Genomic DNA, 55052 nt, shown 5'->3' on the forward strand with positions numbered 1-55052 from the left:
GAAACTCCCTCCCCGTGATTGTCGGGTGGGGTGGGCTTCCCCCCGCGATGCTTCAAATGACAAACCCCTAAATCGCGGGCAATAAAAAACCGACCCTGAGGTCGGTTTTTTAACAAGCGTGTCGCTTAGGCAGCTGCAGCTTCTTTCAGCGCCTTGATGTGGCCATTCAGACGGCCTTTATGGCGAGCAGCCTTGTTCTTGTGGATGATACCTTTATCGGCCATACGGTCGATAACTGGAACAGCCAGAGTGTAAGCAGCTTGCGCTTTTTCGGCGTCTTTTGCGTCGATGGCTTTAACCACATTCTTGATGTAGGTACGAACCATGGAACGCAGGCTGGCGTTGTGGCTGCGACGCTTCTCAGCCTGTTTTGCACGTTTTTTGGCGGAAGGTGAGTTGGCCACCGTCGAGCTCCTCGAAAGACTTGGTAAATAGCAAACAAAATAGGCCGCGAATCATGCCGATGAGTTAATCGGTTGTCAAGGGCACTTGCATGGATCCGCTGAGTGGTTGTTCCTGACAAGGGAGTGATTCCCTTCTGCGGTACGACCTGTAAACTCGGGAGCTTTTGCTCTGCTTGCGTTGCGGCGCGGAGTATCGCACAACTGCGTGCGTTGCGGCACAGCCCTTTATCTTTAGGCGTGAAAAACTTTCAATGAATCTTCTGAAATCCCTGGCCGCCGTCAGCTCCATCACCATGATTTCCCGGGTGTTGGGCTTTGTGCGCGACACCATCCTGGCGCGGGTATTCGGTGCCGGCGTGGCTACCGACGCCTTCTTCATTGCCTTCAAACTGCCCAACCTGCTGCGCCGGATCTTCGCCGAAGGAGCGTTTTCCCAGGCTTTCGTACCGATCCTGGCCGAATACAAGACCCAGCAGGGCGAAGAGGCGACACGCACCTTCATTGCCTATGTCAGCGGATTGCTCACCCTGGTGCTGGCCGTGGTTACTGCGCTGGGCATCCTGGCGGCCCCCTGGGTGGTGTGGGTCACGGCCCCGGGCTTTGTCAGCAGTGGTGAAAAGTTTGAGCTGACGACCAGCCTGTTGCGGGTGACCTTCCCTTATATATTGCTGATTTCGCTGTCGTCGCTGGCAGGGGCCATTCTCAACACCTGGAACCGCTTTTCGGTGCCGGCCTTCGTGCCGACCCTGCTCAATGTGGCGATGATCGGCTTTACCCTGTTCCTCACCCCGTATTTCGATCCGCCCATCATGGCCCTGGCCTGGGGCGTACTGGCGGGCGGCTTGGCACAACTGCTGTATCAGCTGCCGCACCTGAAGAAGATCGGCATGCTGGTACTGCCGCGCCTTAATCTGCGCGATTCGGGAGTGTGGCGGGTACTCAAGCAGATGCTGCCAGCGATTCTCGGGGTCTCGGTCAGCCAGATCTCGCTGATCATCAACACCATCTTCGCCTCGTTCCTGGTGGCCGGCTCGGTGTCCTGGATGTACTACGCCGACCGTCTGATGGAGCTGCCCTCCGGCGTGCTTGGCGTGGCGCTGGGGACGATATTGTTGCCGACCCTGGCCAAGACCTACGCCAACCGTGATCGTCATGAATATTCGCGAATCCTCGACTGGGGCTTGCGTCTGTGCTTCCTGCTGGTGCTGCCGTGTACCCTGGCCATGGCGATCCTGGCCGAGCCGTTGACCGTGGCACTGTTCCAATATGGCAAATTCAGCGCACACGACGCCGCCATGACCCAGCGCGCACTGATCGCCTATTCGGTGGGCCTGCTGGCAATCATTCTGGTCAAGGTGCTGGCCCCCGGCTTCTATGCCCAGCAAAACATCCGTACACCGGTTAAAATCGCGGTATTCACCCTGGTCTGCACTCAACTGTTCAACCTGATGTTCATCTCTCACCTGCAACACGCGGGACTAGCGTTGGCCATCAGCCTCGGCGCCTGCCTGAACGCCGGGCTGCTGTACTGGAAACTGCGTCAACAGCAGCTGTTCCAGCCACAACCGGGCTGGGCCAAGTTCCTCGCCAAGCTGGTACTGGCGGTAGTGTTGATGTCGGCAGTGCTGCTGGTGGGAATGCATTACATGCCAGCCTGGGCAGAAGGGCAGATGCTCGAACGTTTCCTGCGTCTGGGCGTGCTGATCCTGGCCGGTGTAGTGACTTATTTCGGCAGTCTGTTCGTGTTCGGATTCCGCCCGCGTGACTTTGCACGTAAGGCACTGCATTGAGCCGCGAACACGGCCAGACGTCGGTTTTATCTTTTCCACGCCTCGGGGTGACGCTGCTGCCTGTCGTCAGCGCCCGGGTGTGGTTATAATCGACCACTTTATGAGCAAGAAGCGCGTTATGCAGCTGGTTCGAGGCCTCCACAACCTGCGCCCCCAGCACCGGGGCTGTGTCGCCACTATTGGCAACTTCGACGGTGTTCACCGTGGCCACCAGGCAATCCTGGCGCGTCTGCGTGAGCGAGCGGTAGAGCTGGGCGTGCCCAGCTGCGTGGTGATTTTCGAGCCACAGCCGCGCGAATACTTCGCACCGGACACCGCTCCGTCCCGTCTGGCCCGGCTGCGTGACAAAGTCGCGCTGCTGGCTGCCGAAGGCGTGGACCGGGTGCTGTGCCTGGCGTTCAACCAACGGCTGAGCAAGCTCAGTGCCGCCGAGTTCGTCGACACCATCCTGGTCGATGGCCTGGGTGTGAAGCACCTGGAAGTCGGCGACGATTTCCGCTTTGGTTGCGACCGGGTCGGCGACTTCGAGTTTCTCCAGCAGGCCGGCCTGAGCCAGGGCTTCACCGTTGAAGCGGCGCAGACCGTCGAGCTGGATGGCCTGCGGGTCAGCAGCACGCAGGTGCGCCAGGCGTTGGCCAAGGCCGATTTTGCCCTGGCCGAACGCCTGCTCGGGCGTCCGTACCGCATCAGCGGTCGCGTCTTGCACGGGCAGAAGCTGGCGCGCCAACTGGGCACGCCGACCGCCAACATACAACTCAAGCGTCGTCGTGTACCGCTGAGCGGGGTTTACCTGGTCAGCGTCGAACTCGATGGCAAGGCTTGGCCCGGCGTCGCCAATATCGGCGTGCGGCCAACCGTTTCCGGTGATGGCAGTGCCCACCTGGAAGTGCATCTCCTGGATTATGCCGGCGATCTCTATGGCCGGCGCCTGACGGTGGAATTCCACCACAAGCTGCGTGAAGAGCAGCGTTTCGCCTCCCTGGAGGCGCTGAAGTCGGCGATCGATGCGGATATCGCCGCCGCACGTGCCCATTGGCACGCTCAACCGCTAACGAAGAGCCTGAAATGACCGACTATAAAGCCACGCTAAACCTTCCGGACACCGCCTTCCCGATGAAGGCCGGCCTGCCACAGCGCGAACCGCAGATTCTGCAGCGCTGGGACAGCATTGGCCTGTACCAGAAGCTGCGCGAAATTGGCAAGGATCGTCCGAAGTTCGTGCTGCACGACGGCCCGCCCTACGCCAACGGCAAGATTCACATCGGTCATGCGCTGAACAAGATTCTCAAGGACATGATTGTCCGCTCCAAGACCCTGTCCGGTTTCGATGCCCCGTACGTGCCAGGCTGGGACTGCCACGGTCTGCCGATCGAGCACAAGGTCGAAGTCACTCACGGCAAGCACCTGAGCGCCGACCAGACTCGCGAACTGTGCCGTGCCTACGCCGCCGAGCAGATCGAAGGGCAGAAGACCGAGTTCATCCGCCTGGGTGTGCTGGGTGACTGGAGCAACCCTTACAAGACCATGAACTTTGCCAACGAGGCCGGTGAAATCCGCGCCCTGGCCGAGATGGTCAAACACGGCTTCGTGTTCAAGGGCCTCAAGCCAGTGAACTGGTGCTTCGATTGCGGTTCGGCCCTGGCCGAAGCCGAGGTCGAGTACGCCGACAAGAAATCCCAGACCATCGACGTTGCCTTCCCGATCGTCGATGACGCCAAGCTGGCCGCCGCTTTCGGCCTGGCCTCGCTGGCCAAGCCGGCTTCGATCGTGATCTGGACCACCACCCCGTGGACCATTCCGGCCAACCAGGCGCTGAACGTCCATCCAGAGTTCAAGTACGCCCTGGTCGATGTCGGCGACAAGCTGCTGGTGCTGGCTGAAGAGCTGGTCGAGTCGTGCCTGAAGCGTTACGCGCTGGAAGGTTCGGTCATCGCCACCGCGCCCGGTTCGGCGCTGGAACTGATCAACTTCCGTCACCCGTTCTATGACCGCCTGTCGCCGGTTTATCTGGCCGACTACGTCGAGCTCGGCGCCGGCACCGGTGTGGTTCACTCCTCGCCAGCCTACGGCGAAGACGACTTCGTGACCTGCAAGCGCTATGGCATGGTCAACGACGACATCCTCACGCCAGTGCAAAGCAACGGCGTGTACGTGCCGTCGCTGGAGTTCTTCGGTGGCCAGTTCATCTGGAAAGCCAACCCGGCGATCGTCGAGAAACTGTCGGAAGTCGGTGCGCTGATGCACACCGAAACCATCAGCCACAGCTACATGCACTGCTGGCGCCACAAAACTCCGTTGATCTACCGCGCTACTGCGCAGTGGTTCGTCGGCATGGACAAGCAGCCTGACAACGGCGACACCCTGCGCAAGCGTGCGGTCAAGGCCATCGAAGAAACCAAGTTCGTCCCGGCCTGGGGCCAGGCGCGCCTGCACTCGATGATTGCCAACCGCCCTGACTGGTGCATCTCGCGCCAGCGTAACTGGGGTGTGCCGATCCCGTTCTTCCTCAATAAACAGACCGGTGAGCTGCACCCGCGCACTGTCGAGCTGATGGAAGAAGTGGCCAAGCGCGTCGAGAAAGAAGGCATCGAGGCCTGGTTCAAACTGGACGCCGCCGAACTGCTCGGTGAAGAAGCCGGCCAGTACGACAAGATCGCCGACACCCTCGACGTCTGGTTCGACTCCGGTACCACTCACTGGCACGTACTGCGTGGTTCGCACAGCATCGGTCACGACACCGGCCCGCGTGCCGACCTGTACCTGGAAGGTTCCGACCAGCACCGCGGCTGGTTCCATTCCTCGCTGCTGACCGGCTGCGCCATCGACAACCACGCACCGTACCGCGAGCTGCTGACCCACGGTTTCACCGTCGACGAAAACGGCCGCAAGATGTCCAAGTCGCTGGGTAACACCATCGAGCCGCAGAAGGTCAACGACACCCTCGGTGCCGACATCCTGCGCCTGTGGGTCTCGGCCACCGACTACTCCGGTGAAATGGCAGTTTCCGAGCAGATCCTGCAGCGCAGCGCCGACGCCTACCGGCGTATTCGCAACACCGCGCGCTTCCTGCTCTCCAACCTGTCCGGCTTCGACCCGGCCCGTGACCTGCTGCCGGCCGAAGACATGCTGGCGCTGGACCGTTGGGCTGTCGACCGTACCCTGCTGCTGCAGCGCGAGCTGGAAGAGCATTACGGCGAATACCGCTTCTGGAACGTCTACTCGAAGATCCACAACTTCTGCGTGCAGGAGCTGGGCGGCTTCTACCTGGACATCATCAAGGACCGTCAGTACACCACTGCGGCCAACAGTGTTGCCCGTCGTTCCTGCCAGACCGCGCTGTACCACATCAGCGAAGCGCTGGTGCGCTGGATCGCGCCGATCCTGGCCTTCACCGCCGACGAGCTGTGGCAGTACCTGCCGGGCGAGCGCAACGAATCGGTGATGCTCAACACCTGGTACCAGGGTCTGACCGAGCTGCCGGAAGGCTTCGAGCTGGGTCGCGCCTACTGGGAGCGCGTGATGGCGGCCAAGACCGCGGTCAACAAGGAACTGGAGAACCAGCGTTCGGCCAAGGCCATCGGTGGCAACCTGCAGGCTGAAGTCACCCTGTTCGCCGACGACGCCCTGAGCGCCGACTTGAACAAGCTGGGCGACGAGCTGCGTTTCGTCCTGATCACCTCGGCGGCCAGCGTTGCACCGTTCGTGCAGGCGCCTGCCGACGCGGTCGAGACCGAAGTACCTGGTCTGAAACTGAAAGTGGTCAAATCCGGTCACGCCAAGTGCGGCCGTTGCTGGCACTTCCGCGCCGACGTCGGGGCGAATCCGGAGCATCCGGAAATCTGTGCCCGTTGCGCCGACAACATCAGCGGCAACGGTGAGGTGCGCCACTATGCCTAACCCTGCTGCGGGGCGCTTCGGGCGCCTCGGCTGGCTCTGGCTGAGCCTGCTGGTCCTGGTCCTCGACCAGGCCAGCAAGTTCTATTTCGAGGGCGCGCTGAGCCTGTACCAGCAGATCGTGGTCATTCCCGACTACTTCAGCTGGACCCTGGCGTACAACACCGGTGCCGCGTTCAGCTTCCTGGCTGACAGCTCCGGCTGGCAGCGCTGGCTGTTCGCCCTGATCGCGGTAGTGGTCAGTGGCGTGCTGGTGGTCTGGCTCAAGCGCCTGGGGCGCAACGAGACCTGGCTGGCCGTGGCGCTGGCGCTGGTGCTTGGCGGCGCGCTGGGCAACCTGTACGACCGTATCGTGCTCGGCCACGTGGTCGACTTCATCCTCGTCCACTGGCAGAACCGCTGGTATTTCCCGGCCTTCAACCTGGCCGACAGTGCTATCTCCGTTGGTGCGGTGATGCTGGCGCTGGATATGTTCAAGAGCAAGAAGTCCGGAGAACCCGTCCATGACTGAGACCCGAATCGGCCAGAACACCGAAGTGAAGCTGCACTTCGCGTTGCACCTGGAAAACGGCGATACTGTCGACAGCACCTTCGACAAGTCGCCGGCCGTCTTCAAGGTTGGCGACGGCAATCTGCTGCCGGGCTTCGAAGCGGCCATCTTCGGCTTCAAGGCCGGTGACAAGCGCACCGTTACCGTTGAGCCGGAAAACGCCTTCGGTCAACCCAACCCGCAGAACGTGCAGATCATTCCACGGTCGCAATTCAACGACATGGAGCTATCCGAAGGTCTGCTGGTGATCTTCAATGATGCGGCCAATGCCGAGCTGCCGGGTGTGGTCAAGGCGTTCGATGACGCCCAGGTGACCATCGACTTCAACCACCCACTGGCCGGCAAAACCCTGAGCTTCGAGGTGCAAATCCTCGAAGTCACAGCGCTTTGAGCCCGGAGCCGAGCATGCAAATCAAACTCGCCAACCCCCGCGGCTTCTGTGCGGGCGTGGACCGGGCGATCGAGATCGTCAACCGCGCCCTGGAAGTCTTCGGACCGCCGATCTATGTGCGTCACGAAGTGGTGCACAACAAGTTCGTGGTCGAAGACCTGCGCGCACGCGGCGCGATCTTTGTCGAAGAGCTGGATCAGGTGCCCAATGACGTTATCGTCATTTTCAGTGCCCACGGTGTTTCCCAGGCCGTGCGTCAGGAAGCAGCCGGGCGCGGCCTGAAGGTGTTCGATGCGACCTGCCCGCTGGTCACCAAGGTGCATATCGAGGTGGCGCGCTACAGCCGTGACGGCCGTGAATGCATCCTGATCGGTCACGAAGGCCATCCGGAAGTGGAAGGCACCATGGGTCAGTACGACGCCAGCAACGGTGGTGCCATCTACCTGGTCGAAGACGAGGACGACGTTGCCCAGTTGCAGGTCAATGATCCGGACAAACTGGCGTTCGTTACCCAGACGACGCTGTCGATGGATGACACCAGCCGCGTGATCGATGCCCTGCGGGCGCGCTTCCCGAATATTGGCGGGCCGCGCAAGGACGACATCTGCTACGCCACCCAGAACCGTCAGGATGCGGTGAAGCAGCTGGCCGACGAGTGTGATGTTGTGTTGGTGGTGGGTAGCCCGAACAGCTCCAACTCCAACCGCCTGCGTGAGCTTGCAGAGCGCATGTCGACACCCGCCTACCTGATCGACGGTGCCGAGGACCTGCAGAAAAGCTGGTTCGACGGTGTCGAACGTATCGGTATCACGGCTGGCGCCTCGGCGCCGGAAGTGCTGGTGCGCGGTGTGATCGAGCAACTCAGGGCGTGGGGCGCCACCGGTGCCGAAGAGCTGGATGGCCGCGAGGAGAATGTTACTTTCTCGATGCCCAAAGAGTTGCGTGTTCGTTCACTGATCTGACCCGGTAGCCGCACACAGCGGCTGCTCGATCAGCGCGTCGCGCAGGCTGACCCTGCCGCTGCGTGACAGCACCACCTGATAGTGACTCAGTGCTTCGGGGCGTTGGCAAACATGCAGCGTCCCGGCCTGAAACGCGCCGCTTTCCAGCAGTGGCACCCCCAAGCCACTGAAGCGTACCTGCCGGGACACCGGCTGGTTTCCGACAACGATCGTTCGTCCATTGCTGCGCCATTCGTGGAGCAATTGCGGGCTGTCGTGTTCCAGCATCATCCTCCAGCCATTGCTCCAGTCCGCCTCCAGTGCTTGCAGGCTCACCACGTCGTTGCGCAGCAGCGCCTCACTGCGCGCGGTGCGTAAGGCCTGGGCCAGGTCTGTGGCGACCGTTTGTCGTTGTAGCCTGGTGCTCATGCCGTTGTAGGCCGGGATGGCCATCTGTGTAAGCAGCCCGAGCAGGGCCAATGCGAACAGTAGGTGTATCAGTGTTACGCCCTGTTGCCTCACCGTGCATTCCTCCCTGGAAGTGCTTCGCTATAGATTCGAGGCCCGTGCCGCTGACGTCCAGTCGGCCGGGTTGGCAAAGGGCTGTGGAAAAGTCTCGGGAGGTTGGCCATGGATGGCTGGCGGCAACAAGGCATGACGCTGATCGAAGTGCTGGTGGCGATGGTTGTACTGGGGGTGGGCTTGTTTGCCGCTGCCGGCTTGCAGGTGCGGGCCCTGCAGGCCACGGAGAGCGCATTGCGTAGCACTCAGGCGGCTTATCTTGATCATGATCTGTTCGGGCAGGCGGGTGCTGGCGGGGTACTGAGCAATGAGGAACCGCGACAGTGAGCAGGCCTATGGGGTTCAGCCTGCTGGAACTGCTCATGGCCATGAGCCTGGGCTTGCTGTTGTTGCTAGGTGCCAGTCGCCTGTTTGTGGCAGCGAGCCAGTCCTGGCAGGCCCAAGCGGCGGCGGCCAGTATGCAGGAAGATGCCCGCCAGGCCCTGCAGCGCCTGGCCCAGAGTATTCGAATGGCCGGCATGTTCGGCTGCCTGCATGACCAGGCCATCGACTTTTTCGACCCCTTGGCTGCTGAAGCCTTTGCCCATCCAGTGCAGATCACACGCGGTGCCGATGGGCGTCTGCAGCGTCTGAGTCTGATCAGCGCCGAGGTTGCCCAGGCCAGCGGCGTGCCGGACTGGACCCTGGTAACCGACTGTCAAACGCAGGCAAGCGTGCATGCGGGAGTGCGAACCGCTGAGCCTGGGCAGTTTGCCGTGCCCATCCGTCGTCACGACTATCGCCTGGTTGCCGATGAACTGCGGCTGCGCAGCGGGTCGAGCGATGGCGTGCTGGTGGATGGAGTAGGTGAGTTGCAGATTGAGCTGGTCAGGGACAGTGACTTGGGTATTGCTACGGCGCGGCTGGAGCTGACCCTTATCGACCGGCAGCAACGCGTCAGGCCGCAGACCTACCGAATGAGCATCGTCATCGGCAATCCGGTGGCTGGCGCATGATGGCCCTGGGCACCATCAGGCAGCGTGGCCTGGTGCTGTTGATCAGCCTGACGCTGGTCCTGTTGCTGGGGTTGCTTGGGTTGTCGGCGATGGGCAGCGCGATCCAGCAGGAGCGTATGGCGCGCAACCTGCTGAGCACCTTGCAGGCATTCGAGCAGGCGTATCAGGTGTTGCAGCATGGAGAATCCAGAGTGCCGGACCAGACATGGCCACGCTGTGGGTTCTGTCTGCCCCCTCCAGAAGCCGGTTACGTCAACAACAGCGGTGTGCATGCCGGATCTGGTGACAGCTCGGGGTTGGCTTGGCAGGCAGGTGCAGGGGGCTTCTATCTTGTCCAGCCTCTGGGACTGAGCACTCAGGCCAGGCACATGCCACCGGGACTGTCGGTAAACCTGTATCGCGTCACTGCTGTGCGCCGCAATGGCATGGCCCGCAGTGTACTTGAGAGCGTGATTGCGCAACCTGTCGGACCAGTGCCACAGCCTGGGCGTCGAATCCTCTGGCGACAGGTCTATTAAGGAGCAGGTGAATGAAGGTGCAGAAAGGATTGAGCCTGATCGAACTGTTGATTGTCATCGCTGTGGTCGGCATTCTGGCGAGCATTGCCTACCCCGGTTACCGCGAGCAGGTCAGAAAAGCTGCGCGCACGGAAATCGTTGGCTTGCTGTTCGAAAGCGCGCAAAAACTGGAGCGCCACTACTCACGTGCGGGCCAGTACGCCGATGTGGACGCCGTGCAGACTCCTCTGGCGAACGGAACCGCTCACTACAGTTTGCATGCCGTACGCGACAAGGAGTCATTCACCCTGTTGGCACGACGCCTTCCAGGCGGCCTGATGATGGCCGATCGCTGTGGTGACTATGCGCTTGATCAGGCGGGTGTGCGCGGCAATCCACAAAGTAGCGGGGATGCCGGTAGCGGGTGCTGGGGTGGCTAAAGCCTTTCGCGATTTACTTCAGACGTTGGATCGATAGATGACCAAGCAAGTAGTGATTGTCGGCGGCGGGGTGATCGGCCTGCTGACGGCGTTCAACCTGGCGGCCGAGGTTGAGCAGGTGGTGTTGTGTGATCGCGGTGAGCTGGGGCAGGAATCGTCCTGGGCCGGTGGCGGCATCGTTTCGCCGCTCTATCCCTGGCGCTACAGCCCTGCAGTAACGGCGTTGGCGCACTGGTCGCAGGATTTTTATCCACAGCTGGGCGAGCGGTTGTTCAGCAGTACCGGTGTCGATCCCGAGGTCCATACCACCGGTCTCTACTGGCTGGACCTGGAGGATGAAGCCGAGGCGCTGGCCTGGGCCGAGCGAGAAGGGCGTCCGTTGAGCGCTGTGGACATTTCAGCGGCCTACGATGCGGTACCCGTACTGGGTCCCGGTTTCCACCGGGCTATCTATATGGCCGGCGTTGCCAACGTACGCAATCCACGCCTGGTCAAATCGCTCAAGGCCGCGCTGCAGGCGATGCCCAATGTGAGTATTCGCGAGCATTGCGAAATCACCGGCTTTAGCCAGGACGCCGGGCGAATCACGGGTGTCGAGACTATTGACGGGGCAATTGCCGCTGATCGCGTGGTACTGACCGCTGGCGCATGGAGCGGCGACCTGCTGCGCCCGTTGGGTCTGGACCTGCCTGTCGAGCCGGTCAAAGGGCAGATGATTCTGTTCAAATGTGCCGAAGATTTCCTGCCGAGTATGGTGCTGGCCAAAGGGCGCTATGCCATCCCGCGTCGGGACGGTCATATTCTGGTGGGCAGCACCCTGGAGCATGCCGGCTACGACAAGACCCCGACCGCCGAAGCGCTGGAAAGCCTCAAGGCTTCGGCCATCGAGTTGCTCCCGGCACTGTCTGAGGCGACGCCGGTTGGCCATTGGGCAGGTTTGCGTCCGGGTTCGCCCGAGGGCATTCCCTTTATTGGTGAAGTGCCGGGCTGGGAAGGCTTGTGGCTGAATTGCGGACATTACCGCAACGGCCTGGTGCTGGCGCCGGCGTCCTGTCAGTTGTTCGCCGATCTGTTACTGGGCCGTGAACCGATCATCGATCCACGGCCTTATGCGCCAGCAGGGCGTTTTGTGGCGGGGTAGGGACTTATCGCGGGGCAAGCCCGCTCCCATCGAACCCCGTGGGAGCGGGCTTGCCCCGCGAAAAAAACACCACAGAACTAACGCTGCGCGCCAGGCCCTTGCTCAAGGTGTGCCTGGCTGCAATACCACTGCGCACCGCGATGCAGCGCGCGGTCACTGGGCAGGTGCACGCCGCAATGGGCGCAACGCACCATCTTGAGCGGGTCTTCAAGGCTGTTGTCAGGCTTGGCGGCGTTGCTGGCCTTGAACTTGCGCCACAGCCAGAAAGCAGCGGCAATCAGGGCGATCCAGAAAAGTAGGCGAACCATGGTGTCCAGCTTTATCAGTGAAGAGCCTTAATTCTAGGGCTCGGGCATGAAAAAAGGGAGGCCTTGGCCTCCCTTTATCTGTTGCATGATCGATCAGTCGAACACGCCAAAGGTCATGTAGCTGAACCAGGAGCGGTCGTCGTTGTTGCCTTCCGCTTCGTGCTGTTCTTCTTCGACGGCGTCGCTGTTTTCTGGCAGCAGTTCGGCCGGAATCGCTTCCTTGGCGTCTTCGTACTGCTTGATCACGTCCTGGTTGGCGCGGGTTTCGCCTGGCGGCAGCGGCGTTTCGGTCTCGATCAGGCCCAAGGTGGCCTTGGACAGCCAGGAGCGGTTGTCGGCTTCATCCTGCTTGGGCTCGAAGTTGCCATCGACCAGGCTCGGGTGATCCGGGTAGTTGAGCTTGAGGGTTTCCAGGCTGGTGGCGGCCAGTTCGTCCAGGTGCAGACGCATATAGGCTTCGGTCATCACCGCCAGGCCGTCGCCGACCGATGGGGTTTCCTGGAAGTTCTCGACTACGTAGCGACCACGGTTGGCAGCAGCGACATAGGCCTGACGGGTCAGGTAGTAGTCGGCCACGTGGATCTCGTAGGAGGCCAGCAGGTTGCGCAGGTAGATCATGCGCTGCTTGGCGTCTGGCGAGTAACGGCTGTTGGGGAAGCGGCTGGTCAGCTGGGCGAACTCGTTGTACGAGTCGCGGGCGGCGCCCGGGTCACGCTTGGTCATGTCCAGCGGCAGGAAGCGCGCCAGCAGGCCTCGGTCCTGATCGAAGGAGGTCAGGCCCTTGAGGTAGTAGGCGTAATCGACGTTCGGGTGCTGAGGGTGCAAGCGAATGAAACGCTCGGCAGCCGACTTGGCGGCTTCAGGCTCAGCGTTCTTGTAGTTCGCGTAGATCAGCTCGAGCTGGGCCTGATCAGCATAGCGACCGAACGGATAGCGCGATTCCAGAGCCTTGAGCTTGCTCGTGGCGCTGGTGTAGCTGTGGTTGTCCAGATCGGCCTGCGCCTGCTGGTACAGCTCGGCTTCGCTCAGGTTTTCGTCGACGACTTCCTTCGAAGAACAAGCAGCGGTCAGTCCGAGGATGGCGATCAGCAGCAGGTGTTTCACTTGCATGGCGGCTTGCGTCCCTATGACGGCCGCTGTCTTGGGCGTGGCCGTCCTGTTATGATGAGCACCCCGATGCAGTTCCCGGGGCAAAAGACGTCGTATTTAACCACAAGCGCGCAGTCGAAACCAAAGGCTGTGCCGCCCGCTGATTCGAGCATGTCCGAGATCATTCAACTTAGCGCAGAGGTGCCGTCCGAATTGGGCGGGCAACGCCTCGACCAAGTCGCCGCCCAATTGTTCGCTGAGCACTCGCGCTCGCGCCTTTCCACCTGGATCAAGGAGGGGCGCCTGACGGTCGATGGCGCCGTCCTGCGTCCGCGCGATATCGTCTATGGCGGTGCGCTGCTGGCCCTTGAGGCCGAACAGGAAGCCCAGGGCGAGTGGGTGGCCCAGGACATCGAGCTGGACATCGTCTATGAAGACGACCACATCCTGGTGATCAACAAGCCCGCCGGGCTGGTGGTCCACCCGGCTGCCGGCCACGCCGATGGCACCCTGCTCAACGCCCTGCTGCACCACGTGCCGGACATCATCAATGTGCCGCGTGCCGGCATCGTCCACCGCCTGGACAAAGACACCACGGGTCTGATGGTGGTGGCCAAGACCATCCAGGCGCAGACACAACTGGTTGCACAGTTGCAAAGCCGCAGTGTCAGCCGCATCTATGAATGCATCGTAATCGGTGTGGTCACCGCTGGCGGCAAGATCAACGCCCCGATCGGTCGCCACGGCGGACAACGCCAGCGCATGGCGGTGACTGAAGGCGGCAAGCCGGCTGTCAGCCACTACCGTGTGCTGGAGCGCTTCCGTTCCCATACCCATGTACGGGTCAAGCTGGAAACCGGGCGTACCCACCAGATTCGTGTGCACATGGCCCACGTCAACTTCCCGTTGGTCGGCGATCCGGTCTACGGCGGTCGTTTCCGCATCCCGCCAGCGGCCAGCATCACCATGGTCGAGGCCCTCAAGACCTTCCCGCGTCAGGCCTTGCACGCGCGTTTCCTGGAGCTGGATCACCCGGCAACCGGCGAGCGCATGGGCTGGGAATCGGCGCTGCCGGATGATTTCGTCTGGTTGCTGTCGCTGCTCAAGCAGGACCGCGAGGCGTTCGTCGGATGACCGAGCTGGCGCACGACCTGCTGATCCCGGACTGGCCTGCGCCAGTTGGGGTTCGCGCGTGCGTCACCACTCGGGCTGGCGGCGTCAGCCTGCCACCTTATGAGAGCTTCAACCTTGGTGACCATGTCGGCGATGCGCCTGATGCGGTGGCCGAGAACCGTCGACGGCTGACCGCCGAGTTCGGTATCCAGCCGGCCTGGCTCAAGCAGGTGCATGGCGTTGTCGTGGCGGATGCCGACCCTGGCGTAATTGCCGAGGCCGACGCCAGCTGGACCGCTACGCCAGGCATTGCCTGCACGGTGATGACTGCAGATTGCCTGCCGTTGCTGTTCTGCGACCGCGCTGGTACCCGGGTTGCCGCAGCCCATGCCGGCTGGCGTGGTCTGGCCAATGGCGTGATCGAGGCCACCCTCGACCGTCTGGACCTGCCGCCGGAAGAGGTGCTGGTGTGGCTGGGCCCGGCGATTGGCCCGCAAGCCTTTGAAGTAGGTCTGGAAGTGCGCGACGCCTTCACGACCGTTCATCCGGAAACTGCTCAGGCCTTTGTGCCCGGTGCCCGCCCGGACAAACTCATGGCCGACATCTATACCCTGGCTCGCCTGCGCCTGGCTGCCCGTGGCGTAAACGCAGTGTATGGTGGCGGTTTGTGCACCGTCAGCGACCCGCGCTTCTATTCTTATCGGCGTACCCCGCAAGGCGGACGCTTCGCCTCATTGATCTGGCTTGCCCCGCGCTGACCTGAATCAACCCCCCTAAGCTTGAATCCTCCAGAATCACCCTTATCTAATGGGGTATCTCTGGCAGGTTTATCTTCATCAGGTGTGTCCATCGCTCCGGCCTGCCCATAAAGGAAGGTAACTTATGCGAATAGACCGTTTGACCAGCAAATTACAGCTGGCGTTATCCGACTCTCAATCCCTGGCCGTTGGTATGGATCATCCCGCCATCGAGCCTGCGCACCTGTTGCAAGCCCTGATCGATCAGCAAGGTGGTTCGATCAAGCCGCTGCTGATGCAGGTGGGCTTCGACGTCAACAGCCTGCGCAAGGCGTTGAGTAACGAGCTCGACCAGCTGCCGAAAATCCAGAACCCGACCGGCGACGTCAACATGTCGCAGGACCTGGCACGTCTGCTCAACCAGGCTGATCGCCTGGCCCAGCAAAAGGGCGACCAGTTCATCTCCAGCGAACTGGTGCTGCTCGCCGCCATGGACGAGAACAGCAAGCTCGGCAAGTTGCTGCTGAGCCAGGGCGTGACCAAGAAAGCCCTGGAAAACGCCATCAGCAACCTGCGTGGCGGTGAGGCGGTCAACGACCCCAATGCTGAGGAGTCGCGTCAGGCATTGGACAAGTACACCGTCGACCTGACCAAGCGTGCCGAAGACGGCAAGCTCGATCCGGTGATCGGCCGTGACGACGAAATCCGCCGCACCATTCAAGTGCTGCAACGCCGGACCAAAAACAACCCGGTGCTGATCGGTGAGCCTGGCGTGGGTAAAACCGCCATCGCCGAAGGCCTGGCCCAGCGCATCATCAACGGCGAAGTGCCGGACGGCCTCAAAGGCAAGCGTCTGCTGTCGCTGGATATGGGCGCGCTGATTGCCGGTGCCAAGTTCCGCGGTGAGTTTGAAGAGCGCCTCAAAGGCTTGCTCAATGAGCTGTCCAAGCAAGAAGGGCAGATCATTCTGTTCATCGACGAACTGCACACCATGGTCGGCGCCGGTAAAGGCGAAGGCTCCATGGACGCCGGCAACATGCTCAAGCCGGCCCTGGCCCGCGGTGAGCTGCACTGCGTGGGTGCCACGACCCTGAACGAGTACCGCCAGTACATCGAGAAAGACGCAGCCCTTGAGCGGCGCTTCCAGAAAGTGCTGGTAGAGGAGCCGAGCGAGGAAGACACCATCGCCATCCTGCGTGGCCTCAAAGAGCGTTATGAGGTTCACCACAAGGTGGCGATTACCGACGGCGCGATCATTGCCGCGGCCAAGCTCAGCTATCGTTACATTACTGACCGGCAGTTGCCGGACAAGGCTATCGACCTGGTCGACGAAGCAGCCAGCCGCATTCGTATGGAGATTGACTCCAAGCCCGAAGTGCTCGATCGCCTGGAGCGCCGCCTGATTCAGCTGAAAGTTGAATCCCAGGCGCTGAAGAAAGAAGAAGACGAGGCCGCAATCAAGCGTCTGGAAAAACTGACCGAAGAGATTGCCCGGCTGGAGCGTGAGTACGCTGACCTGGAAGAAATCTGGACCTCGGAAAAAGCCGAAGTGCAGGGCTCTGCGCAGATCCAGCAGAAAATCGAACAGTCGCGCCAGGAGCTGGAAAGCGCACGGCGTAAAGGCGACCTCAGCCGCATGGCCGAGCTGCAGTACGGGGTGATCCCGGACCTGGAGCGCAGCCTGCAGATGGTCGACCAGCACGGCAAGGCCGAGAACCAGTTGTTGCGTAACAAAGTGACTGAAGAGGAAATCGCCGAGGTCGTCTCCAAGTGGACCGGTATTCCGGTGGCCAAGATGCTTGAAGGCGAGCGGGAAAAACTGCTGAAGATGGAAAGTCTGCTGCACCAGCGTGTGATCGGTCAGGAAGAGGCTGTAGTTGCTGTTTCCAACGCCGTGCGTCGTTCGCGTGCCGGCTTGTCCGACCCGAACCGGCCAAGTGGTTCGTTCCTGTTCCTCGGCCCGACTGGTGTCGGTAAAACCGAGCTGTGCAAGGCCCTGGCCGAGTTCCTGTTCGATACCGAAGAGGCGATGGTGCGCATCGACATGTCCGAGTTCATGGAGAAACATTCCGTGGCGCGGTTGATCGGTGCTCCACCTGGCTACGTCGGTTACGAAGAGGGCGGCTACCTGACCGAAGCGGTACGGCGTAAGCCTTATGCCGTGGTGCTGCTCGACGAAGTCGAGAAGGCGCACCCGGATGTGTTCAACGTATTGCTGCAGGTACTTGAAGACGGTCGCCTGACGGACAGCCACGGACGTACGGTGGATTTCCGCAATACCGTGATCGTGATGACCTCCAACCTGGGCTCGGCGCAGATTCAGGAGCTGGTAGGTGATCGCGAGGCGCAACGGGCTGCGGTGATGGACGCGGTGGGTTCGCACTTCCGCCCCGAGTTCATCAACCGTATCGACGAAGTGGTGGTGTTCGAGCCTCTGGGCCGTGATCAGATCGCTGGCATCACCCAGATCCAGTTGGGCCGCCTGCGCAGCCGTCTGGCTGAGCGCGACCTGAGCCTGGAGCTGAGCGACGAAGCGCTGGATAAACTGATCTCCGTCGGTTACGACCCGGTCTACGGCGCACGGCCATTGAAACGGGCCATTCAGCGCTGGATCGAGAACCCTCTGGCGCAGTTGATCCTGTCCGGCAAGTTCCTGCCTGGCACCGGGATTACCGCCAAGGTGGAGGGCGAAGAAATCGTCTTCGCCTGATTTTTCCGGCGGTTACGCTAAGGCCTCGAATTTCGAGGCCTTTTTTCTTTGCATTTTTTCTCGAGTGCTTGTAAAGTGCGCCCCGCTGTATGTCACCCCGCAGGTTTCCAGCAAAATCGGGAATCTGAAAAAAAGTTGCAAATCAGTAAGTTGAATGCAAATTAAGGGTTGACAAGGGTTTTGAAGGTTGTAGAATAGCGCGCCTCAGAGACATGAACGCAGTGATGCACAAGGTCGAAGAGTTCGAAGCGGTAGTGATACAGTTTTCGAAATTGCAGTAATTGAAATTGATAGTTCCGCGATAGCTCAGTCGGTAGAGCAAATGACTGTTAATCATTGGGTCCCAGGTTCGAGTCCTGGTCGCGGAGCCAAATTTCAAACCGGGGTATAGCGCAGTCCGGTAGCGCGCCTGCTTTGGGAGCAGGATGTCAGGAGTTCGAATCCCCTTACCCCGACCATTTTTGGGTCGTTAGCTCAGTTGGTAGAGCAGTTGGCTTTTAACCAATTGGTCGTAGGTTCGAATCCTACACGACCCACCATTTTTGAATCCGGTACGCTGGGTTCAAATCTTAAAAGGTTGGAATGCCATTAGCATCCAGCCGTAAAAAAGGCGCCTTAATTGGTGCCTTTTTTTTACCGGGGTATAGCGCAGTCCGGTAGCGCGCCTGCTTTGGGAGCAGGATGTCAGGAGTTCGAATCCCCTTACCCCGACCATATTCAGAGAAAAGGGCACCTTGCAAAAGGTGCCCTTTTTTCGTTTCTGCAGCCCTGAATGTTGCCTGTTACTATCTGGCTACATTCTGCAAGGGAGCTGCCCAATGACCCTCAAAGCCTCCGTGTTCATCGCCACCAGCCTCGATGGGTTCATTGCCCGTGAAAGCGGTGAGCTGGACTGGTTGATGGTTGCTACCACCTCCAGCGACGACCATGGCTACGCCGCCTACATGGCGACAGTCGATACCCTGGTCATGGGGCGCAACACCTACGAGAAAGTCCTGACCTTTGGCGACTGGCCGTATCCGCACAAACGCGTTGTGGTGCTGAGCAGCACCCTGGGCCAGGCGGATGGCGTCGAAGTGCATCCCGGGCCGATTGCCGACCTGCTTGAGCATTTGCGCGCCACAGGCGCCAAGAGCCTGTACCTCGACGGTGGTCAGGTGGTGCAGAGCTTCTTGCGCGAAGGGCGGGTGGATGAACTGACGATTACCCGCATACCGGTATTGCTCGGCAAGGGCATTCCCCTGTTCGGGGCGTTGGCGGCGGATGTAAAGCTGCAGCATGTGCGCAGCACCACATTCGAGAATGGCTTTGTGCAGAGTACCTATCGGGTGCTCAAGTAACGGTGGGAGCAACTGTTTGCCTGTGGGAGCGGGCTTGCCCCGCGATTGCGGTGTGTCAGTCAAATCACAATCGCGGGGCAAGCCCCTCGCCCCCCCCCCCCCCCCCCCCCCCCCCCCCCCCCCCCCCCCCCCCCCCCCCCCCCCCCCCCCCCCCCCCCCCCCCCCCCCCCCCCCCCCCCCCCCAGCCCGGTATCAGTGCAGCTTCAGGCGCGGTTCGGTGCCACGGCCAATGCGGCTTCCCAACATCAGCATCAGCGTACGGAACGTGCCATACAGCGCCATCTGGTGCATGCGGTACAGCGACACGTAGAACATCCGCGCCAACCAGCCTTCAAGCATGACGCTGCCGGTCAGATTACCCATCAGGTTACCCACCGCCGAGAAGCGCGACAGCGATACCAGCGAGCCGTAGTCGCGGTAGGCGTAAGTCGGCAACGGCTTGCCTTCCAGGCGCGCCTTCAACGATTTGGCCAGCATTGACGCCTGCTGGTGAGCGGCCTGAGCCCGTGGCGGCACATTGCGGTCGCTACCCGGCTGAGGGCAGGCAGCGCAATCGCCAAAGGCAAAAATGTCGTCGTCCAGTGTGGTTTGCAGGGTAGGGCGAACCACCAGCTGGTTGATCCGGTTGGTTTCCAGACCGTCAATGTCCTTGAGGAAGCCAGGCGCGCGGATGCCCGCTGCCCAGACTTTGAGGCTGGCCGGAATTACATCGCCATTGCTGGTTTTAAGCTCGGTGGCCGTCACTTCACTGACCGAGGCATTGGTCATCACGGTGACACCGAGTTTTTCCAGGGTCTGGTGCACCGGTACGCTGATGCGTTCCGGCAGTGCCGGCAGTACCCGCGGACCTGCTTCGATCAGGGTGATGTGCATGTCCTTGGGCTGGATACGGTCCAGGCCATAGGCGGCCAGTTCGTGCGCCGCGTGGTGCAGCTCGGCGGCCAGCTCTACACCGGTAGCACCGGCACCGACAATCGCCACGCTGATGGTTTCGCTGGCCTGATCGCCGGCATGGGCGCGCAGGTAATGGTTGAGCAGTTGCTGGTGAAAACGCTCGGCTTGCTTGCGGGTATCGAGGAACAGGCAGTTCTGCGCGGCGCCAAGCGTGCCGAAGTCGTTGGTGTTGCTGCCGACGGCGACAACTAGGGTGTCGTACCCCAGGGTGCGCGCAGGCACAAGCTCACGGCCCTCTTCATCGAGGGTCGCGGCCAGCTGGATCTGCTTGCTCTCGCGGTCCAGGCCACTCATGCGCCCGAGCTGGAACTGGAAGTGATTCCACTTGGCCTGGGCCACGTAGTTCAGTTCGTCTTCCGAGGAGTTCAGCGAGCCGGCGGCAACTTCGTGCAGCAATGGCTTCCAGATGTGCGTCAGGTTGGCGTCGACCAGGGTGATGCTGGCGCTGCCCTTCTTGCCCAGGGTTTTACCCAGGCGGGTCGCCAGTTCCAGGCCGCCGGCGCCGCCGCCGACAATCACAATACGGTGAGTCATGGAGATATCTCATAAGGTTTACGGAATTCGGGTCATGAGTAATCGGCCGCTCAGGGCGGGCGGTTCGGGCGAGCGCAAGGCAGCTCATAGCACCAGGTTACTCAGGAGGCGGCTCAACAGACCGAGGCCAATGGTCACCAGCACCACCATGCAAAGGAGCAGCCACGGCCGGAAAGGCTTGCGCTCGACTTGATGCTGGGGGGCTTGCAGGTATTGATCGACACGACGTTGGTCTTCGGGATTCAGGCGGCTGGTCATGAGGGCCTCGTCAGGTAGACGCTTGTGACTGAAAAGAAGCTACAGGGTTCACTGTAGTTGTTTGAGCAGGGCCCAGGGTGCAGTCACGCAGCCGTCGCTATGACGAATGATTGCGCTTTGTATCACCGCCGCGCAATTTATGCCATTACGCGTTGGCAGGGGGCCAGCTCAAAGGCTGATGCCGACATCGAAAACAATGCTGCGGCCGAGGTTGCCGCGCAGAAAATCCGGGGCGTCCGGGTGAGCGAACAGCACGCGGGCGAAGGTCGGCCCGACCAGTGACAGCGAACGCCAACCCTGGCGCAGGTACTCGGTGGGCGGCGGGAAATGGCTGTTGAGGTCGAGCACTTCGCGCTTGAGGCTGGCGAAGGCGATGATATCCAGCTCGCTCAGGTCGAGCCCGCGCTCCTGATAGTTGTGCGACTTCTTGCGCAAGGTCGGGGCCAGGCGCTGCAGCAGCTCCTGGGCACTGATCCGCCGCGGCCGCGCTTCGCGCCGTACCAACTGGCTGAGGGAAAAGGCACTGCGCCGCCGTTGCAGTTCCTCGCGCCATTCGTCATTGAGCCGACGGCCTTCATCGAGGACGAAAAACACCTCGAAGGCAGCGTCACGAAACAAAACATCAGGCGGCTCTTGGCCGGCGGGGGTGAAATCCTCGCTGCGGTAAGGAATGTTCAAGCCTTGCAGCAGGCGCTGGCAGACCCAACGCTCACGTTCCCATTTACGGGCATTGGAAAGAAACGCATTGGCTTGTTCGGCCTGAATAGTGAGCAGGCGCAAGTAGTCTGAGTCGTCCATGGGGACAAGCTTAGCGTTCAATTGTGTCTACAGAAATAAAGTCGTTCACCAAGCGTGGGTTACAGCGCGCCAGGGCGCTGCACCGCCACTACTGCACTGACTCGGTCACCGTGACACGCGCACAGCCCTGATTGTTGCGGTAGAGGAGATTGCCCAGAACCGAGCCGCCCCCTACGTCGTTCACGTAGAAGAACAACGGGCCGTCTGCGTGAGCGGTAAAGCTGCTGTTGAAGATCCGGCCGCCTTCGACGGCAACCGCGTCAGGAGGGCAGCGCCAGGCGTTGGGCCACTCCTTGATCTGCACGTTCTCGCAGTGCTCGGCTGGCAAGGTATCGGTCGGCTTGATGGGCAACGCGTAACTGTCATCGCCGCTGGTACCCACGCGCACCATGGTTTGGAACCAGGGTTGGTCCGGGTGCCGACGTACAGAAGCTGAAACTGCCATCAGCCACGAAGTGGGAAACGCCAGCGGGCATTCGAAGCCGCCCGGGTTGGCTGGAATCTGCTTGTCACTCCAGCGCCACTGATCGGGCACTTGCATTTTCACCTGGTAGCTGCGGCCCTGCTGAACCTGGATGCCGGAGTAAGCACAGGGTGAGCGCGTGTCGAACCAGAAGGTCGTCTTGTCGCTGGCACTGACTCCTTGAACCTTGCATAAGGTTTCAGACATCGCAGCCGAGGTGGGCAGCAACAGGCCCAGTAGCATCGCCAGTACAGGAACAAAAAGGGCCGTAATGAAATGCTTGGGCATGACTCACTCCATTCCGGGAGCGCCAGGGTCGCTTGCGTTTGAGCATAGCCGAAAGCCAAACCCGGCGTGGCTCACAGCTTGAGGTGTAGACTGCCAGCAAAGTCTTGACTGAAGGGCTGTGCTGCCGTGATTGATGCTCAAGTGCTGTCTGACCACAGCCTGACCCTCGGCTGGGTCGGCTATGTCGTGCTGCTGGTATGGGCGGTGGCGCGTACGCGCTGGGTCGAGTTGTTCACTGATAGTCGCCGCCAGCACCTGCTGTTCGGCACGGTGTTCGCCCTGTTTGCGTTGTGGCTGGTGCGTCGCGACTTCGATAACGGGGTGTCTTACCACTTCATCGGCATGACCGCGGTCACCTTGCTGCTGGACTGGCCGCTGGCGATTGTCGGCGGATTGCTGGCGCAGGTCGGATTGATACTGATGGGGCGCCAGGACCTAGCGGCCATGGGCGTCAACGGCCTGTTGTTCATTGGCCTGCCGGTGCTGGTCACTGAGGTTTGCGCGATCCTCGTCGAGCGCGCGCAGCCGAAAAACCTGTTCGTTTATATCTTCTGTTCGGGATTTTTCGCCGCAGCCCTGGCGGCACTGCTGTGCTTGCTGATTGGGTTGGGTTTGCTGTGGTTCGACGGGCGCTTCGTGATGCCGGAATGGATCGAAGACTTTATCGGCTACCTGTGGCTGATCATTTTCCCCGAAGCCTTTATCAACGGCATGATCGTCAGCGCACTGGTAGTGTTTTGCCCGGAGTGGCTGGAAACCTTCAACCGCACCCGCTACCTGCAGGCGCCCTGGAAGGACGACGACTCCGGGCGCTGAGGATCAATGGTGGGCGCGTGGATCGAGCTCGCCGGAGAACAGTTCGTCTTCAGCATCCGGTGCGACCGGGATCTTGTGTTCTTCAGCGGCCCAGGCACCGAGGTCGATCAGCTTGCAGCGGTCGGAACAGAACGGCCGGAACGTGCTGGCAGCGTTCCATTCAACGGGGGCGCCACAGGTCGGGCATTCTACGGTCATCGGTTGGCTCATGCTTGGCCTCCTCGCAAAGTCAGATAAAAGTGATGCAGGCGGTCGACCTCCGAATGCAGCCAGGCCAGGTCGCGGTCGTTGACCAGTACATCGTGGGCGTGGCGCAGGCGCTCTTCGCGGCTGGCCTGGGCCTTGAGAATGGCCTGCACCTGTTCCGGGCTGGTCTGGTCGCGCAGCAGCGTGCGCTGCACCTGCAACTCCTGCGGGGCATCGATCACCAGCAGGCGCTGGGTGCGCTGATACTGGCCCGATTCAACCATCAGTGGCGAAACGAACACCGCGTAAGGCGACTCGGCCTTGGCCAGGTAACTGAAAATCTCCTGGCCGATCAACGGATGCAGCAGGGCTTCCAGCCAGCGCCGCTGTTCTGGATCGGAGAAAATCAGCTCGCGCAGGGCCGCCCGGTTCAGTTGGCCATCTTCCTGCAGCACGCCCGCACCGAAGCGCTCGACGATACTGGCCAGCGCCGGCCGCCCGGGCTCGACCACCCAGCGCGCGGCCTGATCGGCATCGACCAGGTGCACACCCAGTTCGACAAAGCGCTGGGCGGCTGCGCTCTTGCCACTGCCGATGCCGCCGGTGAGGCCGAGAATCCAGGGAGTGAAAGCAGCGGTGTTCATCACATTCCAGAAAAAATCAGGTAAGAAGTGGTTATTTGACCACCCCAGAGCAGTGCGATCCAGCCCGCGATGGCCAGATAGGGACCAAAGGGGATTGGCGTGCTGGCCTTGAGGCCGTTAACGCGCAGCAGAATCAGCCCGATCACCGCACCGAGCACCGACGACAGCAGCAACGTCAGCGGCAGAATCTGCCAGCCGCCCCAGGCTCCGATCAGCGCCAGCAACTTGAAGTCGCCATAGCCCATGCCCTCTTTGCCGGTGATGAGCTTGAACAGCCAGAACACCGACCACAGGCTCAAATAGCCGGCGACCGCCCCCCACAGGGCATCGGTCAAGGGCACGAACAGCTCGAATGCGTTGACGATAAGCCCCAGCCACAACAGCGGCAGCACCAGGCTGTCGGGCAATAGCCGGTGCTCGATGTCGATCAGGCTCAAAGCCAGCAGCCCCCAACTGAGCAGCATCAGCGCCAGCGCCGCGGTGTTGGCACCCAGATACCAGGCGACAAACACCGTCAATGCCGCGCAGCCCAGCTCTACCAGTGGATACCGGGCGCTGATGGCCGTGCGGCAATTGCTGCAGCGCCCGCGCAGTAGCAGGTAACTCAGTACCGGAATATTCTCCCAGGTCCGAATGCGATGCCCGCAGTGCGGACACTGTGAGGCTGGCAGGAACAGGTCGTAACGTTCAGGCGGGGCTTCACTGGGCAGATCCAGCACCTCGCGTGCTTCAGCCTGCCACTGCTGTTGCAGCATGACCGGCAGCCGGTGCACCAGCACGTTGAGAAAACTGCCGACGATCAACCCCAGAAGCAGAGCAATGCCCAGGTAAAATAGCGGCTGGCTGGCCAGCATATCCATCAGGTCCATGTTCAGATCACACTACCCAACTGAAAGATTGGCAGGTACATGGCGATCACCAGACTGCCTACCAGCAGCCCGAGAATCAGCACGATCAGAGGTTCGAGCAAACTGGCCAGGTTATCGAGCAAGCGTTCTATGGCGCTTTCATAATGGCTGGCGACTCTGCCGAGCATATCGTCCAGCGTACCGCCTGTCTCGCCAATGGCGCACATCTGTTGCATCAGCCGCGGAAACAAGCCGCTGCTGGCCATGGCCTGACTCAACGACTGGCCGCTGGCCAGATCCTTGCGCAGGCGCAATACCGCTTGCTCATACAACGGATTGCCACAAGCGCCCGCCACAGGCCCCAGCGCCTCCACCAGCGGCACACCCGCGGCAAATGAAGTGGACAGCGTGCGGGCAAAGCGGGCGAGGGCGGCATTGCTCAGCAGCTCACCGACAACCGGCAGCTTCAGCGCCAGGCCCAGGCACCACAAGCGAAACGCTGGCTGGCGCTGGTAACCCTGGTACAGGCCCCAGGCACTGCCGGCCACGCCCAGCAGCAACCAGACAACGTACTGCCCCAACCAGTCGGACAAACCAATCACTCGCCGTGTGAAAGCGGGTAGCTCTGCACCGAAACCACTGAACATCGTCTGAAACTGCGGCACCACCTCCAGCAGCAACAGGCTGGAGACACCGAGCCCGGTCAGCAGCACGACCAGTGGATACGTCATGGCCTTTTTCAGCCGTGAGCGCAGGGCCTGGCGTTGCTCCTGCAGGCTGGCGACCTGTTCAAGCACGCTTTCCAGGCTGCCGGACTGTTCGCCGGCGGCAATCAGATTGCAGTACAGCCCATCGAAATACCGAGGGTGTCGACGCAAAGCATCCGCCAGCGTGCTGCCGGCGCTGATATCGGTTTTCAGCGCGCCCAGCAGATTGATCAGTGCCGGATTGCTGCTGCTCTGAGCGATCACCTCAAACGCCTGCAACAGCGCCACGCCAGAGCAGATCAAACTGGCCAGCTGACGGCTGAACTGGCTCAGCTCGCGAGTGTTCAGCGTGCCCTGCTTGCGCCACAGTCCAGCCCGTACCCGCTCGACCCTTATAGGGCGAATACCGCGTTTGCGTAACTCGGCGCGCAGCAGGGTAGGGCTGCGCCCACGGCTCTCACCGCTGACCTGCGCCCCTTGCGCCGTGGTGCCTTGCCAGTTGTAACTATGGATTTTTCCGGTCATCGCGACATCCTTGCTGCGAGGCCTGCACAAACCCCGAAACAGCTTCGGGCCCGGTGCGGCGAGCAGGAGCGCCCGCCGCTCACTAGAGTAGTCGAGCCGGCATTGGCAAATGACCGGCACAGGGTGACAAAAGGTGTCTATTCGGGCCTACTGGCGCGCCTGTTGGCGGCCTGCCCTTGAGCGCTGCTGACCAGAACCGATTTTGCGAGGGAGAACGTCCATGAAAGGACAACGCGGCATTACCTTGATCGAACTGATGATCGTCGTGGCGATCATCGGCATCCTGGCGACCATCGCCTTGCCCATGTACACCAACCACCAGGTCCGGACCAAAGCGACTGCCGCCCTGGTCGAAATTTCCGCCCTGAAAACCCCGTTCGACTTGCGCATGAACGAAGGCAAAGACGTCACCGCCCTGGGCGGCCAGGCCACCACCGGCAATTGCACCATCACCGCCACCGGCACAGCTGCCACCGGCGCGGGCAGCATCGTCTGCACCCTGGTCGACGCCCCGGCCACCGCCCTGGGCAAAACCCTCACCCTGACCCGCTCGGCCACCGGCTGGACGTGCGCCAGCACCCTCGAAGAAGACCTCGCCCCAGCCGGCTGCAAGCCCGCTGAAAGTGCCCCGGTGAAGTGAGCAATAGCTGTTATTAAACAGTGATTTGCGTAAGCGATCCGGCAGTGGTAGCGTTGGTGCCACGCCGGTGTAGCTCAGTCGGTAGAGCAGCGCACTCGTAACGCGAAGGTCGCAGGTTCGATTCCTGTCTCCGGCACCAGATAATGGTTTCCAGAAGTATATGACTGTCTGCGAAATGCACCACAAAGCCCGCCTAGCGCGGGCTTTGTTGTTTCTGGTTGTCTTGTGTTGTCTCTGTGTATCTATTTGATTTAAGGAAACGATTGTGGGGGCTCGGTTAGATAAGGCGAAGTGGGTTCTCAATTGTTCTCTGTATCGTAGTCAAAAAGCCGGAGCGCAAATAACAAAAAAGCAATACGGAGCCCGTGATCAATGGGGTTGTTAGAAGTTTTTTATAAAGCTTCGGAAGCTTACTTATCTCTTTAGCATCAACCAGACCTCGTCGCGCGCTTAATGCAGGCATCAATAGTATAATGCCAATAATCCCGCCGCGCATGACCTTGCCGATTAGGCCGGCGCTTGAGTATGTACTGCTAATGGATTTTATATAAATGCAATTGGGTAGGTGCGCTTCAATGGTTTCAATGTATTTGTGTGCGATGAAGGCGATAGCGAAACACGTAATTATCATCGGTGCTAATATTAATCCGGCTATCAAGCCTATTGGGAACTCTGTCACTTTTTCACCTCGGTATAAAGAAATTCACCGAATCGCTCACCGCCCTATTTTCCTCTTCCTGTCCAGTCAGCTGCACCACTAACCACACCACAAGACTTACAGGAACTGATGTCTAATTTTCGTCTTCTCAATTTTTTATGATTTCAGGTATCGAATGTAGGATCCCACCACCATCATGGCCGCAAAAAATACAAAGCACAGCCCCCAAGAAATAAAAAGAATCAGCTTCAGTCGACGTGGAAATTGTCTTGCTTCGGTAATCTCCAAGATTCCTCTTCGACTACAAATTTCTGGCATGGCCAACACCAGCGTGAGGTAGCCGTTACGCATGGTTTTCCCTATAAAACCGGCATGGGACCACATGGAAATGTTGTCACCCACAAAGGTGCTTTTAGGTAAGTGTGACTCAGCTTTTTCAGTGTAGACGTGGATAATGTAGATTAACCATATTTCTGTAAGTATCAGGGGGACGCCGATAAAGAGACCAATCAGGCCAAGTGGTATTTTGTCCAATGTGTCGTTTTCCGATGAAGATATTCTCCCATAGTCACTCCTGGGCTATTCGCTGATAACACCAATAACCCCAGAATATAGAAAAATATTTCCAGGGGTTATTTACTCAAGGTAACTAATGTAGGCCCCTACCACCATGACGGCTGCTAGGAAAATAAAGCACAGTCCCCAAGAGATTAAAAGTATAAATTTTAGTCGGCGCGGAAACTGTCTTGCTTCGGTAATCTCCAATATTCCTCTTCGGCTGCAAATTTCTGGCATTGCCAACACCAGTGTGAGGTAGCCGTTACGCATGGTTTTTCCGATAAAGCCGGCATGGGACCACATGGAGATGTTGTTGCCTACAAATTTACTTGTAGGTAAGTAAGACTCAGCTTTATCAGTGTAAGTGATGATCATATAAGTTAGCCAGATTTCTAAGGCTATCATCGGGATGCCGATAAGCAAGGTTGTCAGGCCAAGTGATATATGGGGCATCTAGTAATTTTTCCATACAGAAGCTCGCTCATGAACTCTCCAGATTCCCCTCCCCAATGCTCCCCCGACAGCCCCTCCCATAGCAATAACTCTTGAGCTAAATTTTACTAGATAGTGATTTGCGTAATCGATCTGGCATTGGTCGTCTTGTATTGTCTCTGTGTTCTTACGCGATTCAAGAATAGGTTTAGGAATAGGGTGCAGGCATCTTTAAGTCTCATATATGTGTCGTAGAAACTCGGGTGAATTAGTAGGGTTGGTTCTCAATTTATCTTTGTAAAATAGTCTGAGGCTCGTAGTATTAATAATAAAATAAGTAATACAGAGCCCGTGATCAATGGGGCTATGAGGAGGTTTTTATAGATTCTCGGGAGGTTTTTTATTTCGTGAGCATCAACTAATCCTCTTTGTGCGCTTATGGTAGGCATCAATAATAGAGTGCCAATGATCCCGCCGCGCATAACCTTGCCGAGTAGGCCTGCATTTGAATATGTGTTGCTAATGGTTTTTATATAAGGACAATTGGGTAGGTGTTTTTCGATGGTGTCAACGTATTTGTGTGCAATGAAGGCGATGGCAAAACAGGTAAATATCATTGGTATTAATATTAGCCCGGCAATTAAGCCTATTGGGATGTTGGTCACTTTGTTACCTCGCCATAAAGAATTTCGCCGAACTTCTCACCACCCCATTTTCCTCCCTCTCCTCCTGCCCAGCCTCCAGCGGCGCCACCAACTACGCCACAAACCAGCGCACCTGGTCCCGTTGTAATACCTAGTATTAGTGAACAACCTGCCGTGGCCGCAAGGCCTCCGGCATAACCACCTATACTCGCCCCACCTAAACTACCTACTAACGAGCTTCCTTCTATATACTTTGCTTTCTTACACTGCTCCTCGCGACCTACGGTACATGCTTTATGAATAGAGAGTCCAGTGGACCCTACTTCAAGTGCAGTCCCTATATAGGTTCCTCTCCTAATCCACTTGGCCGCGTTTGCGACGCCAGACACCTTGTCAGCGTATCCCGAAATTTCTCCGGTAGCTATTCGTTGAAAGTCCGAGAAGTCTTCTGATCGAGCCTTCATTGCGTAGTCCTGATCCGAATGACGCTATGTTGCCAAGCTGCTTTTCAAGCTCCATGAACAGCACTGTTCGCTTTGCGTAGAAGGCGTCACGGTTTGTCAACTTGCCAGAGCCGAGGTGCTCCCGATAAAGACTTTCAATTTCCTGAAGCGTAGTTTTAATGGCTTCTAGATGTTTGCCCCATCCATCACTCGTGGCGCCTATCCCAATAGATGTGAAAGAGATAACTTGTTGCAAGAATTCGAAATTCTCTAGAAAAAAGTCGTCAGCCCCGACGCCGTTGAGCAACAAGCCCGTGTGCACCTCGCTGGCTTTGGCCATCAGGTAGGCTTCCTGGCTAGTACAGGATGGAGTAGTGGAGTCACCAATAATGACAAGCTCGCCCGCGAGGACAATGCCGCTTGCGATATGGTTATTGAGGACATTGAATTTGGCCTTTGAATTTCCAAAAAGCACAGTATTCGCTTTAAGAGAATCAAAAGTCTGTGTTCTGGAATTGATGAACGCTCGAGCTTCGGTCATGTCCTTGCCTCACGAATATCTCTTATTGCCGATTCGGTCCCATCCTCCGGTCAGGTTACCGCCAGCTGCGCCATCGCGGCGCTTCTGCTGTGTGTACGTGGTTTTTATGCGGCCGTAATTGAGCTGCACGATCTCATTGGGTACGCCGGAATTCGCGCTTTGGGCGTAGTCAGCGATGATTACTTCTTCCAGAACAACTTCGTAATACTTAATTTTTTCTGTGCCTGCCCGGCACAGTACGAGTTTCACCTCTTTGAAGTGTTGGCCTGCACAACTGGTCTCCATCAGTTTGCAACTGGCGCTGTCTAGGCATTTTGTGAAGGTAAAATTCCTCAGTGTAGTTCGCCCAGATGAGGCACCGCCGGCGGAGCTGGCCGTAGCCGAGGTGCTCTGGTGAGCACCAAAACTGTAGCCCGTGATTTCGATCCAATCACGGTATTTCTCATCCAAAGCCTCGCCTGGGATACCTTCAATTTTTATAAATGCGTCAAATGCCATGTGGCCTCTCCTTGGTCATTGAAATTGACAGTCACCGGGCGAGACTAGAACTCCATTGGAATCACTTCAATGGTTGAAAGGCCACGAAAGGAAGTTTGGGAAATGGACTACAAAGGGCTGGGAGGTTTTGAAGATTTGGATGCGGAAAGTTACAAATTTCTGAAGTTGTAGCTGAGATGGTTTATCCTCAATTCTTAACTTCGCGATTGGTGCCCGTTCCGTCTGGCGAACACTTCACCATCATCCCATGCGCCAAGTCCTGAACCAGCGCCTTGGCCATCCCGCTCAAGTAGTGGGCTGCACAGATCATCGATTCATCCTGCTCAAACAACATATGCTGGGTAAGTTTGTTTACACAGCTCATTAGCAGCGTCGCTTGCTCCAGAACAAACTCCGCACTGTGTCCGGGCTCAACCCGAAATAGTTGTTCAGCGGCATTCCCGCTCGCGCCTTCACCGAATACGCCGACGCCTGTCGTCTTGAAGCTTTCGTTCATCCGTTCCTCTCCTGGCATGCGCTACGCCCTGAGCGGCCAGCCTTGCTAGAGCAGGGCTGGCGCTAGTTTGTGGATATCTCAGTGCTGCAACTGAACTTTGCTCAAGGCCACTTCGACCAAGTGTCGGGCATTGTCGATTTCGTGCATGGAGGCCAAGGTCAGGACCTGGCATGAGGAGCTGGAATGAAGCAGGACTGTTTGCTGCGCCACGGTCATCGCGCAAACCAGATATTCGGAGATTTGAACGAGGATATCTTCGAGGGATTGATTGGAATGAAGCGGTGGGTCGGGGACAATCTTCAGCATGTGAACCTCTAGAGCCAGTAGGGCTGCTACAGACCTGCTGTCAAACAAGTAGGTGGCAGCTGTACGCGGGTTGACAGACCGAGGACTCTAGAACTCGGCGCACACGAGGTGCCCCACGTACAACCGCCATGAAGCGTGCACGTGCTCTAGAGGTCCTGAACGGCCTGTCAAAGCCGGTCGTTGAGTGCCAACGACCTGGCGAGACTAGAACGCTACCCAGGCCATCGCAATGGCTTACGCGCGGCGAAAGTATGATTCGGAAATGGACTACAGGGAATCAGGAAATTCTGAAGATTTGTTGCCCTGAAGCAGCCGTTTTGGTCGTTAATTGATCAAACTGTTCGCAACACTGGTGACCCTGCCAACGCGCAGGCCATCATAGAACATCAGCAGAACCTGCTCCGTTCAGGTGCTGCGCTACATACGAAGGGCAACTAATGCCCTCATTTTTTTGCTGGGGCGATGGATGAAACAAGGGCGGGTTTGGGCGCTGATGCTCATGTATGTGATCTTGACGGGCTGCGCCACCGCGCCACCCCGGGATCAGAACAATCTCTGCAATATCTTTCGCGAATACCCTGACTGGTACGAAGACTCGCTGGAGATGCAGCAGAAGTTCGGCACGCCGCAACACGTGGCGATGGCGATCATGAAGCAGGAAAGCAGTTTTGTTCACGATGCGCTGCCACCCCGCGATTACCTGCTGTGGATAATTCCGTGGGGGCGCGTCAGTTCTGCCTACGGTTATGCACAGGCGCAGGATCCGGTCTGGGGTGAGTACAAGGATCGCACCGGCAATGGCGGCTCGCGGGACAATTTCGATGACGCGATGATGTTTATCGGCTGGTACACCGATGGCACGCAAAAGCAGCTCGGGATTTCCAAGTGGGACGTCTACAACCAGTACCTGGCCTACCATGAGGGGCGCGGTGGTTTCAGTCGCGGTACCTATCGCAACAAGCCGTGGCTGATGCAGGTGGCGCGTAAAGTCGAGCAGCAGTCGAAGGTTTACAGTGCACAGCTCAAGCAGTGCCGGGCGGAGCTTGAGGATGATCGCGGCTGGTTTTGAGCCGGTCGTTGGTTGAATTGAGAGCAGGCGGTGCCAAGGAGGCCAGATGCCCGGTAATCACATCGTTTCCATTCTCCTGCATACCAAGGACTGGAGAGCCGCGACCGAGTGGTATGTGCAGGCCTTTCCTCAGGCGGTGCGGGTATTTCCTGATTCCGATGATTATGGGCAACTGCAGCTGGATGGCGTGGCGCTGGAAATTATCGATGGAGATGAGAAGGTCAGCAGTGGGGCGGCTGGGTCGGTGGTCTACTGGTCAGTCGAGGACCTGCGCCGGGAAGTGCAGCGCCTGGAGGGGATAGGCGGCGCGCTCTATCGCGGACCAGTGCAGATTGAGGGCGGGGAGTGGATCGCGCAGGTGCGTGATCCTTGGGGGAACTGCATAGGCTTGCGCCAACTTACGAGCTGAGACCAGCGTCTACCAGCCAAACAACTCACAGGCATTGCGCGTACTCACCTCAGCCAACCGCTCCACCTCAATCCCGATCACCGCTGCCAGCGCAGTAGCAATCTGCGGCAAATGCTCCGGACTGTTGCGCAACCCGGCATACATCACCGGCGCCATATCTGGCGCATCGGTTTCCAGCACCAGGCTTTCCAGCGGTAACTGAGGCAGCACCTTGTGCAAGCGCAGGGCTTGCGGCCAGGTAGCGGCGCCGCCAAGGCCCAGCTTGAACCCGAGCTTGTGATACTCGCGCGCTTCTTCAAAGCTCCCGGCAAATGCGTGAATGATGCCGCCACGCTGCAGCTTGTAACGCTTGAGCGTGGCAATCACCGCGGCATGACTACGGCGCACGTGGAGTAGGGCAGGCAAGTTGAAATCAACGGCCAGTTGCAGTTGCGCTTCGAACCAGTGCTGCTGGCGTTCGCGGTCCAGCTCCGGCAAGTAGTAGTCCAGACCGAATTCACCTACAGCGCACAGCTGGTGTTCGCCGCGCAGGCAGGTCAGCCAGTCGCCCAGTTCACGCAGGTGTTCCGGGCGGTGCTGGTCGAGGTAGACCGGGTGCAGGCCGAAGGCGGCGTACAGGTGCGGGTCGCTGCTGACCAGGTCCCACACCCGCTGCCAGTTGTCCTGGTACACCCCGAGCACCACCATGCGTTCGACACCCGCGGCCCTGGCGTTGGCCAGCAGGGCCGTGCGGTCAGGGTCGAAATCCGGAAAGTCCAGATGGGTGTGGGTGTCGATCAGGCGCATGCTCAGGCCTTGATGATTCGCTGTTTGAAGGTTCGACCTACGGCGTGTACGCCGGGTTCGTAGTGTTTGTCTTCAACCGCAGCCAGGGCCAGTTTCAGGGCGATTTCGGCCATCACGCCGTGTTGCTGGGCCATGGCGTTGACGGGCAACGGCAGGAAGTCGAGCAGCTGGTTGTCACCGAAGGTGCCCAGTTGCAGGCTGCGCGAGTCGGCCGGGCGCGCTTGCAGTACGTCGAACACGCCTTGCAGCAGGACGTAGGAGGTGGTGACCAGGGCATCCGGCAAGCCACCGAGTTCGGCTAGCAGTTCGGTCATCAGGCGCTGGCCGCATTCGCGGCTGAAAGCTTCACCCTGGTAGCGGCTGACCTTGCCGCTGAAGTCTTGCAGGGCTTCATCGAAACCGCCGGCACGCGCCTGGCTGACGCTGAGCTCTGGCCGCGCACCGATCAGGGCGATGTGCGCCGGTTTGGTGGCGAGCAGACTGCGGGTCAGTTGCAGGCTGGCGTTGCGGTCGTCGCTGACCACCGAGCAGAAATGCGCCGGGTCCAGGCTGCGGTCGATGGCGATGATCGGCAGGCCCTTGGCTTGCAGTTGGCGATAGCTGTCGTCACCGGCCGGCAGGCAGCTGGCGACAAACAGCGCATCGCAACGGCGGGCACGGAACAGCTGCTGCAACTGGCGCTCGCTCTCGGGCTGGTCGTCGCTGCTGGCGATCAGCAGTTGGTAACCTTTGGCCCGGGCGCCTTGTTCCAGTTGCTTGGCAATGCGTGCGTAGCTGGGGTTTTCCAGGTCCGGGAGAATGAACCCCAGGGTCTTGGTGTGACGGCTACGCAAGCCGGCGGCCTGCGGGTTGGGGGTGAAGCCATGAGCTTCGACCACCGCACGCACACGCTCCACCGTGCTGCTGCTGATGCGTTGCTGTTCGGCCTTGCCGTTGATGACATAGCTGGCAGTCGTTACGGACACACCGGCCAGTCGGGCGATATCGCTGAGTTTCACCGCAAATTCCTTGTTATACCGGGGCTGCTTGCACAGCCTGACCGGGAATTGTCGCCGATTCTGTGATCAGGGCGCAGACGACCATTGTCGCAATTGTCCGACAAGATGGGGCTTCATTGATCGAAGATTATCGAGTAACGTGCTCACAATTCCAGATTAAACGTTTCAGCAGGCGATTTTTCTGCCGAACCAACGCCTGCCGAGGGCCGAGTGCAACTGGCCCTATGCTGAAAAATTCACAACAATACCTCAGCACCGGCCTGGTGCTGCAAAGGAGAAGGTCATGCTCGAGCTCACTGTAGAGCAGATATCCATGGGCCAGTCGGCTGTGGATAAGTCGGCGGCGCTGCAGCTTTTAGCCGAGCACCTGGTCCGTGATGGCCTGGTCGCCGAGGGTTACCTGGCTGGCCTGCAAGCCCGCGAGGCGCAGGGGTCGACCTTTCTCGGCCAGGGTATTGCGATCCCTCATGGCACTCCGGAAACCCGCGATCAGGTGTTTACCACCGGCGTGCGCCTGTTGCAGTTCCCCGAGGGGGTGGACTGGGGCGATGGCCATAAGGTGTACCTGGCCATCGGTATCGCTGCACGCTCTGATGAACACCTGCGCCTGCTGCAACTGCTGACTCGCGCCCTGGGCGAAACCGACCTGGCCGAGGCATTGCGCCGCGCGAGTTCTGCCGAGGCCCTGCTCAAGTTGCTGCAAGGCGCCCCGCAGGAGCTGGCGCTGGATGCGCAGATGATCGGCCTGGGCGTCGCGGCGGAAGATTTCGACGAGTTGGTCTGGCGCGCTGCGCGGCTATTGCAGCGTGCCGACTGTGTCAGCGCCAGCTTCGCCGGGGTGTTGCAGCAGGTCGAGCCGCTGCCGCTGGGCGAAGGCCTGTGGTGGCTGCACAGCCAGCAGGCGGTGCGTCAGCCAGGGCTGGCCTTCGTCACTCCGCAACAACCGCTGCGTTATCGCGACCAGCCTCTGCACGGCGTGTTCTGTCTCGCTAGCCTGGGCGCCGCCCATCAGGCCTTGCTCGAACGCTTGTGTACGCTGCTGATCGAAGGCCGTGGCCAGGAGCTGTGCCGTGCCACCAACAGCCGTGCAGTGCTCGAAGTATTGGGCGGCGAGGTGCCGGCCGATTGGCCCAGCGTGCGTATCGGCCTGGCCAATGCCCATGGGCTGCATGCGCGGCCGGCCAAAGAGCTGGCGCAACTGGCCAAGGCGTTTGACGGTGAAATTCGTTTGCGTGTGGTCGACAGCGGCCAGGCGGCCGTTTCCGCCAAGAGCTTGAGCAAGCTGCTGAGCCTCGGTGCTCGCCGCGGTCAGGTGCTGGAAATCATTGCTGAGCCCAGTGTGGCTGCTGATGCGCTGCCGGCTTTGTTGGCGGCAATCGAGCAAGGCCTGGGCGAGGAAGTCGAAGCGTTGGCCGCTGTGGTCGAGGCCGCGCCTGAACTGCTTCCGGAGCCTGAGCTTCAGGCGCCATTGCCGGGTGCAGTGATTCAGGGCGTGGCGGCCGCGCCGGGGATCGCCAGCGGCCCGGCGCATATTCAGGTGCTGCGTGAGTTCGATTATCCACTGCGCGGTGAGTCGCTGCCGATCGAGCGTGAGCGTTTGCAGCAAGCACTGGCCGCGGTCAATGCCGAGATCGGCGCGCTGATCCAGCGCAGCCAGGCCAAGGCCATTGGCGAAATTTTCATCACCCATCAGGAAATGCTCGCCGACCCCGATCTGGCCGACGAAGTCGACCAGCGCCTGCGCCAGGGCGAAAGCGCTCCGGCGGCCTGGATGGCAGTGATCGACAATGCAGCGCGCCAGCAGGAGGCGCTGCACGACGCCTTGCTCGCCGAGCGCGCGGCCGATCTGCGCGACATCGGTCGGCGGGTGCTGGCCCAGCTCTGCGGTGAAGCGGATATCCCGGCGCCGGAGCAACCTTATGTGTTGGTAATGGAGGAGGTCGGTCCGTCGGATGTGGCCCGGCTCGACCCGGCGCGTGTCGCCGGGATTCTCACCGCCCGTGGTGGCGCCACCGCGCACAGTGCCATCGTCGCCCGCGCCCTGGGCATCCCAGCGGTGGTCGGTGCCGGCGATGCGGTGTTGCTGATTGCCTCGGGTACTGCGCTGTTGCTCGATGGCCAGCGCGGTCGCCTGCAGGTAGCGCCGCCCGCCGATGAACTGCAGCGCGCACTGGCCGAGCGTGATCGCCGCGAGCAACGTCTGCAACTGGCCCGCGCTCATCGTCTGGAGCCGGCGGTGACCCGTGACGGGCATGCCATTGAAGTGTTCGCCAACATTGGTGACAGCAAAGGCATCGAGGCGGTCGTCGATCACGGCGCCGAAGGGATCGGCCTGTTGCGCACCGAACTGATTTTCATGGCCCACCAGCAGCTCCCCGATGAAGCGCTGCAAGAGGGCGAGTACCGCCGTGTGCTCGACGGTCTCGACGGTCGGCCACTGGTGGTGCGCACGCTGGATGTGGGCGGCGACAAGCCGCTGCCTTACTGGCCGATTGCCAAGGAAGAGAACCCGTTCCTCGGTGTGCGTGGCATTCGTCTGACCCTGCAGCGCCCGCAGGTGATGGAGAGCCAGTTGCGCGCTTTGCTGCGTGCGGCGGATGACCGGCCGTTGCGGATCATGTTTCCCATGGTCGGTCAGCTGGAGGAGTGGCAACAGGCACGGGCGATGGTCGAGCGCCTGCGCGCAGAAATCAGTGTCAGCGACCTGCAACTGGGGATCATGATCGAGGTGCCGTCGGCAGCCTTGGTCGCGCCGGTGCTGGCCCGTGAAGTGGATTTCTTCAGCATCGGCACCAACGACCTGACCCAATACACCCTGGCCATCGACCGTGGCCATCCGAGCCTGTCGGCCCAGGCCGATGGCCTGCATCCGGCCGTGCTGCAACTGATCGACATGACCGTGCGTGCCGCCCATGCCCATGGCAAGTGGGTGGGCGTGTGCGGCGAACTGGCGGCGGATCCGCAAGCCGTTGCCGTGCTCCTGGGGCTGGGCGTCGATGAGCTGAGCGTTGCCGCGCGCAGCATCGCCGAGGTCAAGGCCCAGGTCCGCGAACTGAATTTTGAACACGCCCGGCAGCTTGCTCAGCAAGCACTGCTGCAGGGCAGTGCCAGCGCCGTCCGGGCGCTGGTGGAGAACGATTGAATGGCCAAGATACTCACCCTCACCCTCAACCCGGCGCTGGACCTGACGGTCAGCCTCGATGCGCTGCACAGCGGCCAGGTCAACCGCAGCCAGGCGCAGCACAGCCATGCGGCGGGCAAGGGCCTGAATGTCGCGCAGGTGCTGGCGGACCTTGGCCATAGCGTCACCGTCGGCGGTTTTCTCGGCGCCGATAATCTGCAGCCGTTCGAGGCCCTGATTGCCCGTCGCGGCTTTGCCGATTGCTTTGTCCGCGTGCCCGGTGAGACACGCTGCAATATCAAGCTGGTCGAAGCCGATGGCCGCGTGACCGACATCAACGGGCCAGGCCCGCAGGTCGATGAGCAGGCCTGTGAGCAACTGCTGGCCAAGCTCAGCTATATCGCGCCCGGCCATGATGCGGTGGTGGTGGCAGGCAGCCTGCCGCGCGGCCTCAGCCCGCAGTGGTTCCAGCAATTGCTGGATTCGCTCAAGGCCATGGGCCTGAAGGTTGCCCTGGACAGCAGCGGTGAAGCGCTGCGGGCCGGGCTGCAAAGTGCGCCCTGGCTGGTCAAGCCCAACACCGATGAGCTGGGCGAAGTGCTTGGCAGCACGGTGCACAGTTTTGCCGAACAACAGGCAGCGGCCCAGCACCTGATTGCCCAAGGTGTCGAGCACGTGGTGGTGTCCCAGGGCGAGCAGGGGGTCAACTGGTTTCAGCAGGGGAGTGCGCTCACTGCTGTGCCGCCTACGGTCAAGGTGGCCAGTACGGTCGGCGCTGGTGACTCATTGCTGGCGGGTATGGTTCATGGCCTGCTCAGCGCTACCGCACCGGAGCAAACCTTGCGCCTGGCTACCGCGATTGCCGCCCAGGCGGTGACCCAGATCGGTTTTGGCATCAACGACCGCACCCAGCTGGCGCACCTTGAGCACGACGTGCGCCTGCGCGAAGAACAACAAGAGGGTTGCAGATGAATATCGCCATCGTCACCGCCTGCCCCAACGGCCAGGTTTCCAGTGTGCTCAGTGCACGCCTGCTGGAAGCTGCGGCGCAGCGACTGGGCTGGAGCACCAGTGTTGAAGTGCATGATCCGCAGCAACCGCAACGGCAATTGTCGGCGGCGGTGATTGCTGCTGCCGACTGGGTGTTGGTGGTCAACAGCGGTCCGCTGGACTTGCAGCGCTTCGCCGGTAAGCGCCTGTTCCAGAGCACCCCGGCCCAGGCCTTGGGCGATGCCCAGCACTTTCTTTGTGAGGCTGCAGAAAAGGCCGAGGTTTATCAGCCGGTCAGCGAGGCGCTATCGACGCCCGCCGAGCGCAGCGCCAAAATCGTCGCCATCACCGCCTGCCCGACCGGCGTCGCGCACACCTTCATGGCTGCCGAAGCTCTGCAACAGGCTGCGCAGCAACTGGGTTACCAGCTTACGGTCGAGACCCAGGGCTCGGTCGGGGCGCGCAATCCACTGCCGCCTGCGGCAATCGCCGAGGCCGATGTGGTGCTGTTGGCGGCCGATATCGAGGTGCCCACCGAACGTTTTGCTGGCAAGCGCATTTATCGCTGCGGTACCGGTGTGGCCTTGAAACAGGCCCAGGCCACATTGAACAAAGCCCTGGCTGAAGGGCGCGAGGAGTCGGCCGCGCAAAGCGCCAATGTCGGCGCTACCCGCAGCGAGAAGACCGGGGTGTACAAGCACCTGCTCACAGGCGTCTCGTTCATGCTGCCGATGGTGGTGGCGGGCGGCTTGCTGATCGCCTTGTCCTTCGTGTTCGGGATTGAAGCCTACAAAGAGCCGGGCACCTTGCCAGCGGCGCTGATGCAGATCGGTGGTGATGCCGCGTTCAAACTTATGGTGCCGCTGCTCGCCGGTTATATCGCCTACTCGATTGCCGACCGTCCCGGGCTGGCGCCGGGAATGATTGGCGGCCTGCTGGCCAGCACCCTCGGGGCAGGCTTCATCGGAGGCATCGTTGCCGGCTTTCTCGCCGGTTACAGCGCCAAGGCAATCAGCCGCTGGGTACGCTTGCCCAGTAGCCTGGATGCCTTGAAGCCGATCCTGATCATTCCGTTGCTGGCCAGTTTGTTCACCGGTCTGGTGATGATTTATGTGGTCGGCAAACCGGTGGCGGGGATGCTCGAAGGGCTGACCGATTTTCTCGACAGCATGGGCACCACCAATGCGATTCTGCTCGGTGTGCTGCTTGGCGGGATGATGTGTGTGGACCTTGGCGGGCCGATCAACAAGGCCGCCTATGCCTTCTCGGTGGGCCTGCTGGCGTCGCAGAGCTACGCGCCGATGGCGGCGACCATGGCCGCCGGGATGGTGCCGCCGATTGGCCTGGGTATCGCCAGTTTCATCGCCCGGCGCAAGTTCGCCCAGAGCGAGCGCGAAGCCGGCAAGGCGGCCTTTGTGCTGGGCTTGTGCTTTATCTCGGAGGGGGCGATTCCGTTTGCCGCCAAGGATCCGCTGCGGGTGATTCCGGCGAGCATCGCCGGTGGTGCGTTGACCGGCGCACTGTCGATGTACTTCGGTTGCAAGCTGATGGCGCCCCATGGCGGGCTGTTCGTCATGCTCATTCCCAACGCCATCAACCATGCGCTGCTGTACCTGTTGGCGATCCTCGCCGGCAGCCTGCTGACGGCGCTGGTCTATGCCGTGCTCAAGCGCAGTGAAGTAGTGGAGCTGGCGGTACAGCCGGTCAAGGCCTGATCAGGGACGGCGGCGCGGGTGCTTCTTGCGCAGGGGCACCAGCAGTTCGCCGAGGCCGTTGTGGTCGATCTCGTGCATCAAGGCCAACAGTCCGCCAAGTTCACCCTTGGGAAAGCCCTGGCGGGCGAACCAGGCCAGGTAATGGCCCGGCAGGTCGGCGATCAGCCGGCCCTGGTATTTGCCGAACGGCATTTCGCGGGTGACCAGCAGTTCAAGCATCTCGGGATTCATGCAATGTGATTCTCAAAGGGACCTGTCGAACATACATGCAATCTGCATGAAGGCCAAAGGACAGTTCATGCAGAACGCTGGAATCCTGAGAGTTCAATTAATCGTAAGCAGCTGAAAAACATCGGGATATTTTCAGAATCCAGGCTGGCACGAACACTGCTCGGTATTTAGGCATGTTCCCTCGTGCAAAGGAGTAGTGTCATGACCAGTCCCCACAAAGAAGTTGTCTCGGTACTCAATGAACTGATCGAATTCAGCAAGGATGGTGAGAAAGGCTTCAAAACCTCTGCCGAGGATGTGAAGAACCCCGAGCTGAAAACCTATTTCCTCCAGCGTGCCGGCGAGTGCGGTACCGCCGCGTCCGAGCTGCAGCATCATGTGCGTGCCCTGGGCGGCGATCCAGAGACGTCCACCAGTGTCAGCGGTGACTTGCACCGTAAATGGGTAAACCTCAAGTCGATGCTCACCGGCAAGGATGAAGAAGCGGTGCTCAATGAAGTCGAACGCGGTGAGGACCACGCGCTGAAAGCCTACAAGGATGCCCTGGAGAAGCTCGCCAAGCTGCCGTTGGCCTCTGGTAGCGAAGTCATTCCGTTGGTTGAGCGCCAGTACCATGGCGTGCAACGCAATCATGACCAGGTCAAGGCGCTGCGCAACGCTGCCCGCGCCCGTTCCTAGGTCGCGGTTTCGACGCGGTTGCGCCCGTTGCGTTTGGCGCTGTAGAGCGCCTCATCAGCATTGCCCAGCAAGGTCGCCAGATCGTGCTGGGCGTCTGGCGTGTAGCAGCCGATACCGATACTCACGGTAACCGGCTGGGTGTCTTCACCAAACGGCGGCAGCGCCTCGACACTGCGGCGAATGCGCTCGGCGAGAATCTGCGCGCCTTGGCGTTCGGTCTCGGGCAAGACCACCAGAAACTCTTCGCCACCGTAGCGCGCTGCCAGATCAGCCGGGCGGCGGATGCTGCGGGCAATAGCGGCGGCCACTTTGCGCAAGGCGTCGTCACCGCCCTGGTGACCATGGCGTTCGTTGAAGGCCTTGAAGTGATCGACATCCACCATCAATACCGCCAGCGGGCGGTGATTGCGCTGGGCCCGTGACCATTCCCGACGCAGCACCTGGTCGAGCTGACGGCGGTTGGCGAGGCCGGTAAGGCTGTCGGTGGCCGCCAGTTCCGCCAGGTCTTGCTCGGCGCAATGGCGGCGGCGCAACTCGCGGCCCAGCAGCAAGGTCAGCCAGAGGATGCCGACACACAGTACCCCGGTGGCAACGCTGACCAGCAGCACTGTGCGCCGCCAGGACTCGAACACCTCATCGGCCGAACGCGCCACCACAACGAGTAGCGGCAGGTCGGCTACCCGCGCAAAGGTATACAGCTTGGGTTTGCCGGAGCGTCCGGAGTATCCGGTGAAACTGCCGCTGCCATCGGCCAGCAGGCGCTTGAAGTTTGGGCGGTCAGCGAAGTTGGCACCGATCAGCGTGTCGTCGGCAATGCTCGATTGCCGTGCCAGCAGGACGCCGTCGGTGTTCATCAGGTTGATGCTGCTGTCGTTGCCGATATCCAGGCGCTTGAACAGATCGGTGAAGTACGACAGGCGCAGGGCGCCAGCAGCCACTCCGGCGAATTCGCCGTTGGGGCCGTCGATACGGCGGCTGAAACTGATGCACCAGTCCAGGTTGCCCAGGCGGGCCTTGAAGGGCGGGCTGATCACCAAACCTGAGTGGGCGTTCTGGCGGTGGCTCTGGAACACCTTGCTGTCGGCGAAGTTGGCTTGGCGCGGGACCACGCTGGTGGAGTCGGCAACCACGTTACCCAAGGCGTCGAGCCAGAGGATGTCGCCGCGTACCGGTGTGGTGAATGCCTGGTTGAAGAGTACCTGTTGGCGCAGATCGGCCGGTAGCGTACGCAGTTGCGGCTGCTTCACCGCCCAGATCAGGCCGCGCAGGGATAAGTCATAGAGTTCGACGTTGCGCACGATGTCGCTTTCGATCAACTGCACGATGTTGCTCGCCGAGCGCGCGGCGCTCTGTTCGATGCTGCTGCGCTCACGCATCACCAGGTAGCTGACGATGGCGACGATGGCGAGCACCGCAAGGCAACTGCCCAGGTTCAGGATCAGCTCCGGATGAGACTTGTACAGGGCAGATCGCTTGGATCGAGAGGGCAAAGTCATGGTCGCTGCAGCTGAAGACCGTCAGAAGAGTCGCGGCGTGGTTACGCGGCGGCGGTATTCTAGGGGCCACAGGATTGTCGAACAAGAACTTTGGCAGTGAGCCGACGGAAAGAGCTGGCTAGAGCGCCAGCTCTTGCTCAAGGAGGGGTCAGAAGATGTTCAGCGGGTAGTCGACAATTACCCGGTATTCATCGACGTCATTGTCGATCTGCGAGTAGCCCTGGCTGCCACGGTGGCTGGCCCAGCGCAGCAGAACCGAGAGGTCTTTGAGGCTGCCTTGCTGGAACACGTACTGCACGTCGATGTCGCGTTCCCAGTGTTGGGCGTTCTTGCCTTCAGGGTTGTACCAGTGCTCGCCATAGCCGACGCTGTTGGGGTCGACCTTGGTCAGGTCCAGTTCACCGCGGGAGTAGGAAACGATCGAGGTCAGCCCGGGAATGCCCTGGCCGGTGAAATCGTAGGCATATTTAAGTTTCCACGAACGCTCGTTGGGGCCGTTGAAGTCCGAGTAGATCTGCGAGTTGTCCAGGTAAATGCTGTCGCCCTGGTTGATGTAGTCGAACGGGGTGTTGCCGTTGACCCGTTGGTACACCGCAGTGAGGCTGTTGTAGCCGACATTGACAGTGAAATGCAGGCTGTAGGTGTTGTTGTCGATGTTGCCGAGCAGCGCCTGGCCGGTGTCCTGGGTGTGGTAGTAGTGCAGGCCCGGGTTGAGGCTGACCAGCTCGCTCACCTGCCAGGTGTAGTCGAGGTCGAAGTAGTACTGGTTCCAGATGTCCTTGAGCTCGGAGGCGTACAGGCTCGAGGTCAGGTTCGGCACGCCGCTCCAGGCCATGCCGGCCCAGTTCAGGTGACGGCTGTCGCGATCATCGGGCAAGGCGCCGTAGTAGGTGTCGATGCGCCGGTGGCCGCTCTGGTTGTAAGGCTTGGTGAAGCTGGCCTGGCCAGCTTCGAGCATCAGCCCTTCGACGCTGTTGTTGGTCAGGCTGACGCCACGGAAGGTCTGCGGCAGCATGCGCGACTCACCGCCGGCAATCACCGGGTTGGTCAGAAACAGGTCGCCGGCCTTGAGTTCGGTGTCGAAGGCCTTGAGTTTGACTGCCGCACCGGCGGTCGAGAACGAATCGTGAGCCTTGCCCGGCTCGCCATCGCCCTGGGTGTTGATCGGCAGGATGCTGGTGCCGGAAGTGCCGGCGCCGCCATCGAGTTTCAGCCCGAGCATGCCGTGTACGTCCAGACCGAAACCAACGGTGCCCGGGGTGTAGCCCGATTCGAATTTGCCGAGAAAACCCTGGCCCCATTCCCGGTTGTCACGCACACCGCGATCCAGCTGATTGCGGTTGAGGTAGTAGTTGCGGGCATGCACGTTGAGGCTGGACCCTTCGATGAAACCTTCGGCCTTTTCCTCATCGGCCTGGGCGTTGAAGGGGATCGTTGCAGCCAGTGCAACGAACAGGGGTGTGAAGCGCAAAGCAGTGTTCACCGGGGTGTACTCCTTGGGGTGAAGGTAAGGCAGTTTTTATTGTGCGAAACTTGGTCTTGTTATGAACAAACGGGCCAGCAGGCTGGCACTTTTCGACACACGAAAAAAAAGCCGCTGATCATCAGCGGCTTTGAAAGACAACCGCACCGGCGTTCAAGTCACCTGTGCGATCACCCAAGGAGTCGAAGGGCGAAACGGTATCGCGATCAGCTCTCGGCGGCGTCACTCGAAGAAACCTTGGAAGCGGTCTGTTCTGCGGGCTTTGACGACTGCTCGGACTGCGCGGCGAAGGCCTCGCGAGCCTGATCGTGAACGGCGGCCAGCTCGGCATTGCGAGCGACGAACGCCTGGGATTCCTCGGCCATGGCCAGGGGGGACAATAACAGGGAAGACAGGACGAATACGCTGGCAACACCCATACTGTTGGACATTTTGAAACAGCCTTCTTGCGGTGCAAGTGTTAAGTAGGTCCGACTAAATTAGTCGGAAACACCGGCAAGAAACAGTGACTTTTTCGAGAAGTACTGTTGCGTCCAGGGTAATAGTCGAGGTTAATCGCGGGGCAAGCCCGCTCCCACCGGTCCACCACTGTGGGAGCGGGCTTGCCCCGCGATGGGCTTCAGGCCGGCAACAGAATCCCGAAGGTATTGGCCCCCGCCTGGCTGCGCACGAACACGCTGCCACCGTGCATCAGGGCAATGGCCTTGACGATGGCCAGCCCCAGGCCATGGTTGCCCCCACCGCTGGTGCGCGCGGCATCGACCCGATAGAAGCGCTCGAACAGCATCGGCAAATGCTCTTGCTCAATCGCCGGCCCCGGATTGCTCACCGCGATGCTGATCTGCCCGTCCACCTGTTCGATACGCACTTGGATAACCTGCTGGGCGGCAGTGTGCTGCACGGCGTTGTTGAGCAGGTTGATCAACGCCCGCCGCAACTGGGCCTTTTCAATGTGCGCCTGGGCATCGCCACTGACCTCGACCCGCACCTGGGCGTCTTCAAGGATGTAGTCCAGGTAATCGAGGGTCGCCGCCACTTCTTCGGCCAGCGAGCTGCAGGTCAGCGCCGTGGCCTTGCTGCCCTGATCGGCACTGGCGAGGAACAGCATGTCGTTGATGATGGTCCGCAAGCGCTCGAGTTCTTCCAGGTTCGACTGCAGCACCTCGAAGTAATGCTCGGCACTGCGCCCGCGGGTCAGCGCCACCTGGGTCTGACCGATCAGGTTGGTCAGCGGCGAGCGCAGCTCGTGGGCGACGTCGGCATTGAAGGCTTCAAGACGGGTATACGACTGGTCGACACGCTCCAGTGTGGAGTTGAAGGCGCTGGCGAACTGCGCGACCTCGGGCGGCAGGTCTGACAGCTGCAGGCGACCGCTGAGGCGCGGTGGGGCCAGTTTCTGCGCCTCGGCAGAGAGCTTGCCCAGCGGCTTGAGCCCGACCCGTGCGACCCAGTAACCGAGCAATGAGGCCAGAAGTACGCCGAACACCGACAGGCTGATAATCGCCACCAGCAAGGTGTGCTGGGTTTGCCAGAAGGTTTCGGTGTCGATGGCGATCAGAAAGCGCAGCGGCGGACGCGCGCCCATTTCTGGCAGTTCACTGACCAGCACTTTGTACGGGTAGGGGCTGTTGCTCAGGTGCAGGTCGCGCATGCCCAGCGGCCCCGAGGCGAAGGTGCGGATACTGGCGTCGGGATGGCCGTATTCAAAGGTACTGTTGCCACTGACCACCCAGAAGCGGATACGGCGGTCTTCTTCGCTGAGCAGGTTGAGCTTGTTGGTGATCTTGGCCCAGTGCTCGGTGGTGTCGTAGCGGGTCAGCGAGGACTCGAGCACACTGAAGCGCGCTTCCAGCTCTGCGGCGGGCAGCAGGTCGAGGCTTCGGTCGACCTGCTTGTACAAGGCACTGCCAATGACCAGGAACACACCCAGCGCGACCAGGGTGAACAACGCGCTCAGGCGCAGGGCAATGGAGTTAGTCGGCACGGTTTTCCAGAACATAGCCCATGCCTCGGATGGTGTACAGCAGCTTGGTTTCGAAGGGGCCGTCGAGCTTGGCGCGCAGGCGCTTGATCGCCACTTCGACGACGTTGGCGTCGCTGTCGAAATTGATATCCCAGACCAGCTCGGCGATGGCAGTCTTGGAGAGAATTTCACCCTGGCGCCGGGCCAGCACGCTGAGCAGCGAGAACTCCTTGGCGGTCAGGTCCAGGCGTTGTCCGGCGCGGCTGGCCTTGCGGCTGATCAGGTCGACCCATAGGTCGGCGACCTGGATCTGCACCGGTTCGTGACTGCCGGTGCGGCGGGTCAGGGCCTGCAGGCGGGCGACCAGTTCGAGGAACGAGAACGGCTTGCCGAGGTAATCGTCGGCGCCCTCGCGCAGGCCATGAATACGGTCTTCGACCCGCTCGCGGGCGGTGAGCATTATCACCGGCGTCTGTTTGCGCGCACGCAGCGCGCGCAGTACGCCATAACCGTCCAGGCCGGGCAGCATGACGTCGAGGACGATCACCGCGTAATCGCCTTCCAGGGCCAGGTGCAGACCGTCGATGCCGTCGCGGGCCAGGTCGACGGTGAAACCTTGCTCGGTCAGGCCGCGGTGCAGGTAGTCGGCGGTCTTTTCTTCATCTTCGATAATCAGCACACGCATGATCGGTTCTCAACTGGCATTGGGCTGCGCCACGCTTTGTGGCGCCTGACGCCGATGGAACAGACGTTCCAGGGCCAAGTATATGATTGGCGTGGTGAACAGTGTCAGCGCCTGGCTGACCAGCAACCCGCCGACCACGGCAATGCCCAGCGGCTGGCGCAGTTCGGCGCCGGCGCCCATGCCGAACATCAGCGGTACGGCCCCGAGCAGGGCGGCGAGGGTGGTCATCATGATCGGCCGGAAACGCGTCAGGCAGGCCTGGTGGATCGCCTGTTCGGGGCTCAGGCCCAGGGTGCGCTGGGCATCCAGGGCGAAGTCGATGAGCAAGATGCCGTTCTTCTTGACGATACCGATCAGCAGCACGATGCCGATCAGGCCCATGATGCTGAAGTCCTGTCCCGACAGCCACAGCAGCGCCAACGCACCCAGCCCGGCGGAGGGCAGGGTGGAAATGATGGTCAGCGGATGGACGAAACTCTCGTAGAGCACGCCGAGGATGATGTACACCGCCACCAGCGCGGCGAGGATCAGCCAGGGCTGGCTCGACAGCGAACTCTGGAAGGCCTGTGCCGCCCCCTGGAAGTTACCGATGATCGAATCGGGCATGCCCAGTTCACGCTGGGTGCGTTCGAGGATCTGCACGGCATCGCCCAAGGCTACACCGGAGGCCAGGTTGAACGACAGGTTGGCGGCCGGGAACAGGCCATCGTGGCTGATCGACAATGGCCCGGTGCTCGGTGGCGCGACCTTGGCCAGCACCGACAGCGGCACCATTTCGCCGGTCAGCGGTGAGCGCAGGTAGAAATAGTTCAGGCTTTCGGCCTTGCCACGCTGGCGGGCGTCGAGTTCGAGGATCACCTTGTACTGGTTGGTCTCGGTCTGGAACTCGCTGATCTGGCGCTGGCCGAAGGCGTCATAGAGTGCCTGGTCGATGTCGGTGGTGGTCAGGCCGAAGCGTGCCGCGGCGCGGCGGTCGATCTCGATGCGGGTGACGCTGGCGCCCAGTTGCAGGTCGTTGGACAGGTCGCGAAACGCCGGGTTGGCCTTCAGGCGTTCGGTCAGGCGTTGGGTCCAGAGGTTCAGCGCCGCGCCGTCGTTGCTCTTGAGCACGTACTGGTACTGGCTGCGGCTGGGGCCGGAGCTCAGGTTGATGTCCTGGCCGGCGCGCAGGTACAGGACCACACCCGGCACCTTGGCCAGTTTCGGCCGCAGGCGATCAATGAACTCGCTGGCCGAGACATCGCGCTCGCCGCGGTCTTTGAGGGCGATCCAGAAGCGGCCGTTGGCAATGGTCTGGTTGCTGCCGGTGACCCCGACCGCATGGGAGAACGCGCGCACTGCCGGGTCGGCTTCGATGACCTTGGCCAGTGCCTGGTGCTTTTTGATCATGTCCGGGTAGGAGATGTCCGCAGCCCCTTCAGAGGTGCCGAGGATGAAACCGGTGTCCTGGACCGGGAAGAAACCCTTGGGAATGGCGACGTAGCCGACCACCGCCAGTGCCAGAGTAACGCCAAAGATCCCCATCATCAGCCGCTGATGCGCCAGGGCTTTGACCAGTACGCGCTCGTACCAGGCCAGCAGGCGTTCGCCGAAGGTGATCTTGTGCTGGTCCTTGTGCTCGGGGCGCTCCATGAACAGGGCGCACAAGGTCGGTGCCAGGGTGAGCGAGACCACCACCGAAATCAGGATGGTCGAGGTCGCGGTGAGGGCGAACTCCTTGAACAGACGGCCGACCACACCGCCCATGAACAGCAACGGGATAAACGCCGCCACCAGCGAAAAGCTGATCGAGACCACGGTAAAACCGATCTCCCCGGAGCCTTTGATCGCCGCTTCGCGCTTGCTGTCGCCGGCTTCCAGGTGACGGTGGATGTTCTCCACCACGACGATGGCGTCATCGACCACGAAGCCCACGGCAATGACGATGGCCACCAGGGTCAGGTTGTTCAGGCTGAAGCCGAACAGGTACATCAGGGCAAAGCTGGCGATCAGCGACACCCCGAGCACGCTGGAGACGATCAGGGTCGCCGACCATTGCCGCAGGAACAGCGCCATCACCCCGATCACCAGGATCACGGCGATCATCAGGGTGATTTCCACTTCGTGCAGTGAGGCGCGGATGGTCTGCGTGCGGTCGTTGAGTACCGAGACCTCGACGGCGGCCGGGAGCATCTGCGCAAGCCGGGGCAGCGCCTCCATGATGCCGTCGACGGTTTCGACGATGTTGGCACCGGGCTGGCGGAACACCACCAGGTTCAGGCCCTGCTGCTCGCCGGACCAGGCTTTGACGTAGGCATTCTCGGCACCGTTGATGACCTTGGCGACATCCTTCAGGTGCACCGGCGCGCCGTCACGGTAGGAGACGATCAGCTCGGCATATTCCTCGGGGTGAAACAGCTGGTCGTTGGTGGCCAGGGTCGAGACGCTGTTGTCGCCATACAGCGCGCCTTTGGCCAGGTTCAGGCTGGTCTGCTGGATCGATTGGCGCAGATCGGCGAGGGTCAATCCCAGGGCAGCGAGTTTGTCCGGTTGCGCCTGGACGCGAATCGCCGGGCGCAACTGGCCGGTGATGTTGATCAGGCCGACCCCGTCGATCTGGCTCAATTGCCGGGCCAGCAGGGTTTCGGCGTAGTCGCTCAGTTCGTTGGCGGGCATCTGCGCCGAGCTGACGGTGAGGATCAGCACCGGGCTGTCCGCCGGGTTGACCTTGCGCCAGGTCGGCGGGCTGGGCATGTCCTGGGGCAGGCGCGCGGTGGCGGTGTTGATCGCGGCCTGGACTTCCTGGGCGGCGGTGTCGATGCTTTTTTCCAGGGTGAACTGCAGGATCAGGTTGGTCGAACCCAGGGCACTGCTGGAGGTCATCTGGGTCATGCCGGGGATGGCGCTGAACTGCACCTCCAGCGGCGTGGCCACGGAAGAAGCCATGGTTTCGGGGCTGGCGCCAGGCAGTTGTGCGGTGACCTGGATGGTCGGGAAGTCGGCCTCCGGCAAGGGCGCGATCGGCAGGCGCGGAAAGGCGATGACCCCGAGCAGCACCAGGGCAAAGGTCAGCAACAGTGTGGCGATCGGGCGGTCGATGCACCAGGCCGAGATCGAGCCACGCGCTTTCATGGCTGCACCTGGCCGGTGGCCACGTCTTCCGCTGTGGCGCTTTCTGCGGCCACTTCGACACTGGCCCCGGGCTTGAGCCGGGACTGACCATCGGAGACCAGCTTATCGTCGCGGCGCACGCCGGCAATGATGTTCAGGGCACTGTCCTGATACAGCACCTTGACCGGCACGCTCTCGACCTTGTCGCCGACCAGCCGGTAAACGTAGTGCCCGTCGATGCCGCGCTGCACCACCTGCGGTGGCACCACCAGCGCGTTCTGTTCCAGTGCAGTCTGCAGCTTCAGGGTTACCAGCTGGCCTGGCCAGAGGCGCGCGTCGGGGTTGGCGAACTCGGCCTTGACCCGGATGGTCCCGGTGTTGGCAGCGACCTGGTTGTCGATCAGGGTCAGATGACCTTCCGCCAGCAAGGTGCCGCCGCTGTCGCCGTCACCTTCCAGGTAGGCCTGAACAACGGCTGCAGGATGTGCGTCGAGCAGCCCCTGCAAGGTCGGCAGCATGGCTTGGGGCAAGGAGAATTCGACGCCGATCGGGTCGATCTGGGTGACGCTGAACAGCCCCTGGGCATCGGCCACACGCAGGAAGTTGCCCTCGTCGACATTGCGGATACCGACCCTGCCAGTCACCGGCGAGAGAATCCGGGTATAGGACAATTGCACCTGGGCGGCGGCAATCGCCGCCTGGTTGCCCAGCACCGTGGCTTGCAGTTGATTGAACAAGGCTTGTTGCTGGTCCAGTGTTTGCCGCGACACGCCATCATCGGTACTGAGCAGTTTGTAGCGCTTGAGATCCACGCCGGCGACCTGCAGTTGCGCCTGGCTCTGCCCCAGCTGCGCCTTGGCCTGTTCCAGGCTGGCGCGGATGGCGCGGTCGTCGATGGTCGCCAGCAGGTCACCCTGCTTGACCCACTGACCTTCCTTGACCAGCAGGCGCGTCAACACGCCTTCGACCTGCGGACGGATCACCACGCTGTGCAGCGACAGTACCGAACCGATACCGCTGACAAAGCGCGGCACGTCTTGCTGTTTGACCGCAACGACACGCACCGGAATGGCCGGGTTGTGCGCGGCTTTTTCTGTACCCGGGCGACCGAACAGCCAAAAGGCTGCGCCGGCCAGGGCAAACAGAGCGACGCAGATGACAAGGGAGCGGGGCTGAATGCGCATAGGTGAAATCCCGGGGCGATGCCTAGTTTATAGCGGCTCGATCAGGTCAGCAGGGTGACGGCTAACTGACAGCGCTGACAGCTTGGCGGGGAGGGTAGTGGCCAATTGCCAATTATTGTGAGCTGGATCAATAAATCCGGTCCATTTCTCACTAGAGTCGTACGCCCTGCCGATTCTCCCAAACAACAACGAGTGCCTCCGATGAAGAGCAATATGCCTGTGACCGGTCGCAATGTGGATTATCCCGATGGCGCCAATATCCTTTCCACCACAGACCTCTCCAGCGTAATCACCTACGCCAATGACGACTTCGTCAACATCAGCGGTTTCAGCCGTGAAGAACTGATGGGCAGCGCACACCATATCGTCCGGCATCCAGATATGCCGCCGCAGGCATTCGAGCAGATGTGGCAGACGCTCAAGAGTGGCCGCTCGTGGATGGGACTGGTGAAGAATCGTTGCAAGAGTGGCGATCATTACTGGGTCAGCGCCTTTGTTTCACCCATCGCCAGCAAGGGCCAGACGGTGGAGTACCAGTCGGTACGCACCAAGCCCAGTGTCGAACAGATCGAAGCGGCCGAGCGCTGTTATGCACGTCTGCGCAGCGGTCGGCTGTCCTGGTGGCAGCGGTTGCCGGTGCTCGGACTGGGCTGGCAACTGTGGGCGGGGGTGACCCTTGGCTGTGTGCTGGCATCGGTGCTCAGCCGCCTGGTGTTGCCGGTGTTGCCCTGGCAAGGCTTCTTCGAGGTGTTGCTGGCAAGCGGCCTGAGTGCCTTGGTGATTGTTGCCCTGCTCAAGCCTTTTCAACGCTTGTGCAGCGAAGCGCAGGCGATTGCCGACAACCCGTTGAGCCAACAGCTGTACACCGGGCGCCGCGATGGTATCGGCCAGATCGATTTTGCCCTGCGCATGCTCAAGGGCCAGCTTGGCGCGGTGGTCGGGCGTATCGGCGATACCTCGCGGCGTCTGGCTGGGCATACCGGGTCCTTGGCGCAATCGCTGCAAAGCAGTCACAGCAGCAGCCTGGAGCAGCAGGGTGAAGCCGATCAGATCGCCACGGCGATCAACCAGATGGCCGCCAGCGTCGCCCAGGTCGCCAACAATGCCCAGCAAGCGTCGCAGGCTGCCGATCAGGCTGAAGGTGAAACCCGTGCCGGACACCAGTTGGTTGACCTCAACCGCGCCGCGATCCAGGAACTGGCCAACTCGCTGGATGCTGCCACCGAGGTTATCCACAACCTGCAGAGTCACAGCAGTGAGATTACCGGCGTCGTCGAGGTGATCCGCGCGATTGCCGAGCAGACCAACCTGCTGGCGCTCAATGCCGCCATCGAGGCGGCCCGGGCGGGGGATCAGGGCCGTGGTTTTGCCGTGGTTGCCGATGAAGTGCGTGGCCTGGCCCAGCGCACGGCACAATCGACCCACGAGATTCAACGCATGATCAGTGCCTTGCAGAATGGCGCGCGCGATGCCGTGCAGGTGATGCAGCAGAGCAGCGAACATGCCGGGCACAGTGTCGATCAGGCACGGCGCGCGGCCACTGCGCTGGATGGCATCAGCCTGAGGGTCAACCAGATCAGCGAGATGAGTGTGCAGATTGCCGCTGCAGTGGAACAGCAAAGCCAGGTCAGTGAGAGCATCAACCGCAACATCATCAGCATTCGCCAGGCCAGCGAATCAACGGTGCAGGTCGGTCAGCAGAGTCACCTCAGTGCCAGCGATGTGGCTGCACTGGCCGAGGACCTGCGGCGTCTGGCCGCCGAATTCTGGCGGCGTTGCCATTAGAAACCGATGAAACTGTAGTGCTCGGCGGCTTCGCTGCAGATCCGGGCGCCGCAGGCCTGGAGTTGTTCGCTCAGCTGAGGGTCGAGCACATGCAGGGTCCAGGATGCAATCGGGCCCTCTGCCGGTACTTGTTGCAATGCCTGGGCAAGGGCCGGGGTATGCGGCAGGTAGGCGGTGAAACCATTACCCTTCAGGGCGCTGGTGTCGATGCCGAGTGCCTGGCAGATGGCGACCTTGCCGCGGATGTCGTCGCGGTCGGCCTGTCGTGAGCGTTCAATCAGTTCGGCCAGGCGCCGGTCGACCAGGTGCTGGCCGTGAATCAGCGGCGGGCCGCTTTGCCAGGCTTCGCTGGGGCAATCCTTGGCTTCGGGGCGCAAGGGGATGTGCGGATTGATTTCCATCGGGTAGATGCGGCAGACCAGTGGCCGGGTTTCGTAGATGGTGCAGCGGTCGTCGCCATCCAGGTTACGGCAGCGTTCAGGGTTGAACGCGGCGAAGGTGATAGCCACATGAGCTTCGGTGCTGCCGCAGGCCACAGGCCAGGAGCGCTGCAACGCATGGTCGCGTTGTTCGGCGGGCAACCCCAGGCCATTGGCCAGAAAGGCTTCGATCAGGACAAGGACCTGGCCGCCGGAATCTGTCCACTGACGGGCCTCGCTCAGGGTCAGGGGGACGTGATGGCCAGTGCAGCACTTGCCGCAGCCGGTGCAGTCAAAGCGGATGTCGTGGGTGGGTACGCTGTTCACGGTGTGGCGGGGGCCCATTCAGTCACGAAGGCGGTCTTGCGTTGCCGTTCGTACAGGCACAACTCGGTGCCTTTGCGGTTGTTCATGTGCTTCTGTGGGTAGCGTCCTTCGAGCAGCAGTGCACTGTAGCCGACGCGGTCGTCGAACTCGGCGGGCTTGCCCAGGACCTTGACGTTTTTCAGCGTGCTGGCGGCAATGCAGTGCTCGTTCATCTGTTTGTAGTGTTCTTTCCAGGCCTGATCGCTGGAGGCCTGGGCGAGCGTCGTGAAGGCAGCGCAGCCGAGCAGAATGCAAAGAAAGGCTTTCATGACAGGTACTCGATCGACAATGGGCTCAATTGTGCCTGAGGTTCAGGCACTTTCAAACGCAGCGGTCATCGGTTGTGTGTCAGCTTTCTTCGAAGGCTACCGCCCGCGCGGCGACGATCAGGCAGTCGGTCAGCTCCGGCGAGGAGAACTTGGTCAACACCGCATTGGCCCCGGCGAGCCGGGCTTTTTCGCTGTTCATCGCGCTGTCCAGCGAGGTATGCAGCAGTACATAGAGGTGCTTGAAGTCCGGGGTTTCGCGCAGGGTGCGGGTAAAGGCATAGCCGTCCATCTCGGACATTTCGATGTCCGAGACCACCACGTTGATCTCCTGCTCGGTGCCTTGCAGCTCCAGCAAGGTGTTGATCGCGTCCTTGGCGCTACGTGCGGTATGGCATTCGATACCCAGCCCGCGCAGGGTGTGCACCGATTGCTGCAAGGCCACCAGGCTGTCGTCGACCACCAGGATATTGGTGGCGGCAAGCACCGCGGCGTCATCGGCGCTCAACTCGCTGGAGATCACTTCATGGGGCGGCGGGGCAATGCCATGGATGACCTTCTCGATGTCCAGCACCTGCACCAGGGTATTGTCGACCCGGGTTACCCCGGTGATGAACGACTTGCTGCCGGAACCATAGGGCGGTGGCTTGATGTCGGTGGTCAGGCAATGGACGATCTTGCTCACCGCCTGCACATGCAGGCCCTGTTTGGAGCGGCTGATATCGGTGACGATCAGGCAGCCGCCCTGGGGATCTTCCAGTGGCCGTTCGCCAATGGCGCGGGACAGGTCGATCACCGACAGTGAATTGCCGCGCAGGGTAGCCACGCCTTTGACGTGGGGGTGCGACTCCGGCAGCTTGGTCAGTGCCGGGCAGGGAATGATTTCACTGACCTTGAGCAGGTTGATCGCCATCAGCTTGCCGCTGCGCAGGGTGAACAGCAGCAGCGACAGCGAGTCCGCGCGGGCATTTTGCGAGGCCATAGGCACCTTCAGGACAGAGTGAATGGGGGAGATGCCGGGTTATCGACCCGACAGCTCCTGGCTTTAATCACTTGCTCGAATCAGCGTAGACCCAGGCGCTTGGCCAGGCGACCGAGATTGGCCCGATCCAGGCCAAGTTCACGGGCGCTGCTGGCCCAGTTGTGCTGATGGCGTTCAAGACAGGCCTGAATCAGCAGGCGCTGGTAGTCATCGAGGGCGTTGCGCAGGTCGCCGACC

General features: G+C 60.7%; 55 protein-coding genes, 5 tRNA genes and 1 pseudogene (1 of these 61 running past the window's edge). 29 read left to right on the top strand and 32 right to left on the bottom strand.

Going from position 1 to position 55052, the window contains the following annotated elements; genetic code table 11:
- Positions 1 to 125: 125 nt before the first annotated feature.
- Positions 126 to 404: a 30S ribosomal protein S20 gene (gene rpsT / locus ACO6VD_RS26375; RefSeq protein WP_010220592.1), complete on the bottom strand. Its 279-nt coding sequence runs from the start codon at positions 402 to 404 to the stop codon at positions 126 to 128.
- Between the two features lie 251 nt (positions 405 to 655).
- Here rpsT and murJ point away from each other — a divergent pair, with 251 nt between their 5' ends.
- From murJ to ispH, 6 genes are all read left to right on the top strand, one after another.
- Positions 656 to 2194, top strand: coding sequence for a murein biosynthesis integral membrane protein MurJ (gene murJ, locus ACO6VD_RS26380; protein WP_422422794.1), 1539 nt, complete (start codon positions 656 to 658; stop codon positions 2192 to 2194).
- 118 nt (positions 2195 to 2312) lie between these two features.
- The gene (gene ribF, locus ACO6VD_RS26385) at positions 2313 to 3263 is read left to right on the top strand and encodes a bifunctional riboflavin kinase/FAD synthetase (RefSeq protein ID WP_422422795.1); all 951 of its coding nucleotides are present in this window, start codon (positions 2313 to 2315) and stop codon (positions 3261 to 3263) included.
- The gene (gene ileS, locus ACO6VD_RS26390) at positions 3260 to 6091 is read left to right on the top strand and encodes an isoleucine--tRNA ligase (protein ID WP_422422796.1); all 2832 of its coding nucleotides are present in this window, start codon (positions 3260 to 3262) and stop codon (positions 6089 to 6091) included. The genes ribF and ileS overlap by 4 nt, the downstream gene beginning before the upstream one ends.
- Positions 6084 to 6599 (top strand): signal peptidase II, encoded by a 516-nt coding sequence (gene lspA, locus ACO6VD_RS26395; RefSeq protein ID WP_400173191.1) that lies wholly within the window; start codon positions 6084 to 6086, stop codon positions 6597 to 6599. Before ileS ends, lspA begins: the two co-directional genes overlap by 8 nt.
- Positions 6592 to 7029, top strand: a complete 438-nt coding sequence (fkpB, locus tag ACO6VD_RS26400) for an FKBP-type peptidyl-prolyl cis-trans isomerase (protein WP_422422797.1) — start codon at positions 6592 to 6594, stop codon at positions 7027 to 7029. The genes lspA and fkpB overlap by 8 nt, the downstream gene beginning before the upstream one ends.
- A 14-nt stretch (positions 7030 to 7043) precedes the next feature.
- Complete coding sequence (gene ispH / locus ACO6VD_RS26405) at positions 7044 to 7991, top strand: 4-hydroxy-3-methylbut-2-enyl diphosphate reductase (protein ID WP_422422798.1); 948 nt, start codon at positions 7044 to 7046, stop codon at positions 7989 to 7991.
- On the opposite strand, the gene ACO6VD_RS26410 is transcribed toward ispH, so the two are convergent.
- Positions 7980 to 8492, bottom strand: a complete 513-nt coding sequence (locus ACO6VD_RS26410) for a GspH/FimT family protein (RefSeq protein WP_422422799.1) — start codon at positions 8490 to 8492, stop codon at positions 7980 to 7982. The two genes, ispH and ACO6VD_RS26410, sit on opposite strands and share 12 nt — an antisense overlap.
- Positions 8493 to 8600: 108 nt before the next feature.
- Between ACO6VD_RS26410 and ACO6VD_RS26415 the strand changes: the two genes are divergently transcribed.
- The 5 genes from ACO6VD_RS26415 to thiO are packed head-to-tail and all read left to right on the top strand — an operon-like array spanning position 8601 to position 11565.
- A complete protein-coding gene (locus ACO6VD_RS26415) occupies positions 8601 to 8819 on the top strand; it encodes a type IV pilus modification PilV family protein (protein ID WP_422422800.1) in 219 nt (72 codons plus the stop codon).
- Positions 8816 to 9487 carry a hypothetical protein gene (locus tag ACO6VD_RS26420; RefSeq protein WP_422422801.1) on the top strand — a complete coding sequence of 224 codons (672 nt, stop codon included), beginning with the start codon at positions 8816 to 8818 and terminating at the stop codon, positions 9485 to 9487. The genes ACO6VD_RS26415 and ACO6VD_RS26420 overlap by 4 nt, the downstream gene beginning before the upstream one ends.
- Positions 9484 to 10005, top strand: coding sequence for a hypothetical protein (locus ACO6VD_RS26425; RefSeq protein ID WP_422422802.1), 522 nt, complete (start codon positions 9484 to 9486; stop codon positions 10003 to 10005). The genes ACO6VD_RS26420 and ACO6VD_RS26425 overlap by 4 nt, the downstream gene beginning before the upstream one ends.
- A 17-nt stretch (positions 10006 to 10022) precedes the next feature.
- Complete coding sequence (locus ACO6VD_RS26430) at positions 10023 to 10424, top strand: type IV pilin protein (RefSeq protein WP_422422834.1); 402 nt, start codon at positions 10023 to 10025, stop codon at positions 10422 to 10424.
- Between the two features lie 37 nt (positions 10425 to 10461).
- Positions 10462 to 11565: a glycine oxidase ThiO gene (gene thiO, locus ACO6VD_RS26435; protein ID WP_422422803.1), complete on the top strand. Its 1104-nt coding sequence runs from the start codon at positions 10462 to 10464 to the stop codon at positions 11563 to 11565.
- 77 nt (positions 11566 to 11642) lie between these two features.
- On the opposite strand, the gene ACO6VD_RS26440 is transcribed toward thiO, so the two are convergent.
- Positions 11643 to 11873, bottom strand: coding sequence for a PP0621 family protein (locus ACO6VD_RS26440; protein ID WP_400173207.1), 231 nt, complete (start codon positions 11871 to 11873; stop codon positions 11643 to 11645).
- A 93-nt stretch (positions 11874 to 11966) separates the two neighbouring features.
- On the bottom strand, positions 11967 to 12983 hold the full coding sequence (locus ACO6VD_RS26445) for an outer membrane protein assembly factor BamD (protein WP_400173208.1): 1017 nt from the start codon (positions 12981 to 12983) through the stop codon (positions 11967 to 11969).
- Positions 12984 to 13133: 150 nt separating this feature from the next.
- Between ACO6VD_RS26445 and rluD the strand changes: the two genes are divergently transcribed.
- From rluD to ACO6VD_RS26485, 8 genes are all read left to right on the top strand, one after another.
- Complete coding sequence (rluD, locus tag ACO6VD_RS26450; RefSeq protein WP_400173209.1) at positions 13134 to 14096, top strand: 23S rRNA pseudouridine(1911/1915/1917) synthase RluD; 963 nt, start codon at positions 13134 to 13136, stop codon at positions 14094 to 14096.
- On the top strand, positions 14093 to 14833 hold the full coding sequence (gene pgeF / locus ACO6VD_RS26455) for a peptidoglycan editing factor PgeF (RefSeq protein ID WP_422422804.1): 741 nt from the start codon (positions 14093 to 14095) through the stop codon (positions 14831 to 14833). Before rluD ends, pgeF begins: the two co-directional genes overlap by 4 nt.
- A 124-nt stretch (positions 14834 to 14957) precedes the next feature.
- Positions 14958 to 17522: an ATP-dependent chaperone ClpB gene (gene clpB, locus ACO6VD_RS26460; RefSeq protein ID WP_422422805.1), complete on the top strand. Its 2565-nt coding sequence runs from the start codon at positions 14958 to 14960 to the stop codon at positions 17520 to 17522.
- A 295-nt stretch (positions 17523 to 17817) separates the two neighbouring features.
- A tRNA-Asn gene (locus ACO6VD_RS26465) sits at positions 17818 to 17893 on the top strand.
- A 10-nt stretch (positions 17894 to 17903) separates the two neighbouring features.
- Positions 17904 to 17980 (top strand) — tRNA-Pro (locus tag ACO6VD_RS26470).
- A gap of 5 nt (positions 17981 to 17985) precedes the next feature.
- Positions 17986 to 18061: transfer RNA gene (locus tag ACO6VD_RS26475), tRNA-Lys, on the top strand.
- Between the two features lie 98 nt (positions 18062 to 18159).
- A tRNA-Pro gene (locus ACO6VD_RS26480) sits at positions 18160 to 18236 on the top strand.
- 104 nt (positions 18237 to 18340) lie between these two features.
- Positions 18341 to 18862 carry a dihydrofolate reductase family protein gene (locus ACO6VD_RS26485; protein WP_422422806.1) on the top strand — a complete coding sequence of 174 codons (522 nt, stop codon included), beginning with the start codon at positions 18341 to 18343 and terminating at the stop codon, positions 18860 to 18862.
- Positions 18863 to 19054: 192 nt separating this feature from the next.
- On the opposite strand, the gene ACO6VD_RS26490 is transcribed toward ACO6VD_RS26485, so the two are convergent.
- The 4 genes from ACO6VD_RS26490 to ACO6VD_RS26505 all read right to left on the bottom strand — a co-directional run bounded on the left by ACO6VD_RS26490 (position 19055) and on the right by ACO6VD_RS26505 (position 22157).
- Entirely contained in the window at positions 19055 to 20350 is a 1296-nt protein-coding gene (locus tag ACO6VD_RS26490) for an NAD(P)/FAD-dependent oxidoreductase (protein ID WP_400169830.1), read from the bottom strand.
- 84 nt (positions 20351 to 20434) lie between these two features.
- Positions 20435 to 20608 (bottom strand): DUF3094 family protein, encoded by a 174-nt coding sequence (locus ACO6VD_RS26495; protein ID WP_036989987.1) that lies wholly within the window; start codon positions 20606 to 20608, stop codon positions 20435 to 20437.
- Positions 20609 to 20776: 168 nt separating this feature from the next.
- Positions 20777 to 21406, bottom strand: a complete 630-nt coding sequence (locus ACO6VD_RS26500) for a DUF1780 domain-containing protein (protein ID WP_038606917.1) — start codon at positions 21404 to 21406, stop codon at positions 20777 to 20779.
- Between the two features lie 88 nt (positions 21407 to 21494).
- Entirely contained in the window at positions 21495 to 22157 is a 663-nt protein-coding gene (locus ACO6VD_RS26505; protein WP_422422807.1) for a hypothetical protein, read from the bottom strand.
- A gap of 126 nt (positions 22158 to 22283) precedes the next feature.
- On the opposite strand from ACO6VD_RS26505, the gene ACO6VD_RS26510 reads away from it, so the two are divergent.
- Entirely contained in the window at positions 22284 to 22973 is a 690-nt protein-coding gene (locus ACO6VD_RS26510; RefSeq protein ID WP_400169833.1) for an energy-coupling factor ABC transporter permease, read from the top strand.
- Between the two features lie 3 nt (positions 22974 to 22976).
- On the opposite strand, the gene yacG is transcribed toward ACO6VD_RS26510, so the two are convergent.
- From yacG to ACO6VD_RS26530, 4 genes are read right to left on the bottom strand one after another with little or no spacing between them, the layout of a single operon-like run.
- Positions 22977 to 23183, bottom strand: a complete 207-nt coding sequence (gene yacG / locus ACO6VD_RS26515; protein ID WP_038606928.1) for a DNA gyrase inhibitor YacG — start codon at positions 23181 to 23183, stop codon at positions 22977 to 22979.
- Positions 23180 to 23803 carry a dephospho-CoA kinase gene (coaE, locus tag ACO6VD_RS26520; protein ID WP_422422808.1) on the bottom strand — a complete coding sequence of 208 codons (624 nt, stop codon included), beginning with the start codon at positions 23801 to 23803 and terminating at the stop codon, positions 23180 to 23182. The genes yacG and coaE overlap by 4 nt, the downstream gene beginning before the upstream one ends.
- The gene (locus ACO6VD_RS26525) at positions 23803 to 24672 is read right to left on the bottom strand and encodes a prepilin peptidase (RefSeq protein ID WP_422422809.1); all 870 of its coding nucleotides are present in this window, start codon (positions 24670 to 24672) and stop codon (positions 23803 to 23805) included. The genes coaE and ACO6VD_RS26525 overlap by 1 nt, the downstream gene beginning before the upstream one ends.
- Before the next feature lie 2 nt (positions 24673 to 24674).
- The gene (locus tag ACO6VD_RS26530) at positions 24675 to 25883 is read right to left on the bottom strand and encodes a type II secretion system F family protein (RefSeq protein ID WP_422422810.1); all 1209 of its coding nucleotides are present in this window, start codon (positions 25881 to 25883) and stop codon (positions 24675 to 24677) included.
- A gap of 220 nt (positions 25884 to 26103) precedes the next feature.
- Here ACO6VD_RS26530 and ACO6VD_RS26535 point away from each other — a divergent pair, with 220 nt between their 5' ends.
- Together ACO6VD_RS26535 and ACO6VD_RS26540 are read left to right on the top strand one after the other, a co-directional pair.
- A complete protein-coding gene (locus tag ACO6VD_RS26535) occupies positions 26104 to 26523 on the top strand; it encodes a pilin (protein ID WP_422422811.1) in 420 nt (139 codons plus the stop codon).
- Between the two features lie 63 nt (positions 26524 to 26586).
- Positions 26587 to 26662, top strand: a tRNA-Thr gene (locus tag ACO6VD_RS26540).
- Between the two features lie 675 nt (positions 26663 to 27337).
- Here ACO6VD_RS26540 and ACO6VD_RS26545 read toward each other — a convergent pair.
- The 6 genes and pseudogenes from ACO6VD_RS26545 to ACO6VD_RS26570 form a co-directional block, all read right to left on the bottom strand.
- Positions 27338 to 27715 carry a hypothetical protein gene (locus tag ACO6VD_RS26545; RefSeq protein WP_422422812.1) on the bottom strand — a complete coding sequence of 126 codons (378 nt, stop codon included), beginning with the start codon at positions 27713 to 27715 and terminating at the stop codon, positions 27338 to 27340.
- A gap of 102 nt (positions 27716 to 27817) precedes the next feature.
- Positions 27818 to 28192, bottom strand: coding sequence for a hypothetical protein (locus ACO6VD_RS26550; RefSeq protein ID WP_422422813.1), 375 nt, complete (start codon positions 28190 to 28192; stop codon positions 27818 to 27820).
- Between the two features lie 640 nt (positions 28193 to 28832).
- A pseudogene (locus ACO6VD_RS26555) lies at positions 28833 to 29799 on the bottom strand (hypothetical protein).
- Positions 29800 to 29808: 9 nt separating this feature from the next.
- Positions 29809 to 30297, bottom strand: coding sequence for an Hcp family type VI secretion system effector (locus tag ACO6VD_RS26560; RefSeq protein WP_422422814.1), 489 nt, complete (start codon positions 30295 to 30297; stop codon positions 29809 to 29811).
- A gap of 187 nt (positions 30298 to 30484) precedes the next feature.
- Complete coding sequence (locus tag ACO6VD_RS26565; protein ID WP_422422815.1) at positions 30485 to 30793, bottom strand: DUF3077 domain-containing protein; 309 nt, start codon at positions 30791 to 30793, stop codon at positions 30485 to 30487.
- Positions 30794 to 30871: 78 nt separating this feature from the next.
- Positions 30872 to 31099, bottom strand: coding sequence for a hypothetical protein (locus ACO6VD_RS26570; RefSeq protein WP_400169864.1), 228 nt, complete (start codon positions 31097 to 31099; stop codon positions 30872 to 30874).
- 466 nt (positions 31100 to 31565) lie between these two features.
- Between ACO6VD_RS26570 and ACO6VD_RS26575 the strand changes: the two genes are divergently transcribed.
- A complete protein-coding gene (locus tag ACO6VD_RS26575; RefSeq protein ID WP_422422816.1) occupies positions 31566 to 32168 on the top strand; it encodes a hypothetical protein in 603 nt (200 codons plus the stop codon).
- A gap of 46 nt (positions 32169 to 32214) precedes the next feature.
- Positions 32215 to 32577 (top strand): VOC family protein, encoded by a 363-nt coding sequence (locus ACO6VD_RS26580; RefSeq protein WP_422422817.1) that lies wholly within the window; start codon positions 32215 to 32217, stop codon positions 32575 to 32577.
- Positions 32578 to 32586: 9 nt separating this feature from the next.
- Here the strand turns inward: ACO6VD_RS26580 and ACO6VD_RS26585 are convergent, their stop codons facing one another.
- Both ACO6VD_RS26585 and cra read right to left on the bottom strand, forming a co-directional pair.
- Entirely contained in the window at positions 32587 to 33363 is a 777-nt protein-coding gene (locus ACO6VD_RS26585) for a TatD family hydrolase (RefSeq protein WP_422422818.1), read from the bottom strand.
- 2 nt (positions 33364 to 33365) lie between these two features.
- Positions 33366 to 34361 (bottom strand): catabolite repressor/activator, encoded by a 996-nt coding sequence (cra, locus tag ACO6VD_RS26590; protein WP_400169868.1) that lies wholly within the window; start codon positions 34359 to 34361, stop codon positions 33366 to 33368.
- A 283-nt stretch (positions 34362 to 34644) separates the two neighbouring features.
- On the opposite strand from cra, the gene ptsP reads away from it, so the two are divergent.
- Genes ptsP through ACO6VD_RS26605 form a run of 3 tightly spaced genes read left to right on the top strand, consistent with a single transcriptional unit; the run spans position 34645 to position 40187 of the window.
- Entirely contained in the window at positions 34645 to 37503 is a 2859-nt protein-coding gene (ptsP, locus tag ACO6VD_RS26595) for a phosphoenolpyruvate--protein phosphotransferase (protein WP_422422819.1), read from the top strand.
- Positions 37504 to 38454: a 1-phosphofructokinase gene (gene pfkB, locus ACO6VD_RS26600; RefSeq protein WP_422422820.1), complete on the top strand. Its 951-nt coding sequence runs from the start codon at positions 37504 to 37506 to the stop codon at positions 38452 to 38454.
- A complete protein-coding gene (locus ACO6VD_RS26605; RefSeq protein WP_422422821.1) occupies positions 38451 to 40187 on the top strand; it encodes a PTS fructose-like transporter subunit IIB in 1737 nt (578 codons plus the stop codon). The genes pfkB and ACO6VD_RS26605 overlap by 4 nt, the downstream gene beginning before the upstream one ends.
- Here the strand turns inward: ACO6VD_RS26605 and ACO6VD_RS26610 are convergent, their stop codons facing one another.
- The gene (locus ACO6VD_RS26610) at positions 40188 to 40418 is read right to left on the bottom strand and encodes a DUF3820 family protein (protein ID WP_400169872.1); all 231 of its coding nucleotides are present in this window, start codon (positions 40416 to 40418) and stop codon (positions 40188 to 40190) included.
- Between the two features lie 201 nt (positions 40419 to 40619).
- Between ACO6VD_RS26610 and ACO6VD_RS26615 the strand changes: the two genes are divergently transcribed.
- Positions 40620 to 41096, top strand: a complete 477-nt coding sequence (locus tag ACO6VD_RS26615; protein ID WP_422422822.1) for a PA2169 family four-helix-bundle protein — start codon at positions 40620 to 40622, stop codon at positions 41094 to 41096.
- On the opposite strand, the gene ACO6VD_RS26620 is transcribed toward ACO6VD_RS26615, so the two are convergent.
- From ACO6VD_RS26620 to ACO6VD_RS26650, 7 genes are all read right to left on the bottom strand, one after another.
- Positions 41093 to 42586 carry a diguanylate cyclase domain-containing protein gene (locus ACO6VD_RS26620; RefSeq protein ID WP_422422835.1) on the bottom strand — a complete coding sequence of 498 codons (1494 nt, stop codon included), beginning with the start codon at positions 42584 to 42586 and terminating at the stop codon, positions 41093 to 41095. The two genes, ACO6VD_RS26615 and ACO6VD_RS26620, sit on opposite strands and share 4 nt — an antisense overlap.
- Positions 42587 to 42740: 154 nt before the next feature.
- On the bottom strand, positions 42741 to 44075 hold the full coding sequence (locus tag ACO6VD_RS26625; protein ID WP_422422823.1) for an OprD family porin: 1335 nt from the start codon (positions 44073 to 44075) through the stop codon (positions 42741 to 42743).
- A gap of 206 nt (positions 44076 to 44281) precedes the next feature.
- Entirely contained in the window at positions 44282 to 44506 is a 225-nt protein-coding gene (locus ACO6VD_RS26630) for a hypothetical protein (protein WP_422422824.1), read from the bottom strand.
- Positions 44507 to 44694: 188 nt separating this feature from the next.
- Complete coding sequence (locus tag ACO6VD_RS26635; protein ID WP_422422825.1) at positions 44695 to 46074, bottom strand: heavy metal sensor histidine kinase; 1380 nt, start codon at positions 46072 to 46074, stop codon at positions 44695 to 44697.
- Complete coding sequence (locus ACO6VD_RS26640; RefSeq protein ID WP_422422826.1) at positions 46049 to 46723, bottom strand: heavy metal response regulator transcription factor; 675 nt, start codon at positions 46721 to 46723, stop codon at positions 46049 to 46051. Before ACO6VD_RS26640 ends, ACO6VD_RS26635 begins: the two co-directional genes overlap by 26 nt.
- A gap of 9 nt (positions 46724 to 46732) precedes the next feature.
- Complete coding sequence (locus ACO6VD_RS26645) at positions 46733 to 49834, bottom strand: multidrug efflux RND transporter permease subunit (RefSeq protein WP_422422827.1); 3102 nt, start codon at positions 49832 to 49834, stop codon at positions 46733 to 46735.
- Complete coding sequence (locus ACO6VD_RS26650) at positions 49831 to 50997, bottom strand: efflux RND transporter periplasmic adaptor subunit (RefSeq protein WP_422422828.1); 1167 nt, start codon at positions 50995 to 50997, stop codon at positions 49831 to 49833. The genes ACO6VD_RS26645 and ACO6VD_RS26650 overlap by 4 nt, the downstream gene beginning before the upstream one ends.
- Before the next feature lie 201 nt (positions 50998 to 51198).
- On the opposite strand from ACO6VD_RS26650, the gene ACO6VD_RS26655 reads away from it, so the two are divergent.
- Positions 51199 to 52782 carry a methyl-accepting chemotaxis protein gene (locus tag ACO6VD_RS26655; RefSeq protein ID WP_422422829.1) on the top strand — a complete coding sequence of 528 codons (1584 nt, stop codon included), beginning with the start codon at positions 51199 to 51201 and terminating at the stop codon, positions 52780 to 52782.
- Here ACO6VD_RS26655 and ACO6VD_RS26660 read toward each other — a convergent pair.
- From ACO6VD_RS26660 to norR, 4 genes are all read right to left on the bottom strand, one after another.
- Positions 52779 to 53546 (bottom strand): YkgJ family cysteine cluster protein, encoded by a 768-nt coding sequence (locus tag ACO6VD_RS26660; protein WP_422422830.1) that lies wholly within the window; start codon positions 53544 to 53546, stop codon positions 52779 to 52781. The two genes, ACO6VD_RS26655 and ACO6VD_RS26660, sit on opposite strands and share 4 nt — an antisense overlap.
- Entirely contained in the window at positions 53525 to 53836 is a 312-nt protein-coding gene (locus ACO6VD_RS26665) for a hypothetical protein (RefSeq protein WP_422422831.1), read from the bottom strand. Before ACO6VD_RS26665 ends, ACO6VD_RS26660 begins: the two co-directional genes overlap by 22 nt.
- Positions 53837 to 53915: 79 nt before the next feature.
- Positions 53916 to 54815 carry a chemotaxis protein gene (locus ACO6VD_RS26670; protein WP_400169883.1) on the bottom strand — a complete coding sequence of 300 codons (900 nt, stop codon included), beginning with the start codon at positions 54813 to 54815 and terminating at the stop codon, positions 53916 to 53918.
- An 80-nt stretch (positions 54816 to 54895) separates the two neighbouring features.
- Positions 54896 to 55052, bottom strand: the 3' portion of a protein-coding gene (norR, locus tag ACO6VD_RS26675) for a nitric oxide reductase transcriptional regulator NorR (RefSeq protein ID WP_422422832.1). 1397 nt of this gene lie beyond the right edge of the window; 157 of the gene's 1554 nt are visible here — the last part of the coding sequence; the start codon falls outside the window, past its right edge — the gene reads right to left on this strand; the stop codon is at positions 54896 to 54898.

The organism is Pseudomonas sp. GZD-222, assembly GCF_049310525.1.
GTDB lineage: Bacteria > Pseudomonadota > Gammaproteobacteria > Pseudomonadales > Pseudomonadaceae > Aquipseudomonas.

Bases quoted from the DNA above. Each gene is read 5' to 3' on its own strand.
- murJ (WP_422422794.1), top strand. From the start codon at position 656: ATGAATCTTCTGAAATCCCTGGCCGCCGTCAGCTCCATCACCATGATT.
- ribF (WP_422422795.1), top strand. From the start codon at position 2,313: ATGCAGCTGGTTCGAGGCCTCCACAACCTGCGCCCCCAGCACCGGGGC.
- ileS (WP_422422796.1), top strand. From the start codon at position 3,260: ATGACCGACTATAAAGCCACGCTAAACCTTCCGGACACCGCCTTCCCG.
- lspA (WP_400173191.1), top strand. From the start codon at position 6,084: ATGCCTAACCCTGCTGCGGGGCGCTTCGGGCGCCTCGGCTGGCTCTGG.
- fkpB (WP_422422797.1), top strand. From the start codon at position 6,592: ATGACTGAGACCCGAATCGGCCAGAACACCGAAGTGAAGCTGCACTTC.
- ispH (WP_422422798.1), top strand. From the start codon at position 7,044: ATGCAAATCAAACTCGCCAACCCCCGCGGCTTCTGTGCGGGCGTGGAC.
- ACO6VD_RS26415 (WP_422422800.1), top strand. From the start codon at position 8,601: ATGGATGGCTGGCGGCAACAAGGCATGACGCTGATCGAAGTGCTGGTG.
- ACO6VD_RS26425 (WP_422422802.1), top strand. From the start codon at position 9,484: ATGATGGCCCTGGGCACCATCAGGCAGCGTGGCCTGGTGCTGTTGATC.
- thiO (WP_422422803.1), top strand. From the start codon at position 10,462: ATGACCAAGCAAGTAGTGATTGTCGGCGGCGGGGTGATCGGCCTGCTG.
- ACO6VD_RS26440 (WP_400173207.1), bottom strand. From the start codon at position 11,873: ATGGTTCGCCTACTTTTCTGGATCGCCCTGATTGCCGCTGCTTTCTGG.
- ACO6VD_RS26445 (WP_400173208.1), bottom strand. From the start codon at position 12,983: ATGCAAGTGAAACACCTGCTGCTGATCGCCATCCTCGGACTGACCGCT.
- rluD (WP_400173209.1), top strand. From the start codon at position 13,134: ATGTCCGAGATCATTCAACTTAGCGCAGAGGTGCCGTCCGAATTGGGC.
- pgeF (WP_422422804.1), top strand. From the start codon at position 14,093: ATGACCGAGCTGGCGCACGACCTGCTGATCCCGGACTGGCCTGCGCCA.
- clpB (WP_422422805.1), top strand. From the start codon at position 14,958: ATGCGAATAGACCGTTTGACCAGCAAATTACAGCTGGCGTTATCCGAC.
- ACO6VD_RS26485 (WP_422422806.1), top strand. From the start codon at position 18,341: ATGACCCTCAAAGCCTCCGTGTTCATCGCCACCAGCCTCGATGGGTTC.
- ACO6VD_RS26490 (WP_400169830.1), bottom strand. From the start codon at position 20,350: ATGACTCACCGTATTGTGATTGTCGGCGGCGGCGCCGGCGGCCTGGAA.
- ACO6VD_RS26495 (WP_036989987.1), bottom strand. From the start codon at position 20,608: ATGACCAGCCGCCTGAATCCCGAAGACCAACGTCGTGTCGATCAATAC.
- ACO6VD_RS26500 (WP_038606917.1), bottom strand. From the start codon at position 21,406: ATGGACGACTCAGACTACTTGCGCCTGCTCACTATTCAGGCCGAACAA.
- ACO6VD_RS26505 (WP_422422807.1), bottom strand. From the start codon at position 22,157: ATGCCCAAGCATTTCATTACGGCCCTTTTTGTTCCTGTACTGGCGATG.
- yacG (WP_038606928.1), bottom strand. From the start codon at position 23,183: ATGAGCCAACCGATGACCGTAGAATGCCCGACCTGTGGCGCCCCCGTT.
- coaE (WP_422422808.1), bottom strand. From the start codon at position 23,803: ATGAACACCGCTGCTTTCACTCCCTGGATTCTCGGCCTCACCGGCGGC.
- ACO6VD_RS26525 (WP_422422809.1), bottom strand. From the start codon at position 24,672: ATGGACCTGATGGATATGCTGGCCAGCCAGCCGCTATTTTACCTGGGC.
- ACO6VD_RS26530 (WP_422422810.1), bottom strand. From the start codon at position 25,883: ATGACCGGAAAAATCCATAGTTACAACTGGCAAGGCACCACGGCGCAA.
- ACO6VD_RS26535 (WP_422422811.1), top strand. From the start codon at position 26,104: ATGAAAGGACAACGCGGCATTACCTTGATCGAACTGATGATCGTCGTG.
- ACO6VD_RS26550 (WP_422422813.1), bottom strand. From the start codon at position 28,192: ATGCCCCATATATCACTTGGCCTGACAACCTTGCTTATCGGCATCCCG.
- ACO6VD_RS26560 (WP_422422814.1), bottom strand. From the start codon at position 30,297: ATGGCATTTGACGCATTTATAAAAATTGAAGGTATCCCAGGCGAGGCT.
- ACO6VD_RS26565 (WP_422422815.1), bottom strand. From the start codon at position 30,793: ATGAACGAAAGCTTCAAGACGACAGGCGTCGGCGTATTCGGTGAAGGC.
- ACO6VD_RS26570 (WP_400169864.1), bottom strand. From the start codon at position 31,099: ATGCTGAAGATTGTCCCCGACCCACCGCTTCATTCCAATCAATCCCTC.
- ACO6VD_RS26575 (WP_422422816.1), top strand. From the start codon at position 31,566: ATGAAACAAGGGCGGGTTTGGGCGCTGATGCTCATGTATGTGATCTTG.
- ACO6VD_RS26580 (WP_422422817.1), top strand. From the start codon at position 32,215: ATGCCCGGTAATCACATCGTTTCCATTCTCCTGCATACCAAGGACTGG.
- ACO6VD_RS26585 (WP_422422818.1), bottom strand. From the start codon at position 33,363: ATGCGCCTGATCGACACCCACACCCATCTGGACTTTCCGGATTTCGAC.
- ptsP (WP_422422819.1), top strand. From the start codon at position 34,645: ATGCTCGAGCTCACTGTAGAGCAGATATCCATGGGCCAGTCGGCTGTG.
- pfkB (WP_422422820.1), top strand. From the start codon at position 37,504: ATGGCCAAGATACTCACCCTCACCCTCAACCCGGCGCTGGACCTGACG.
- ACO6VD_RS26605 (WP_422422821.1), top strand. From the start codon at position 38,451: ATGAATATCGCCATCGTCACCGCCTGCCCCAACGGCCAGGTTTCCAGT.
- ACO6VD_RS26610 (WP_400169872.1), bottom strand. From the start codon at position 40,418: ATGAATCCCGAGATGCTTGAACTGCTGGTCACCCGCGAAATGCCGTTC.
- ACO6VD_RS26615 (WP_422422822.1), top strand. From the start codon at position 40,620: ATGACCAGTCCCCACAAAGAAGTTGTCTCGGTACTCAATGAACTGATC.
- ACO6VD_RS26630 (WP_422422824.1), bottom strand. From the start codon at position 44,506: ATGTCCAACAGTATGGGTGTTGCCAGCGTATTCGTCCTGTCTTCCCTG.
- ACO6VD_RS26635 (WP_422422825.1), bottom strand. From the start codon at position 46,074: ATGTTCTGGAAAACCGTGCCGACTAACTCCATTGCCCTGCGCCTGAGC.
- ACO6VD_RS26640 (WP_422422826.1), bottom strand. From the start codon at position 46,723: ATGCGTGTGCTGATTATCGAAGATGAAGAAAAGACCGCCGACTACCTG.
- ACO6VD_RS26645 (WP_422422827.1), bottom strand. From the start codon at position 49,834: ATGAAAGCGCGTGGCTCGATCTCGGCCTGGTGCATCGACCGCCCGATC.
- ACO6VD_RS26650 (WP_422422828.1), bottom strand. From the start codon at position 50,997: ATGCGCATTCAGCCCCGCTCCCTTGTCATCTGCGTCGCTCTGTTTGCC.
- ACO6VD_RS26655 (WP_422422829.1), top strand. From the start codon at position 51,199: ATGAAGAGCAATATGCCTGTGACCGGTCGCAATGTGGATTATCCCGAT.
- ACO6VD_RS26660 (WP_422422830.1), bottom strand. From the start codon at position 53,546: ATGGGCCCCCGCCACACCGTGAACAGCGTACCCACCCACGACATCCGC.
- ACO6VD_RS26665 (WP_422422831.1), bottom strand. From the start codon at position 53,836: ATGAAAGCCTTTCTTTGCATTCTGCTCGGCTGCGCTGCCTTCACGACG.
- ACO6VD_RS26670 (WP_400169883.1), bottom strand. From the start codon at position 54,815: ATGGCCTCGCAAAATGCCCGCGCGGACTCGCTGTCGCTGCTGCTGTTC.